Below are 57316 nucleotides of genomic sequence, written 5' to 3'. Positions count from 1 at the left end.
GGTCGAAGGCGATGTCCAACAACATTTGGAGACGTTGCGCCCGCTGTGTGAGGCGTTTGCCTACGTCAGCCTTAGCCTGACCGGTCGCGAACGTCCGGCGTTGCTGATTCGCGCCGCCAGTGCCGTTGCACCCGACCCACAACTGCTGAAGGCAATCGACGAACAACTGGGGCTGATCGAAGGGCCGGTATTGGCCTACGACGATCCGCGTCGCGCCATCGGAAAACGGGTGCGGATCGAAAACGGGCGTATCACCGCCATACGCCTGGCCGGCGAAACCCTGGCTCGGCATTGGCTGCAGAACCTGTGGCTGGAAGGTCGTGCCGACGAGCAACTGCGGCGTTGGCTGCTGGCGCCGTTGAGTGCGCCACCAGGCAACGCCGGCGCGGCCGTGGGCGGCGGGAAGACGCTGTGCAACTGCATGAACGTCAGCCAGCGCGCAGTGTGCGCGGGTATCGAGCGCGGCCTGGATTTGCAGGGCCTGAAAAAAGAACTGGGCTGCGGCACGCAGTGCGGTTCCTGCGTACCGGAAATCAAGCGCCTGCTGGTTGCCACCGCGCAACCGGTCGCCGCGATATCGTGAGGAAAACACTATGAACGCAAAAGTCTGGCTGGTCGGTGCGGGTCCCGGCGACCCTGAATTGCTGACTCTCAAAGCCGTGCGCGCCTTGGGCGAAGCCGACGTGGTGTTGATCGATGACCTGGTCAACGACGCGGTGCTGGAGCACTGCCCCGATGCGCGCATCATCGCCGTGGGCAAGCGCGGCGGTTGCCGCTCGACCCCCCAGGCGTTCATTCACCGGTTGATGCTGCGTTATGCCCGCCAAGGCAAATGCGTGGTACGCCTCAAGGGCGGCGACCCGTGCATTTTCGGCCGGGGCGGTGAAGAAGCGCAGTGGCTGCGCGAGCATGGCGTTGAAGTGGAACTGGTCAATGGCATCACCGCCGGCCTCGCGGGGGCGACCCAGTGTGACATTCCCCTGACGTTGCGCGGCGTTGCGCGGGGCGTGACGCTGGTCACCGCCCACACCCAGGATGGCAGCAGCCTGAACTGGCAAGCCCTTGCACAGGGCGGGACAACGCTGGTGGTGTACATGGGCGTGGCGAAACTGAGCGAGATCCGTGAGCAATTGCTGGCCGGTGGCCTCGCGGCGGATACGCCCGTGGCCATGATCGAAAACGCCTCCCTGCCCCATCAACGCGACTGCCGCAGCAACCTGGCCTCGATGGAAACCGATGCCGGTGCGTTTCAACTCAAGAGCCCGGCGATCCTGGTGATTGGCGCGGTGGCCGGTGCTGCCGAATTGGCCACCTCGCCTTCTGCCTTCGCGCAGGCTTCAATCCTCTAAAAGACAACCCCAAAACCTGTGGGAGCGAGCTTGCTCGCGATAGCGGTGGTTCAGTCACACATACATTGACTGACACACAGCCATCGCGAGCAAGCTCGCTCCCACAGTTGGATCTGCGTACGCCGGGGGAGATAAGTCGGCAGAATGGTCGCCTTCGCGAGCAGGCTCGCTCCCACAGGTTTTATGTTCCCTGTATAAATACCAGGCAAAGAAAAACCCGGCCTAGGCCGGGTTTTTCCAAAGCTTCGGGCTAATTACTTAGCTTGGGCTTCAACCTGCGCTTCTACGCGACGGTTAACTGCACGACCAGCTTCAGTGGCGTTGTCAGCTACTGGGCGGGATTCGCCGTAGCCAACAGACTGAACGCGGGACGATTCAACACCGTACTGGTTGGTCAGAACTTGCTTGACGGCGTTTGCACGACGCTCAGACAGTTTCTGGTTGTAAGCGTCAGGACCGACGGAGTCAGTGTGACCTTCAACAGTGGTGCTGGTGGATGGGTACTGCTTCATGAAATCAGCCAGGTTCTTGATGTCGCCGTAGCTGTTTTCTTTAACAACAGACTTGTCGAAGTCGAACTTGACGTCCAGCTCAACACGTACGACTTCAGCAACAGCTGGGCAGCCATCAGCGTCAACGGTTACGTTGGCTGGGGTGTCAGGGCACTTGTCGACGTTGTCGCACACGCCATCGTTGTCGCTGTCGGAGCAGACTTCAGCCGGAGCTGGAACTGGAGCAGCAGCAGGCTTGGAGCCGCCACCGAAGTTCACACCGATACCGACGCTAGGAGCCCACTCGGTGTCGCCCTGGTCGATGTTGTACTGAGCTTCAACGCCGGCACGGGCGTAGAAGTTGTCGGTGAAATACAGCTTGGCGCCGCCACCAACGTTGGCGAAGGTAGAACGGTTACGACCGTTGCTGCCATTCTGGTCGATGCTCTGGTCCGAGAAACCGGCAGAGACGTAAGGACGCAGCATGTCGCCTGGGTTGTTGAAGTGGTACAAAGCGTCCAGAGCAGTGTTCGCGCCCTTGACGTTAGTGCCGTCTTCGGTACGTGCGTTGTGCACTTCGTCGTAGGCCAGACGCAGTTCAACGTCGTCGGTCAGGAAGTAACCAACCGAACCGCCGAACAGGTTGCCGTTGTTCTTGAAATCACGAGCGCTGTCGAACATTTCTTTCTTGGCGAAGCCTTCGATTTCAACTGCGCCTTGGCCTTGTGCCAGAGCGCCGAACGAAGTGGCAGCAATCAAAGAACCAATGGCAAAGCCCAAGGTGTTTTTCAGTTTCATCCGTTAAATCCCCATCTGGTGATTGTGAAGCAGTCCCGCAAACCGGGGGACAACTCGGCGGCAAGTCTATCAGAACTTGCCTACACGTAAGAGATATTTGCGCCGAACTAAGTTTCGGCAATGCCTGCAAATTTCTCACGCAGCTTGTCAAGAGCGCGCTTGTAACGCATTTTTGTCGCGCTCAAACCCATATGCATTATGTCTGCGATCTCCTGGAATTCCAGTTCTGCGACAAATCGTAGCACCAGAATTTCCCTGTCGATCGGGTTCACATAAACTAGCCAGCGATCGAGTCCACCCTTTTCCTCGGGCTTGGGCGCCTTTTCTTCAGACGCTTCCTCGAGAGGGTCAAGGCTCAACGCGTCCATCAACCGACGCTTTCGCCGCTCCTTGCGATACTGCGTGATGCATTCGTTGTAGGTGATGCTATATAGCCACGTCTTGAACTTCGATTTCCCCTCGAAGTTCTTCAAGCCGTACAGCACCTTCAACATCACCTCCTGACAGACATCATCAGCATCGCGATCGTTCCCAAGATACCGTGCACAAACGTTAAATAATGTTCTCTGGTAACGCCGCATCAGTTCTTCGTAAGCGCGTGTTACGTGGAACAGTTCCGTATGCGCGCGCGCAACCAACTCCTCATCGGAGAGATCACGGGGGTCGTAGCGCGTGGATAGCGATTGGGGTTTGTTCAAAACAAGTCGGGCCGACAGTCTAGGTCAATGTGCGCCGCAATCTGCGATGACAGGCATTTTGCGGCGGCATACATTAGCAGGATTTGCCGGGTTAGCGGCTACTCACATGCTGTTCCAGCAGGATCCGATTGGAAAGCGACACCAACTCGCCCTCCTCGGTCAGCAATGTGGTTTTCACCGTGCCGATCTCTTCGATCTGGCCTTCGACCTCGCCAACACGCACTTGTTGCCCAACCTCATACAATTCACGCACATAGATTCCCGCAAGAATCTGACCGGCAATTTCCCGGCTCCCCAACCCCATTGCCAGCGCGACCGCCAGACCAACGGTAATCAAGACAATCACGATCACATGGTTGAGCAGGTCTGTCTTGACCTCCAACTGACTGATCGCAACCGAAATACTGATGATGATCACCAGGCCCTGGGCGATTCGCCCGACGCCGGCGGCGTAATCCAGCCCAACCCCCTCGGCCGCGCCGCGTACCAGCCCATTGGCCAGTTGCGCCAGCAAGACACCGACCAGCAGCACCAGCGCGGCACCGAAGACCTTCGGCAAATACAGCGCCAGCATGTCGAGGGTCGCCGAAACGCGCTCCAGTCCAAGGGACTCAGCGGCGGAAACCAGGAATATAAGCAGGACAAACCAATAGACGATCTTGCCCACCAGCGTCGAGATTGGCACCTGGATGCCGCCACGGGACAACAGTTTGGTCAGGCCGGTGCCGCCCATCAGGCGATCGAGGCCCAATTTGGCGAGCAGCTTGGACAGCAGCGTGTCCAGCAGCTTGGCCACGACGAAGCCCAACAACAGCACCACCAGGGCGCCGAACAGATTGGGAATGAAATTAGCCACCTTGGTCCACAACGCGGTCATTGCCGTGACGAGGCTCTGGGTCCAGAGATCGAGTTCCATATTCAGTCAGCCTTATCAGCGGTGCGAGTAACAGGTTTGCGACGGGAAACCGGCGAGACGTGGGCCGACCCGTTGTTCAGGGCGATCATCAGCGCGGGCAGCCAGCGGCCCAGCAGGCTGAACAGATCGCCAGCGCCGACCTGGCGGTTGGCGGTTTTGAGTACACGGCCCAGGCAGGCGTCATCGTCACGGCTGGACGGCGAAGCCTTGAGCATGTCGCGCAGAGACTGTTCAAACGGATCGTGCATACGCACCTCTCGTGATGTCTGTGGAAGACGCGATCAAATTTCGCCGGGTCACATGAAATCCCATCACACCCAACGCAAACGGCGGAACAGCCACCATTGCCCCAGGGCCACGCAGGCCATCAGCAGGCAGGCGACCATGAAGCCGTAGGGGCTTTCGGAAAACGGAATGCCGCCGACATTGATGCCCAGCAGACCGGTGAGAAAACTCATCGGCAGGAAAATCCCGGTGATGATGCCGAAGCGGTACATGGTGCGGTTCATGCGCACCGAAAGACGCCGGTCCTCGGCCTCCAGCACAAGCCCCACGCGCTCCCGGGTCAATTCCAGCTCTTCGAGGTAACGGGTCAGGCTGTTGTTCAATTCATTCCAGTAGTCGCCGTCGTCCTCGACAAACCAGGGCAACTTGATTCGCGACATCTGCCCGAAAATATCCCGTTGCGGCGCCAGGAATCGCTTCAGCCCGGCGGCCCTTCGGCGGATGTGCAGGATGGCGTCATGCTCGGGGGTATACCGTTCGTCGGTGTCGAGTTTTTCTTCCTCGCCATCGACGATTTCAGACAGGCACGTCACCAGGTCCTGCACTTTGTTAGTCAGGTATTGCGCCATATAAAGGATGAGTTCCGACGCCGTCCTGGGCCCCTTGCCCTCGGCCAGCTCCGCCAGCAGCTCGTCGGTGGCGCGCAACGGCCGCAGCCGCAGGGAAATCACCCGCTGGGCGGCGGCGAAGATGCGCACCGAGACCATGTCTTCCGGCTCGGCGCCCGGGTTCAGGTTGATTCCGCGCAGAAACAGCAGCAGCTCGGCGTTGGGCAGCGGCAGCAGGCGGGGACGGGTGTTCTCCTCCAGCAGCAGGTCGCAGTTGAACTCACTCAAGCCACTGGACTTGCGCAACCACGTATGGGTCTGCGGATGACTGCGATCCCAATGCAGCCACAGGCTTTCGTGGGCCTGCAGTTGCAGATCGTCAAGTTCGGTCCGGGCTATCGAACGCGCGCCGCCTTTTCCATCCAGCACCAGGGCATGCACCAGCCCCCATTGCGCGTTTTCTTCCTCGAACATCCTCATCCCTTATGGTCAAGACGCTTATTCAGGCATTTTCAGCGGGCTCGGCGAGACGATCACGCCGTTGTTGTCCGCGTAGACGTATTCGCCCGGACGGAAGGTCACGCCAGCGAAGGTCACTGCCACGTTGAGCTCGCCGACGCCACGCCGATCAGTCTTCATCGGGTGGCTGGCCAGGGCCTGGACGCCAAGGTCGGTCTGGGCAATGACGTCGACGTCGCGGATGCAACCGTAGATCACCAGCCCTTCCCAGCCATTTTTCGCAGCCTTTTCGGCCAGCATGTCGCCCAGCAACGCCCGGCGCAGGGATCCACCGCCGTCGACTACCAACACCTTGCCCTTGCCGTCGAGTTCAACCTGTTCCTTGACCCGCGAGTTGTCTTCGAAGCATTTGATGGTGACGATTTCACCGCCAAAGGAATCGCGGCCACCGAAATTGCTGAACATCGGTTCCAGGACTTGCACCAGGTCCGGGTAGGCATCGCACAGGTCGGGCGTGAGGTAATGGTTCATCGAACAACTCCTGCTGGGCTTGAACGTCTGGCTGAATGAACAACCGTTTGTGACCGGAACAACGTAGCGCGTCATATCTTAGCCGCAAGCCGGCCAGAGCGAAATGCCCCTGGCCAGAGCCTCGGTATCAGACCGCTTCGGCCAGCCTGGGCTGGTCCGCCAGCAATGACGCCTGCTGGTCTTGCAACCAGCGCCCTACCAGCGGCCAGACCTCCGCTTGCGCGGCCTTGCTGACAAGCATCTCGACATGGCCAAAATCACCGGTGAAGCCCTGCTCCCGCCCCAGGCAGACAAACTGCTTGTGCTCGGAACCGATCTGCTCGAACAATTTTCGACAAGCCCAGGTGGGATCCTGGTGATCGCCGGCCGCACTCACCGCCATTACCGGCACCTGCACATCGGCCAGGCCTGCCCACCAATTTTTCTCGGCGTCGCCGAAACGCCCAAACAGGCCATACCAGCGCATGCTCTCCAGGGCCAGTCCGATGGGTTCATCTTCCGGGCCGCGCTTGAGCCTGGAGCCGGACAATTGTGCGAAACGCTTGAGAATGAAGCGCCCGCTCCATTCCACCGGCGGGATTTTCAACGGCCAATAGGTGCGGCTGACCTGGGTGCCGAAAAATGCCGCCGACGCCACGGCGGGCTCGCCCAGGTAATGGCCACCCAGGGCTGCCGCCAAGGTGATACCGCCCAGGGAATGGCCAATCCAGTGCGGCACTTGTCCACTTTGCTCGCGCACAAAGGCGCCAATCGCCGGCAGGTCATACCGGGCGTAGTCGGCCACGCGATTGTTGCGATAGCCCTGGTTGCGCTGGGACAAGCCATGGCCGCGCATCTCGGGAATCCAGACATCGAAGCCCAGGCGCGTCAGGTACGCCCCCAGGCCCAAGCCCTTGGGCGAATACCAGAAGCGTCGGTTGGAAAAACTGCCGTGCAACAGGATCACCGGGACACCACGGGTTTCGCCGGCATCGGCCATGCCCAGCCGGGTGACGGCCAGCTCGACACTGTAGTCCGGGCTGTTGCCGGGCTTGAGGCGATAGACATCTTCGCTCAGATCACCGCGCCGCTCGGCACTGATCAGGGCGACGGGAAATAGATTGCTGCTGCTTTGCATAATCTTCTTGCACAAAAAAGGGCGGCTTCCAGATGGAGCCCGCCCTACTTCAAATCAAAAGGGGCCAATGAACTGACAGCCATGGACCCTGTGGGAGCGAGCTTGCTCGCGATGGCGGTGGGTCAGCAACATCAATGCTGGCTGACACTCCGCAATCGCGAGCAAGCTCGCTCCCACAAGGTTACCCGGCTTACATTACCGGTGAGCTCCCTTCACTCGATCAGACCGCAGCCTGACCCTCAGCCAGGAAGAACCAGGTTTCCAGCACGGAGTCCGGGTTCAACGAAACGCTTTCGATACCCTGCTCCATCAGCCACTTGGCCAGGTCCGGGTGGTCCGAAGGGCCCTGGCCGCAGATGCCGATGTACTTGCCGGCCTTGTTGCAGGCAGCAATGGCGTTGGCCAGCAGCTTCTTGACCGCCGGGTTACGCTCGTCGAACAGGTGGGCGATGATCCCGGAATCCCGGTCCAGGCCCAGGGTCAGCTGGGTCAGGTCGTTGGAACCGATGGAGAAACCGTCGAAGAATTCGAGGAACTCGTCGGCCAGGATCGCGTTGGACGGCAGTTCGCACATCATGATCACGCGCAAGCCGTTTTCGCCACGGGCCAAGCCGTTTTCCGCCAGCAGGTCGACGACCTGGCTCGCTTCACCGAGGGTCCGCACGAACGGCACCATGATCTCGACGTTGCTCAGGCCCATCTCGTTGCGCACACGCTTGAGGGCGCGGCATTCGAGTTCGAAGCAATCGCGGAACGACTCGCTGATGTAGCGCGAAGCACCACGGAAGCCCAGCATCGGGTTCTCTTCTTCCGGCTCATAGAGCTTGCCGCCGATCAGGTTGGCGTATTCGTTGGACTTGAAGTCCGACAGGCGCACGATGACCTTCTTCGGCCAGAACGCCGCCGCCAGGGTGCTGATGCCTTCCACCAGTTTCTCGACATAGAAACCGACCGGATCGTCGTAGCCGGCAATGCGCTTGTCGACGCTGTCCTTGATTTCCTGCGGCAGACCGTCGTAGTTCAGCAGTGCCTTGGGGTGCACGCCGATCATGCGGTTGATGATGAATTCCAGGCGGGCCAGGCCCACGCCGGCGTTCGGCAACTGCGCAAAGTCAAAGGCGCGGTCCGGGTTGCCGACGTTCATCATGATCTTGAACGGCAGCTCCGGCATGGCGTCCACGGAGTTCTTCTTGATGTCGAAGCCCAGCTCGCCTTCGAAGATGTAGCCAGTGTCGCCTTCGGCGCAGGAAACGGTCACGCCCTGGCCATCCTTGAGCAACTCGGTGGCATTGCCGCAACCGACCACGGCCGGGATGCCCAGCTCACGGGCGATGATCGCCGCGTGGCAGGTACGGCCGCCACGGTTGGTGACGATGGCGCTGGCGCGCTTCATCACCGGTTCCCAGTCCGGGTCGGTCATGTCGGAGACCAGTACGTCGCCGGCCTGGACCTTGTCCATCTCCGAGACGTCCTTGATGATCCGCACCTTGCCGGCGCCGATGCGCTGGCCGATGGCGCGGCCTTCCACCAGCACGGTGCCGGTTTCCTTGAGCAGGTAGCGCTCCATGACGTTGGCCTGGGTGCGGCTCTTCACGGTTTCCGGGCGGGCCTGCACGATGTACAGCTTGCCGTCGTCACCGTCCTTGGCCCATTCGATGTCCATCGGGCACTTGTAGTGCTTCTCGATGATCATCGCCTGCTTGGCCAGTTCGCTGACTTCGGCGTCGGTCAGGCAGAAGCGCGCGCGGTCGGCCTTGTCGACGTCGACGGTCTTGACCGAACGACCGGCCTTGGCTTCGTCGCCGTAGACCATCTTGATGGCCTTGCTGCCCAGGTTGCGGCGCAGGATGGCCGGGCGACCGGCTTCCAGCGTGCCCTTGTGGACATAGAATTCATCCGGGTTCACCGCGCCTTGCACGACGGTTTCGCCCAGGCCGTAGGCACCGGTGATGAACACGACGTCACGGAAGCCCGACTCGGTGTCGAGGGTGAACATCACGCCGGCGGTGCCGGTTTCGGAGCGGACCATGCGCTGCACGCCGGCGGACAGGGCGACCAGCTTGTGGTCGAAGCCCTGGTGCACGCGGTAGGAAATGGCACGGTCGTTGAAAAGGGAGGCGAAGACTTCCTTGGCGGCCCGGATGACGTTTTCCACGCCACGGATGTTCAGGAAGGTCTCCTGCTGGCCAGCGAACGAGGCGTCCGGCAAGTCTTCGGCGGTGGCCGAGGAGCGCACGGCGACGGCGATGTCGGGGTTGCCTTCGGAGAGCTTGGCGAAAGCGGTGCGGATCTCGGCGTTCAGTTTCTCGGGGAACTCGGCTTCCATGATCCACTGGCGGATCTGGGCGCCGGTCTTGGCGAGGGCATTGACGTCATCGACGTCCAGGGCATCGAGCGCATCGTGGATCTGCTGGTTCAGGCCGCTCAGTTCCAGGAAATCACGATAAGCCTGGGCGGTCGTGGCGAAGCCACCTGGCACCGAGACGCCGGCGCCGGCGAGGTTACTGATCATCTCGCCCAGGGATGCGTTCTTGCCCCCCACATGCTCTACATCATGGACGCCGAGCTTATCGAGGGAAACTACGTACTCTACCAAGGTGATCTCTCCACTAACTGTGTTGGAAAAGCTCAAGGCACCGACGGCTCCAGGGGAGCGCTAGCCGGCGATATGGCCTGGACCTGGAAAATAAGTGAGAATGCGGGCCACGGGCGGCCGGCAAATCGCGCCTATCATATCCAAGAATCGTGACTAGCTCACTAGCTTAAGGCCCAAGGCGCAAATGAAACGATCTGCTTTCTTTATCTCCGACGGCACCGGCATCACGGCCGAAACGCTAGGCCAAAGCCTGTTGGCACAGTTCGAAAACATTACCTTCGCCAAATTCATACGCCCGTACATCGACAGCGTCGACAAGGCGCGGGCCATGGTACAGCAAATCAATAAAGCCGCCGAAACCGACGGTTTCCGGCCGATCATCTTCGACACCATCGTCAATCAAGACATCCGTGAGATTCTTGCAACGTCGAATGGTTTCATGATCGACATTTTTTCCACGTTCCTGGCGCCCCTGGAGCAGGAGCTGAGCGAGCATTCTTCCTACTCGGTCGGCAAGTCCCACTCCATTGGCCACAACTCCAACTACATGGAGCGGATCGAGGCGGTCAACTTCGCGCTGGACAACGACGACGGCGCCCGCACGCATTATTACGACAAGGCCGACCTGATCCTAGTGGGTGTGTCGCGGTGTGGTAAGACGCCGACGTGCCTGTATATGGCGATGCAATTCGGCATCCGCGCGGCCAACTACCCGCTGACCGAAGACGACATGGAGCGCCTGCAACTGCCCAGCGCCCTGCGCGCCCACCAGCATAAGCTGTTCGGCCTGACCATCGACCCGGACCGCCTCACCGCGATCCGCAACGAGCGCAAGCCCAACAGCCGCTACTCAAGCTACGCCCAGTGCGAGTTCGAAGTGCGCGAAGTGGAAAACCTGTTCCGGCGGGAGAACATTCCCCATATCAACTCCACGCATTTTTCCGTGGAAGAGATTTCGGCGAAGATCCTGGTGGAGAAAGGGGTGGAGCGGCGGTTCAAATAAGGCAGCTATGAGCTGCAAGCTGCAAGCTGCAAGCTGCAAGCCAGAGTGGCCGCTGTTAGCTTGTAGCTTGTAGCTTGTAGCTTAAGGCTCTAGTCGCTTCACCAGCGCCTGCCCCACCTCCAGCGCCGACGCCGGGTTCTGGCCGGTGATCAACTCCCGGTCCATGACCACATGGGACGTCCACGGCGAGGTATTGCTGCTGTATTGGCCGCCCGCCTGCTCCAATGCAGTCTGCGGATAGAATTTCATGGCCCCACCGCCCAGCAGCCCCTTGGCCAACTCCTCTTCCTGATTGCTGATGACCGTCATCTTGTACCCGGCGTAAATCCAACCGGACTGGGCCGAGGCCTGGCCCTTGGTGGCCAGCTGGCCGACGAAGCCGTTGGCATCGGGTAGCGTCGACAACAGGGCGATCGGCCCGTGGCAGACCAGTGCGGTGGTTTTGCCTTTCTCATGGAAGTGCGTCAAGACCCGGCCCAGCGGCGCGCTGGTGAGCAGGTCCTGCATCGGCGCGTGCCCACCAGGAACGTACAGCGCATCGAACCGATCCAGGCCCATTTGTTCGGCACGGGTCAGGCTGATCAACGGTGAGTCTTCGGGCGAGGTGATTTTCAGTCGGGCCAGCAACGCCTGGTAGCGCTCAAGCTCCGCCGCGTCGTTATTGAAATACATCTTGTCCACCGAGGAGCGGTCCAGGGTCGGCGCCTTGCCCTCGGGCGTGGCGAAGGTCACGTGGTGACCGGCATCCAGCAACAGCTTCACCGGTTGTAGCAGCTCGTTGAGGTAGAACCCTGTGGAAAAGACCTGGCCATTTTTCAGATCCAGATGATCGGCATCCGACAGAACCACGAGCACGTTGTCGGCATGGGCCGCGGCACTGATACCGGCCAGAACGACAGACGTTGCCAAGGCAGTGAGCTTTTTCATGATGACTCCGCTTCGATAAAAGTTGTGCTCACTGTATTGATGCGCCTGCTGGCGATAAACTGGCTTCCAGGAACATCACTTGGCCTCTGGAGGCAATAATGGCCCGTCGATTCGATCATCTGGCCGATGTGGAAGCCTTCGTCACCGTCGTGGAAAAAGGCACCCTCAGCGCTGGCGCCATCGCCCTCGGCACCACGCCTTCGGTGCTGAGCCGCGCCATCTCGCGCCTCGAAGCCCGGCTCGGGGTGCAGCTGTTGCGCCGCACCACCCGACGGCTGAACCTGACCGATGCGGGGACGTTGTACCTGGAACAGTCGCGCTCGGCCTTTGCCCTGATTGATGATGCCGAGCGACGAATCCAGGGCCAGGACGGCGTGTTGACCGGCCGCGTGCGCCTGAGCGTGCCAACCACTTATGGCCATTACCGCCTGCCGGCGCTGCTGTCGCGTTTCGCCCAGGCTTGCCCGCAGGTGCGAGTCGAGCTGAGCATCACCAACCGCAACGTCGACCTGGTGGCCGAAGGGTATGACCTGGCGATCCGCCTCGGGCCGCTGCCGGACAGTGGATTGGTCGGCCGCAAATTGGAAGACGCCCGCCTCTGCCTGGTGGCCGCGCCGCGCTACCTGGCGCGCGCCGGGACGCCCCTGCGCATCGATGAACTGGCCGCCCACGCCTGCCTGCCCTTTGTGATGCCCAGCAGCGGACGCATCGCGCCGTGGCTGTTTCGCGAAAACCAGGAAGATCGTGAATGGTTGCCGGCGGGCAATGTGCAAGTGTCCGATGACGTGCTGGGCATCGTGTCCCTGGCCCAGGCCGGGATGGGGATCTGCCAGAGCTATGAATTCATCGTCCGGGAGCGAGTCGAGCGAGGGGAACTGGTGGAGTTGCTGGAGGACTTTGGCGGCCGCAGTCGAACGTTTTCCATCATCTACCCGCCCCATCGACAATTGCCGGCGGCGGCGCGGGCGTTGATTGATTTCATGGCGGAACAATAGGTGGTAAACGCCACCCCCTGTGTGTGCGAGCTTGCTCGCGATTGCGGAGTGTCAGTCAGCATCAATGTTGCTGATCCGCCGCTATCGCGAGCAAGCTCGCTCCCACATGGGGCCCGACGTGACTGCAAGATTTGTATTTCCCTACAGCCCTACTGGAAAATTTCCGTGCTGCCACAGCTTCAACAGTTAGTGAGCCGCTGCCGCCTGCTCTTCCATCTTCTTGCGCAAGCTCAACGGCCGCATGTCGGTCCAGACCTCTTCGATGTAGGCCAGGCATTCCTTCTTGAAGCCGCTCTTGCCGACGGTGCGCCAGCCCTCGGGAACGGCCTTGTAGTCCGGCCAGATCGAATACTGTTCTTCGTGGTTGACCACGACCTGGAAGAGGATGTCCTCGCGGTCGAATACTGAAGTCATGGTGTTTCTCCGTCGTTGCTCAAGGTTCGCCGCGCCACGGGCGCAGCCAAGGTATGAAAAGGAACGTACCGGGCCGGATGAAAATTAGGCTTCGGCGACGGCGGCCTCCAGGGCGCGCCGGAAAATCTCGGCGACCCGATCGATTTCCGCCGCGGTAATGATCAACGGCGGCAGGAAACGCACCACGCCGCCCTGGCGGCCACCCAGCTCGAGGATCAATCCGCGCTTGAGGCATTCACGCTGCAACCGCGGCGCCAGGCGTGCATGCACCGGCGGATGCCCCAAGGCGTCCGGCTTGCCGGTCGGGTCCACCAGCTCGACGCCGAGCATCAGGCCGCGACCGCGAATGTCACCCAACTCCGCGAAATCCCGCTGCAGGATGTGCAAGTGCTCGCTCAAGCGCTCGCCCATGGCGGCGGCGTGGGCCGACACGTTGTGCTCCACCAGGTAGCGCATCACCGCAGAACCGGCGGCCATGGCCATCTGGTTGCCGCGGAAAGTCCCGGCATGGGCTCCCGGCAGCCAGGTATCGAGCCAATCGCGATAAACCACAACCGCCAACGGCAGGCTGCCACCGATGGCCTTGGACAGTACGACCACGTCCGGAATGATGCCGGCGTGCTCGAACGCGAACATCTTGCCGGTCCGGCCAAAGCCACTCTGGATTTCATCGACGATCAGCGCCACCCCGGCCTGCTCGGTGATCCGCCGCAGGCCGCGCAGCCAATCCAGATCGGCCGGTATGACACCGCCCTCGCCCTGCACCACTTCGACGATGACCGCTGCTGGCAATTGCACGCCGGCCTCCGGATCGTTCAGCAGGTTTTCCAGGTAATGCAGATTGGCCTTGATCCCCTCCGCGCCGCCCAGTCCGAACGGGCAGCGGTAATCATAGGGATACGGCATGAACTGCACGCCGTTGCTGAGCAACGCCCCCAAAGGCTTCTTCGGCCCCAGGCTGCCCATCAGGCTCAGCGCGCCCTGGCTCATCCCGTGATAACCGCCCTGGAACGACAACACCGTGCTACGCCCCGTTGCGGTGCGGACCAACTTGAGCGCGGCTTCCACTGCGTCGGTGCCGGTAGGGCCGCAGAACTGGATTTTCGCTTCTGCGGCGAGGGCCGGCGGCAACAGGCCGAACAGGTCCTGGACAAAGCGGTCCTTGACCGGTGTGGTCAGGTCCAGGGTATGCAGCGGCAGCTCATCGGCAAGCACTTGCTGGATCGCCTCGATCACCACCGGGTGGTTGTGCCCGAGCGCCAGCGTGCCGGCGCCGGCCAGGCAATCGATGAACGTGCGGCCCTCGACATCTTCTACGTACAGACCCTTGGCGCGCTTGAGGGCCAAGGGGATTCGTCGTGGATAGCTGCGGGCATTGGATTCCTGGCGACTCTGGCGGGCCAGCAAGGGTGATTCGTTGAATTGATAAAGCGTCTCGACCTGCGCAGGGCTGACCCGTGCTGGCGGTGCTTGGATAGGACTGGTGACTGGCATGTTCTCGACCCCGGGATGAGTGACCAAAAGGCGCACCGGGCAGGTGCGCATTCCGAAGCGCACATGCAGGTTTCCTGTTGTGGAAACGCATCAGCGAGGCAAGGATTTACTGCCGGATAAAGACCGTGGCGAGGGAGCTTGCTCCCGCTGGGCTGCGCAGCAGCCCCTCAAGCCAGGACACGCGGACCGTCAGATGAATCAAGCCCACAGGTTTGAGCCCGCTGCGCGGTCCAGCGGGAGCAAGCTCCCTCGCCACAGGTTATCTACGGACCGGGCGATAGTTGCACCGGCACGGTCAGCTCGACACGCAACCCGTCCGGGCGGCTGTCGAACTGCAGGCCGCAGCCGCAACGCTGGACGATGGCCTGGACAATCGCCAGCCCGAGTCCGCAGCCGTTGCTCTGGCCATTGCGCCAGAAGCGCTGGGTCAGGTGCTGGATATCGTCGGCTGCGATGCCAGGACCGTGGTCGCGCACCTGGAACCGCACACGCTGGCCGATCATTTCCAGGTTCAATTCGATCTCGGTGTCGTCCGGGGTATGGCGCACGGCGTTCTCCAGCAGGTTGCGCAGCGCGGCGATGGACAGCACGGCCGGCATCTGCACCGGCGCATCGGTCAGTTGAGGCGACAGCTGCAATTTGATCCGCCGGGGTGCGCCGCCGGTCGCGTCCTGGATGGCCAGCCGCGCAACCTGCTCGGCGTTGTATTGCACCCCGTCATCGAACGACAGGCTGCCCTCCACCCGGGCCAGCAGCAACAGTTGCTCCAGCGTGCGATGCAATCGGTCGGCGCCCTCTTCCGCCCGGGCCAGGGACTGGTCACGGGCGGCGCCCTCGGTCATGCGCGCCACCTGCAGGTGTGTCTTGATGGCGGTCAACGGGCTGCGCAGTTCATGGGCGGCATCGCCGGTCAGCCGTCGCTCGCGCTCGATGGTCTTGCCGATGCGCTGGAGCAACTGGTTCTGGGTCTCCAGCAAAGGCCGCAATTCGCTGGGCAATGGGTGAATCTGCAACGGCTCGAGGGAATCCGCGTTGCGCCGCGTCAGTGCATCGCGCATGCGGTTGAGCGGCGCCAAGCCCTGGCCGATGCCCAGCCACAGCAGGCACAGGCAACCGAGCAAGGCCACGCCGACCGGCACCGAGGCCGCCAGCAGCACCGACAGGTTCAACGCCTCGCGTTCGATCTGGCGGTCGGCGGTGGTAATGCGCAAGTCGCCTCGGGCCAGGGTAAAACTGCGCCATGGCGCGCCGTCGATCATCTGGTCGTGGAAACCCATTTTCTCGGCTTCCAGGGGCTGCCCCGGGGTGTCATGGCTGCGCGCGAGAATCTCCCCACGCAGGGAGCTGACCTGACAGGCCATGCCACCTGGGACGCTCAATTGTTCCGCGCTGAAATGCGTGCCCTCCCCCTTGCTGGGTACCGGCGGCAACTGCTCCAGCAAGCCGGCGACCATCCGCGCCGAAGCCACCAGGCGCTGGTCGAGGGAAAACATCATCTGGTTGCGCAGGTCGCTGAGCATCCAGGCCGCAGCCAAGGCCCAGATCAGGGCAAAGGCCGCGCCGAGGGTCAGGCTCAGGCGCAGTCGCAGGCTGATCACTTGGCCGATTCCCCGCCATCGGCCGGCCCCAGGCGATAGCCCAGGCCGCGCACCGTCTCGACAATCCCGTTGCCCAACTTGCGCCGCAAATGGTGGATATGGACGTTCAAGGCGTTGCTTTCCAGCTCGTCGTTGAAGCCATAGACGCTGTCCTTGAGTTGCTCGGTGGAGAGCACCCGGCCACGACTGTGCAGCAGCGCCTGCAACAGCGACTGCTCGCGGCGGGACAGGTCCACCGGTTGGCCGTCCAAGGTGGTTTCCCGGCTGCTCGGGTCATAAGTCAGGCGACCATGCTCGATCAGGTTGACACTGCGCCCGGCCACGCGCCGCAGCAACGTGTGCAAGCGCGCCGCCAGTTCGCGCAGGTCGAAGGGCTTGAGCAAGTAGTCATCGGCCCCGGCCTGCAAGCCATCGACCCGGTCGGTCACCGAATCCCGCGCGGTGAGGATCAGCACAGGCATTTCCAGGCCTTGCTGGCGTAGCTGCTTGAGCAACTTGAGGCCGTCTTCATCCGGCAGGCCCAGGTCCAACACCATGACGTCGAATGTCGCCACGCCGACCATCGCCCGCGCCGCCGATGCGGTGGCGACGTGCTCGACGGTCAGGCCTTGAGCCGTGAGCCCGGCAACGATGCCGCTGGCAATCAACTCATCGTCTTCGCAGACCAGTACGTGCATGGTGAGCCCCACGGAAAAAGGTAGATTAGGCGGGTGGCCGATTAAGCCGACATTATGCGACGAGTCGGGCAAATATGGGCGATCATTGGCGCCTGCCGGTATCGCCGGGTTAATCGACGGTTAATCGCCGGTCGCCACTGTGCCCTTCACTTGCTTCGTTAAGGCTTTGTCCATGCGTCGATTGTTTTTGCTGTGGCTGTTCCTGATCTCGGGCCTGGCCCAGGCCGCCAATCCCTTCGAAACCAAACCCGATTTCCTGCCGGTGGAGAAGGCATTCGTCTTCACTTCCGAACGCCTGGATTCCGGTGAGACCCAACTGTTCTGGCAGATCGCCGACGGGTACTACCTGTATCAGCAGCGGCTCAAGTTCGATGGCCTGGCCGACGCGCAAAAACCCAAGCTGCCCGAGGGCGAAGCACACAGCGACGAATTCTTCGGCGACCAGCAAGTATATCGCCAGGCCCTGGAGCTGAAGATTCCTGCCGGGACGACCGGCAAGATCAAGGTCGGCTTCCAGGGCTGCGCCGATGCGGGCCTGTGCTATCCGCCCCAGACCCAAGTCGTCGACCTGGGCGGCAACACGCCGGTGGCAGCCACTGGCGAAGCGCAGGACCAGGCCCTGGCCAGCGGCTTGCAACAGCGCGCGCTGGGCTGGAGCCTGCTGGTGTTCTTTGGTTTGGGACTGTTGCTGGCGTTTACCCCCTGCTCGCTCCCGATGCTGCCGATCCTTGCGGGATTGGTCGTGGGCAGCGGCGCCGGCCCTCGGCGCGGCCTGGCATTGGCTGGCAGCTACGTGATCAGCATGGCCTTGGTCTATGCCGCCATGGGTGTGCTCGCGGCGCTGTTGGGCGCCAATCTCCAGGCAGTGCTGCAGCAACCCTGGTTGTTGGGGACTTTTGCGGCAGTGTTCGTGGTGTTGGCGCTGCCGATGTTCGGCTTTTTCGAATTGCAACTGCCAGCCGCCCTGCGTGATCGCTTGGAAAACGCCGGCCGCCAGCGCCGCGGCGGCAGCCTGGTGGGCGCTGGCATTCTCGGGGCGTTGTCCGGCCTGTTGGTCGGCCCCTGCATGACCGCCCCCTTGGCCGGCGCGCTGCTGTACATCGCCCAGAGTGGCAATGCGCTGCACGGCGGCCTGATCCTGTTCACCATGGGCGTCGGCATGGGCCTGCCGCTGTTGCTGCTGGTGACCGTGGGCAATCGCTTCCTGCCCAAGCCCGGCGCCTGGATGAACCTGCTCAAAGGTGTGTTCGGCTTTCTGTTCCTGGGTACCGCGCTGCTGATGATCCGCCCGGTCATCGATGGCTCGTTGTGGATCGGCCTGTGGGGCGCGCTGCTGGTGATTGCGGCCTATTGCGCCTGGCGCCAGACCGAAGGGTTCGGCCGCGCTGCCTATCTGTGGGGCAGCGTATCGCTGCTGTTCGGCCTGTGGGGCAGCCTGTTGGTGATGGGGGCAGCGGGCGGCAGCGATGATCTGTTCAAGCCGCTGGAGGTCTACAGCGGTGCCCGCGCCACTGCGACCGCCGAGACCCGGGACGCATTCACCACGGTCAGCGAGCCCGCCGCCCTGCAACGCGAACTGGACGCCGCCAAGGCCCGGGGCCAGTGGGTCTTGCTGGACTACTACGCCGACTGGTGCGTGTCCTGCAAGATCATGGAAAAACAGGTATTCGGCCGCACAGAGGTGCTGGACGCCGTGAAAGGCGTGCGCCTGCTGCGCCTTGACGTCACCGCCGACACACCGGCCAGCCGCGAACTGCTCAGCCGCTATCAGGTACCGGGGCCACCCAGCTTGTTGTGGATCGGCACCGACGGTGAAGAACGTCGCAACCAGCGGATTACCGGCGAAGTCGACGCCAAGGGTTTCCTGGAGCGCTGGAACACGACGCGGAACGCGCCCTGATGTTGACGTTGACCTTGGGCACCTTTGCCATCGCCCTCAATCATCTGCTGTTGATCAGCGCATTGGCGTTGGCGACTTTCGTCGGCTGGCGGGTGGCAAGACGCGGCGGCGAAAACCCCGAATCGGTGCTGTTCGGACTGTTCCTGCTGGGACTCCTGACCGCAAGGATCGGGTTTGTCGTCGCTTACTGGAAACATTATCGGGATGACCCGTGGCAGATCGTCGATCTGCGCGACGGCGGCTTCCTCGCCTGGCCGGGCATCATCGCGCTGCTGGTCGGCGCCCTGCTATGGGCACGGCGCCGTCCGGGCCTGCGTCGACCGTTGGCTTTCAGTGTCACCGGCGGCCTGCTGTTCTGGCTCGTGGGAACAATGTCGCTGACGATCTATGAACAAGGCACCCGCTTGCCGGAGATCGACCTGCGCACTGCCGACGGCGAAACCGTGAGCCTCATCGATTATCAGGGCGGCCCGCTGGTGATCAATCTCTGGGCCACCTGGTGCCCGCCCTGCCGACGTGAAATGCCGGTGCTGGAAGAAGCCCAGAAACAGCGTCCGAACCTGACGTTCCTGTTCGTCAACCAGGCCGAAAGCATGCAAAGCGTGAGCACCTACCTCGCCACGCAGGGCTTGAGCCTCACCAACGTGTTGTTCGACGGCAGCGGTCGCCTTGGCCATGCCGTCGGCTCGATGGCGCTGCCAACGACACTGTTCTACAGCGCCGACGGCCGCCTGCTCGGCAGTCACCTGGGCGAATTATCCGAAGCGAGCCTGGCCCGGGCACTGGAATACTTCGAAACGCCGGGCTCGACCACGGCGGCCCACCCCGCGACAAGGAAACTGCCATGCCCCGCCTCCACCACCTGCTGACCCTGGCCTTCGCCGGCGCGCTGCTGCAAGCGCCGCTGCTCCAGGCCGAAGAACTGCCTGCGGCCATCCAGAAGATCGAAGCGAAGGGCGCGAAAATCGTCGGCACCTTCGAGGCGCCGAACGGCTTGCGCGGTTATGCCGCGCAATACCAGAACCGTGGCATGGCCCTGTACCTGACGCCGGATGGCAAGCATGTGCTGCTGGGCAACCTATATGACGCGGACGGCAAGGACCTGAGCGCCGAGCCGCTGCAAAAACTGGTCTACGCCCCGATGGCCAAGGCCATCTGGGCGAAGATGGAGACCAGCAACTGGATCGCCGACGGCAACAAGGACGCACCGCGCACCGTATACCTGTTCAGCGATCCGAATTGCCCGTATTGCAACATGTTCTGGGAACAGGCCCGGCCCTGGGTCAGGGCCGGCAAGGTGCAGTTGCGCCACATCATGGTGGGCATCATTCGCGAAGACAGCCCGGGCAAATCGGCCGCGCTGCTCGCCGCCAAGGAGCCGGAGAAAGCCCTGGCGGACCATGAGAAGGCCGGCAAGGCCAGTCCGCTCAAGCCGCTCAAGGAGATACCGCCGGCCATCCAGGCAAAACTGGACGCCAACCAGGCGTTGATGGACGAGTTGGAGCTGTCCGCCACCCCGGCGATTTTCTACCTGGATGACAAAGGCGAGCTGCAACAACAGCAAGGCGCGCCGTCGCCGGACAAACTGGTGAAGATTCTCGGACCTAAATGATCCGGGCAGCAACCTGTGGCGAGGGGATTTATCCCCGCTGGGTCGCGAAGCGGCCCCAATACTGTCGACTTGTTTTTTCAGCTTCACCGACGTATCTGGTTTTGGGGCGGCTGCGCAGCCCAGCGGGGATAAATCCCCTCGCCACAAAGTCAGTGCATCCGTTTCAGGAATTTCAACAACGCCTCCGTCACAAACTCCGGATTCTCCAGATTGGAAATATGCCCCGCCTGTGGAATCAGCACATGATCGCAGCCAATCAGCTCGGCCATTTCCAACGCCTCGGACGGTGGCCGAGGCTTGTCCTGGTCACCGCACATCACCAGCGTGCGCTTGGCATCCAATCCGGACAGGCGCGGCAGGATGTCGTCCCGACCAAAAATGATCCGCCCCAACGGCACGATGCTGTCCTTCAGGCGCTCAGTCGGCAGCGCGGCCAAGGTGGCGCGGAACTGTTGATAAAGCGAGGATTGCGGATCGATGCCCGGCCGGAAAAAAATCGGCACGATGATATCGAGCAAAGGCTCGGGAATTGCGCCGCTGGCTTCGATCTTGTCGAACAGCGAAAAGTAATACAGCCGGGTCGGCTCCGGCTCGACGCCGACGTAGGTATCCATCAACACCAGCGACTTCACGCGCTCGGGCGCGGCCAGCGCCAACCGCGCGCCCCACATCCCGCCCACCGACAACCCGACCAGGTTGAAGCAGTCGATCTCCAGGTGATCCATCAACGCCAGCGTTTGACGGGACAGGTCGTCCAGCGAATTCATGCCCTCAGGCAAACGTCCTGACTGCCCATGGCCCCACAGCTCCGGGACGATGACTCGATAGTGCTCCGATAACGCATCAATCTGCGGCGCCCACATGCTCTGGTCCCACAGATAACTGCTGCCCAGCACCACCACCGGGCCATGGCCCTGGTCCAAGTAATGGAGCGGTTGTCCGTCAATCGTTGCAAAGGGCATCGGTGGCCTCCTTGTTTGGGAATGAAAAAATCTTGGGGAGACTGGGCCGCGAAGCGCCAGACGTCAACCTTGGGTCCCTGAGGTGCTGTCAATGGCCTCATCGCGAGCAAGCTCGCTCCCACAGGGAGTGATCGACACAAATCCCATGTGGGAGCGAGCTTGCTCGCGATGGGGCCGTTACACGCACCGCAAAACTAAAGCCCTTCCAACTCCGCCATCAAATCATTCAACCGATCCACCTTCTCCTCGGTGATTTCACTGGCCTCCAACCCACCGATGTATTCAGCCAATTCCCGCACGGTGCTGCACTCGAACATGGCCCTGAGCGGCACGTCCCGTTGCAAGGCTTTTTGCACGCGCGAGGCGATTTGTGTCGCCAGCAACGAGTGTCCGCCCAGCTCGAAGAAATTGTCCCGTACGCCCACCCGCTCGACCTTCAATACCTCGGCCCAGATATCCGCCAGGGTTTGTTCAAGGTCGCTGCTGGGCGCCTGGTAGTCCTGGCTCTGCAGTTGACCGATTTCCAGCGCCGGCAGCGCCTTGCGATCGAGTTTGCCGTTGGCATTGAGGGGCAGGCGATCGAGCCACAGCCAGTGCAGCGGCACCATGTACTCCGGTAATTCGCCGCGCAGGCGCTGTTTGATTCGATCCAGGCGTTCGCTCGGGCTCAGCGTGGCGTCGGCGGCAACCAGATAGCCCACCAGGTGCTTGCCATTGACGCTTTCCTGCACGCCGACGGCCGCGTCGCGGACTTCAGGCTGCTCGTGCAGCCGTGCTTCGATTTCCCCCAATTCGATGCGGTAGCCACGAATCTTCACCTGATGGTCGATGCGCCCGACATATTCCAGCACGCCATCGCTGCGGCGACGTGCCAGGTCGCCGGTGCGGTACAGCCGCTCGCCGGGTGCGCCGAACGGGTTGGGCACGAACACCGGCGCGGTACGCAGCGGATCGCCGACATAACCACGCCCCACCCCGGTTCCGGCGACGCACAGCTCCCCCACCGCACCCACTGGCACCAGTTCCAGGGCGCCGTCGAGCAGGTACAAACGGTTATTGTCGGTGGGCGTACCGATGGGCAGGTAGGTGCCACGGGTCGAGGCCATGTCGACTCGGAAGAACGCCACGTCATCGGAACATTCGGCCGGGCCGTAGGCATTCACCAGGCCGATGTCCGGGTAACGCGCCAGCCACTGATGGGCGAGTTCCGGTGGCATCGCTTCGCCAGTGGGCAGCATCCAGCGCAAGCCATCCAGGCCGATGCGCTCCTGGGCAAGCATGCCCTGGATCAACGACGGCACGCTCTCCAGCACGGTAATGCCCTGGCGTCCGACATGGTCCAGCAGGCCTTGCGGATCGTGGGCGATCACATTGGGCACGATGTCCACCCGAGCCCCGAACAGCGGCGCGGCCAGGAACTGCCACACCGAAATATCGAAGCTCTGGGACGCGGTCTGGGCAATCACATCGGCCTCATCCAGCGCCAGGTACGGCACTTTGCTGAGCTGGTTGTTGAGCATGCCGCGCTGCTGGACCATCACACCTTTGGGCAACCCGGTGGAGCCAGAGGTGTAGATCACGTAGGCGAGGTTGTCCGGCCCGCTGTAAACGCCGGGATTTTCCACCGCCTTATCACTGGCCTGGACGTCTTCCCAGACCAGCAGCTTCGGCCGCCCGGCACAGGCGAACGCTTCCAGCAAGGCCAGCGCCTGCTCGTGACAAGCCCGCGTGCACACCAGCAACGGTGTGCGGCTCAGCTCGATGATGCGGCTCAGGCGCTGGCTCGGCAGGCCCGGGTCCAGCGGCAGGTAACCGCCGCCAGCCTTGAAGCTGCCGATGATCATGCCGAGCAAATCCAGGTCGCGCTCGGCCAGAAGCGCCACCGGCTGGTCGAGACCGACGCCCGCCTCGATCAGCGCATGGCCGAGACGGTTGCTGCGTTCGTTCAACTCGGCGTAAGTCCAGGTGTCGTCCTGGCAACTGGCGGCAATGCGTTGCGGATGAGCCGTCACTCGGGCCTCGAACAGTTCGGCGTAACTCTGTTCCAGCGGATAGGCTCGCGCGCTCTGATTGCAACCTTCAGTGAGGAAATCCTTCTCTTCAGATCCGATCAGTGCCAGTTCGGCCATGTCGCCGTGGAAACCTTCCATCAACGCCAGCAGCAATCGCTTGAACTCGCCCAGCAGCCCTTGGACCGTCGACTCATCGAAGTAACGCTGGTCGTAGGACAGGTGCAGCCCCAGGTCGTCGCCCGGATAACACACCGCCGTCAGCGGGAAGTTGGTGTGGGTGCGGCCTGAATCCGAGGTGGCATTGAGGCTCTGGGCGCGGTCCAGCACCGAAACCTCCACCGGCGCGTTCTCGAATACGAACAGGCTGTCAAACAACGGCTGGCCCTTGGGCAGCTCGCTGACTTCCTGGATGCTCACCAGCGGCAGGTATTCGTATTCGCGCAGTTGCATGTTGCTGTCCAGCAAGCCGTTGAGCCATTGGCGCACGCTGCAGCGCTGGCCATCCGCCGGGATCCGCACCCGCAAGGCAACGCTGTTGATGAACAGCCCCACCGTGCGCTGCATCTGCGGCAGCTCCACCGGACGCCCGGCCACGGTGACGCCGAACAATACGTCGCGATCACCGCTGATACGGCGCAACACCAGGGCCCACGCGGCCTGGGCAAAGGTGTTGACGGTCAATTGATGGGCCTGGGCCAGCTCGCGCAGGCGCGCACCGTCCCGGGCGTCGAGGCGGGTGTAGCAATCGCCGACAACCATGCCGCCGCTCTCACCGGCGTGTTCGCGCAGGAACGGCCGGTCACCCGGGATCGGCGTGGTCCGCTCGAAGCCTTGCAGGTTCTGTTTCCACCATTGCCGAGCTTCGGCCAAGCTCTGGCGCTGCAGCCAGCCAATATAGTCGCGATAGCGCGGCGGCACGGCCAGGCGAGGCTCGCGCTGTTCGCCGAGGGCGGTGTAGATCTCGAAGAAATCATCCATCAGCAACGAACGACACCACGCATCGATGAGGATGTGGTGGTTGCTCATCATGAACCAGTAGCGCGCCGCGCCGACCCGGATCAGGCGCAAGTGGAACGGGGCCTCGTTCAACAGATCGAAACCGGCCTCGCGCTCGCGCTTGAGCAGCGCCTGGAGCTTGGGCTCCTGGGCGTCGTCGGGCACTTGCGTCCAGTCGAGGTATTCCACCGGTGTGCGGCCGGGCTTGTGGATGACCTGCAGCATGTCTTCGCCGACGTTCCAGCAGAACGAGGCGCGCAACGCTTCGTGACGGGCAATCACCGCTTGCCAGGCCTGGGCGAAACGCTGGGGGTCGAGTTCGCTGTTGATGCGGTAGCGGTCCTGCATGTAATACAAGCCCGTACCGGGCTCCAGCAACGTATGCAGCAGCATGCCTTCCTGCATCGGCGTCAGTGGGTAGACGTCTTCGATCTCCGTTGCCGGCACCGGCAGGTTGTCCAGCTGTGCCTGGGTCAGTTTCGCCAGCGGGAAGTCCGACGGCGTCAGGCCGCCCGCCTCGTCCGTGAGGCAATGTTCGATCAGGTGCTGCAATTCCTCGAGGTAGGCGTCGGCCAGCGCGGCGATGGCCTGGCGATCATGGCGCTCGGCGCTGAAGGTCCAGCGCAGCGCCAGTTCGCCGCCACTGACCTGGCAGTCGAGGCTCAGTTCGTTGGGCAGCGGTGCGTCAGGGTCATGGATCGCGCCAAGCGCTTCGTCCAGCGGGCGGAACAACGCCTCCTGGCCGAGGGCATGGTCGAGCTGGCCGAGGTAGTTGAAGGTGATCGTCGCTTGCGGCAGGCAGGCCATGGCCTCGCGGGTGCCGATGTCTGCGAGGTAACGCAGCACGCCATAGCCGAGGCCCTTGTGCGGCACCGCGCGCAGCTGTTCCTTGATGGCTTTGATCGAGTTGCCGATGTCAGCGGCCGACGGGCTCAGGCGCAGCGGATAGACGCTGGTGAACCAACCCACGGTGCGGGTCAGGTCGATGTCATCGAACAGCGCCTCGCGGCCATGTCCTTCGAGCTGGACCAGCACCGATTCATGCTGGCTCCAACGGCACAGCACGCGGGCCAGCGCGGTGAGCAACAGATCATTGACCTGGGTTCGATAGGCGCTGGGAGCTTGTTGCAGAAGTTGCCGGGTGCGCTCGGCGTCCAGGCGCAGGCTGACGATGTCGGCGTGCCGTTCCTGCCGCCCGCCGTCGGGACGGGCGCAAGGCAGCGTCACGTCCGGGCCACTCAACTGGCCTTGCCACCAGCTCAACTCTTCGCGCAGGGACTCACTGCCGGCGTAAGCCTGCAAACGCGCGGCCCAGTCACGGAACGGGCTGGTCTTGGCCGGCAACTGCAGCGTTTGTCTGTCGATGCATTGGCGGTAGGCCGTTTGCAGGTCGTCCATCAACACCCGCCACGACACACCGTCCACCACCAAGTGGTGAATCGCGATCAGCAGGCGCTGCCGACCGTCAGGCAACTCTGCCAACATGGCCCGCAGCAGCGGCCCGCTCGACAGCTCGAAGCCTCGCTGCGCCTGGGCAAACACGGCTTCGCAGGCTTGCGGCGAATCCACCGACACAGCCTCCAGCAGCGCCCCTTCGAACACTGGCTGATGCTCGGCGCGCCAGTGCCCGGCGCGGTTGCCGAAGCCCAGGCGCAAGGCGTCGTGCTGCTCGAACACCGCGCGCAACGCTTGGTCCAGGTAACCCGGCTCCAAGCGCAGGGTCGGCTCCAGCAACAGCGCCTGGTTCCAGTGATGACGGTTGGGTATTTCACTGGCGAAGAACCAATGCTGGATCGGCGTCAGCCCCGACTCACCGCTCAACAATCCTTGCTCGGCGCTCACTTGTTCGCTGCGCGTGGCGACGGCCGCCAGGGCCTGCACGGTCTGGTGCTGGAACAAATCCCGCGGCGTGAAATGCAGCCCTTGTTGCCGGGCCCGGCTGACGACCTGGATCGACAGGATCGAATCGCCGCCCAGCTCGAAGAAGTTGTCGTTGAGGCCGACCTGCCTGACGTTCAAAACGTCGCACCAGATCGTCGCCAACGCTTGCTCCAAGGCACTGCTCGGGGCCACGTACTGTTGGCGATTGAGTTCGGGATCGGGCATCGGCAAGGCGCGGCGGTCGAGCTTGCCGTTGGCGGTCAGCGGCATGCTCGGCAACAGGATCAAGTGCGCGGGCACCATGTAGTCCGGCAGTTGCGCCTTGAGGTGATGCTTCAGCGCTTCGCGCAGCGCCGCTTGCCCGGCGCCATCCTCTTCAGCGATGTCGCTGACCAGGTAACCGGCCAACTGCTTGCCACCCGGCATATCCAAGGCCAAGACCACGGCCTCGCGCACGGCGTCGTGTTCCAGCAGGCGGGTTTCGATTTCCCCCAGTTCGATACGGAAACCGCGAATCTTCACCTGATGGTCGATCCGCCCCAAATACTCCACCTGACCGTCGCCGCGCTGGCGCACCAGGTCCCCGGTGCGGTACAGCCGTCCGCCGTCAGCGCTGAACGGATCGGCGACGAAGCGCTCGGCGGTCATGCCCGGCCGCTGATGATAACCCTGGGCCAACCCGGCGCCGCCGACATACAACTCACCCGTCGCGCCTTGCGGCACCAAGGCCAGGTCGGCGTCGAGAATGTAAGCGACACGAGCGCCGATCACGCTGCCGATCGGTACGCTGCCGGCGCCCTCTTCCAGTTGTTCCGGGGCCAGGCTCGCCAGCGGCATGACCACGGTTTCGGTCGGGCCATAGGCGTTGAAGAACAGGCTCGGGCTGAACGCGGCACGGATGCGCTGCAAATGTTCGCCGGTCAGGGCTTCGCCACCGGTGATGCACATGCGCACCGGCAGCGTCTGGCCCTGGGTTGCCAGCCATTGCGCCAATTGGCTGCCATAGCTGGGCGTGAAACCGAGGATGTTGATGCGGTGCTGGCGGATCAGGCCGCAGATTTCTTCGGCATCCCACTGGCCCTGCGCGCGCAGCACCACGTGGGCGCCACTGAGCAACGGCACCAGCAAGCGCTCGGTGGCGGCGTCGAAATTGATCGAATAGAAATGCAGCTCGCAGTCATCGGGACGCATGCCGAAGCGCTGGATCACCGCCTGGCAATGCATGGCGATCTCACCGTGGGACACCACCACCCCCTTGGGTTTTCCGGTGGAGCCGGAGGTGTAGATCAGATAGGCCTGGTGCTGCGGTAGGTTGATCAGCGGCGGCGACTGGTCGGGATAATCCGCCAGGGCCTCGCGATCGTCCTCCAGGCACCAGCGCTGCACGCCTTCCGGCAGTTCGCCGAGGGCCTGGAACATGGCCCGATCGCTGAGCAGCAAGCCGACGCCGCTGTCCTCGATCATGTAGAGCAAGCGGTCCAGCGGGTATTCCGGATCCAGCGGCACGTAGGCGCCACCCGCCTTGAGGATCGCCAGCAGGCCGACGACCATGTCCAGCGAGCGCTCCAGAGCCAGCCCTACCCGGACCTGCGGCCCGACGCCACGTTCGCGCAACATCCAGGCCAGGCGATTGGCCCTGCGTTCGAGTTCGGCATAGGTCAGGGTCTGCCCGGCGAACGTCAGCGCCGGCGCATCCGAGCGCAACCGGGCCTGCTCTTCAAACAATGAATGGATGCATTGATCCAGGCGATGCTCGCCCGGCTCTTCGCCGAGGCTGTCGAGCAACTGCTGCTGTTCGCTGGCGTCCAGCAACGGCAGCTCGCTTAGCCGCCGAGCCGGATCCACCAACAGCGCTTCCAACAGGTTGCGCCAATGCCCGGCCATGCGGGCGATGCGCGGTTCGTCGAACAGGTCGGTGCTGTAGGTCAGGCAGCAGCCCAGGCGTTGGTCCAGGTCAGTGACTTCCAGGTTGAGGTCGAACTTGGTCGCCCGCGCATCGTTGACCAGATAATCGACGCTCATACCGGCCAGCGTGCGGCTCTGCTGGAACTCCCAGCGCTGCACGTTGCACATCACTTGGAACAGCGGGTTGTACGCCGCACTGCGCGGCGGTTGCAGGGCTTCGACCAAATGATCGAAAGGCAGGTCCTGGTGGGACTGCCCCTCGATGACCGTGTGGCGCACCTGCTCGAACAACTCGCCCACCGACATCTGCCCGTCGAGTTGGCAACGCAGCACTTGGGTATTGAGGAACGCGCCGATCAGCCCTTCGCTTTCCGGACGGATGCGATTGGCCACCGGCGCGCCGATGCGCAGGTCGACCTGGCCGCTGTAGCGATAGAGCAGCACGGCCAGGGCGGCGGTCATGGTCATGAACAGGGTCAAGCCATGCTCGGCGTTGAAGGCACGGACCCGCGCGGCCAAGTCGTCGCCGAGGTCGAAACGGAACAGCTCGCCGCGATGACTTTGTACCGCCGGACGCGGGCGGTCCGCCGGCAATTCCAGCAAGGGATGTTCGCGGCCCAGTTGCGCGGTCCAGTAATCGAGCTGGCGCTGGCGCTCGCCGGACTCCAGCCATTGGCGCTGCCAGGCGCTGTAGTCGAGGTATTGCACCGGCAACGGCTCCAGCGGTGACTCGCGGTCATCGATGAAGGCTTCGTACAGCGCACTGAGCTCGCGGGCGAAAATGTCCATTGCCCAGCCTTCGGTGACGATGTGGTGCAGCGTCAGCACCAGGTAGTGTTCGCGCTCGGCGGTCTTGACCAGGCAGGCCCGCAGCAGCGGCCCGGTTTCCAGGTCGAAGGGCTCGTGGGCCTCGCTGTCCGCCAGCTGCTGCACGCGCTGTTGGCGAAGGTCGGCGTCGAGCATGGAAAAATCTTTCCAGTCCATGCGCAGGCCCGTCTCGTCGTGTACCTGTTGGCGAGGCACGCCGTCGGTGCTCGGGAACGTGGTGCGCAGGGTTTCATGGCGCAGGATCAAGGCCTGCAACGCCGCTTCGAAGCGCCCAACATCCAGCACTCCGCGCAACCGAGCCATGCCGCCGACGTTATAGGCCGGGCTGTCCGGCTCCATTTGCCAGAGGAACCACATGCGCTGCTGGGAATAGGACAGCGGCACCGGTTGGCTGCGGTCGACTTTCTCGATCGGCGGCTGGCGGTTGGTCCGGCCGCTGGCCTGGATCAGCCGCACCTGCTCGGCGAAGGCGCCCAGCTCGCTGGCTTCGAACAGCGTACGCAACGGCAGCTCGACGTCGCAGGCCTGGCGCGTGCGGGAAATGATCTGGGTCGCCAGCAACGAATGGCCGCCCAGGGCAAAAAAATCATCCCGCAGGCCGATGCGGGCAAGGCCGAGTACGTCGCGCCAGATTCCGGCGATCTGCTGTTCGAGGGCGGTGGCCGGCTCGACGTGTTCGCGCACCTGCCATTGCGGCTCCGGCAAGGCGCGACGGTCGAGCTTGCCGCTCGGGCTCAAGGGCATGGCGTCCAGGCGCAACAATTGCGCGGGCACCATGTAGTCCGGCAGCTCGCTGGCGAGGGCGTTTTTCAAGCGAGCGGCTTGGTCGGCCGCCTCTTCATCGGGCGTCGCTGCGGTGTAATAGCCGATCAACTGCGGACCGGCCGCCGTGTCGCGCACCAGCACCGCCGCCTGGGCGACGCCGTCCTGGGCCAGCAAGCGCGCCTCGATTTCCTGTGGCTCGACACGGAAACCACGCAGCTTGACCTGCTGATCGAGGCGGCCGAGGTATTCGATCACGCCGTCGGCATCCCAGCGCGCCAGGTCGCCAGTGCGGTACAGGCGTGCGCCAGCCGATCCTTGGGGATCGGCGATAAAACGTTCAGCCGTCAGCGCGGGACGCCCGAGGTAACCCCGGGCCAGGCCCAGGCCACCGATGCACAGCTCACCCGGCACGCCGACGGGCACGGGATTGAGTTCGTTGTCGAGGATGCGGCACAGCACGTTAGCCAAGGGACGACCGATGGGCGAGCGCTCGCCATCGCCTGCGGTGCAATGCCAATGGGTGACGTTGATGGCGGTTTCGGTCGGGCCGTAGCGATTGTGCAACTGCGCCGTCGGCAGTTGCGCGAGCACTCGGTTGCGCAACTCGGCCGGCAAGGCTTCGCCGCCGGAGAAAATCCGCCGCAGGCTCGTGCAACGGGCACTCAAGGGCTCGTCGATAAACAGGCTGAGCAGCGGCGGGACGAAGTGCAGCGTGGTCACGCCGAACTGCTCGACCAGTTGCGCAATGCGGTGCGGGTCGCGGTGTTCGCCCGGGCCCGCCAGGACCAATTGGCTGCCGGTGATCAGCGGCCAGAAGCATTCCCAGACCGACACGTCGAAACTGATCGGCGCCTTTTGCATCAACACGTCGGTCTCATCCAGCCCATAGGCGGCCTGCATCCATTGCAGGCGCTCGGCGAGGGCCGCGTGAGTATTGCCGACACCCTTGGGTTGGCCGGTCGAGCCGGAGGTGTAGATCACGTAGGCCAGATGATCGCCGTGCAGGTGCAGCCCCGGCGGATTGCTCGGCCATTGCTCCAGGTGCAGCGCGTCCATGGCGATGACGCTGACGCCCTCGCAGGCCGGCAAGCGTTCGAGCAGTGCGGTTTGGGTCAGGAGCAGATCGACACCGCTGTCGTGGAGCATGTAGGCCAGGCGTTCGCTCGGGTAATCGACATCCAGCGGCACGTAGGCGCCGCCGGCCTTGATGATCGCCAGCACGCCGATAAGCAACTGCGGCGAGCGTTCGGCGGCAATCGCCACGCACACGTCCGGGCCGACACCTTTGTCGCGAAGATAATGGGCCAGCCGATTGGCCTGGGCGTGCAGCTCGGCGTAGTCCAGCGCACCACCGTCCCACTGTAATGCAGCGCGTTGCGGGGTGCGGCGGGCCTGCTCATTGAGCAGTTCCGGGAGCCATTGCGTGGCGGGCTCGCAGGGTGCCGCCGCCCAACGCTGCTGCTGGGCGCGTTCTTCGACGCTCAGCAGAGGCAAGTCGCCGAGGGCCTGTCGTGGATCAGCGCAGACCGCCCGCAGCAAGCTGCAAAAATGCTCGGCCAGGCGTGCGATGGTCGCCGCCTCGAACAGCTCGTCCGCGTAGTCGAACGACAGTGTCAGCCGGCCGTTACGGTCTTCTTCGCTGTGCAATTGCAGGTCGAACTTGGCTTCGCGGCTGTGCCATGGCAATTCATCGGCCAACAGCCCCGGCAGGCGCCGCAACGCGCCAAGGTCGCGCTGCTGGTGGTTGAACATCACTTGGAACAGGCCTTGTTCGCGAGCCTGGGGGAAAGCTTCCAGCAGTTGTTCGAAGGGCAGGTCCTGATGAGCCTGGGCGCCGAGCGTCGCCTCCCGGGCCTGGGCCAACAGCGCGGCGAAGGGCCGGCGCGAATCGGTTTGCGCGCGCAGCACCTGGGTGTTGATGAAGAAGCCGATCAGCCCTTGGGTTTCCAGGCGCGGGCGGTTGGCGTTGGGCACGCCGATGCGCAGGTCGGATTGGCCGGTGTAGCGCTGCAGCAAGGCCTGGAACGCCGCCAGCAACAGCATGAATACCGTGGCGTCGTGCGCCTGGGCGACCTGGCGCAGGGCATCACCGAGCGTCTTGTCCAGGCGCAGGCTATGGCGCGCGGCGCTGCGATGCCGCTGGGCACTGCGCGGATGGTCGGTGCTCAGCGCCAGGGTCGGGTGCTCATCGCCCAACTGCTCTTTCCAATAGCGCAGTTGGCGCTCGGCTTCGCCCTGGGCGAGCCATTGTCGCTGCCAACTGCCGTAGTCGGCGTATTGCAGGGGCAGCGGTGCCAGTTCGGCGGTGCGTCCTTGGGACGCGGCGGCATATAGCCGCGAGAACTCGTCGATCAAGACGTTCATCGACCAGCCATCGGCGATGATGTGATGCATCGTCACCAGCAACTGATGATCGTCTTCAGCCAGGCGCAACAAGGTGACCCACAGCAGCGGTCCCTTTTCCAGATCGAACTGAGTGGCCGCTTCGTCTTCGCGGATCTGCCGCGCCCGGGCTTCGCGCTCGTAGGCAGGCATGTCGCTGAGGTCGATCACCTGAAGATTGAACTCACCGGCTGGATCAATCTGTTGCAGGGCCACGCCATCGCGCTCCAGAAAGCGCGTGCGCAAGGATTCGTGGCGCTCGATCAATTGCTGAAAGCTCTGGCGCAGCGCTTGTTCGTCCAGCTCGCCACGCAGGCGCAGGGCGCCGGGGATGTTGTAGGCGCGGCTAGCAGGGTCCAGTTGCCAGGTCAGCCACAAACGGTTCTGGGCCAGGGACTGCGGCAGGGCTTCATCGCGGGCCAACGAATTGATAACGCCCTGGGGCTGGCCTCCGTCTTGTTGCAGATTCGCCACCGCCGTCGCGAAAGCGCCCAGGGTCGGCGCTTCGAAGAGCAGGCGCAGGCTGAGCTCCACGCCCAGCACTTCACGCAACCGCGCAATCACTTGGGTGGCAGTGATGGAGTTACCGCCCAGCAGGAAGAAATGGTCGTCGCTGCGCACTCGATCAACCTGCAACTGCTCGCACCAGAGTTGGCCGATCAGGTCTTGCAGCTCGGATGACGGCGCGAACTCGTCGACAGTCCCAGCCTTTGCCGAGGGAAACAATGCATAGCTGTCGAGGCTGCCGTCCGCCAATCGCGCGCGGCACGCCGAACGTTGCAGTTTGCCGCTGGACGTCTTCGGCAGCGCCCCCGGGTTGAGCAGCACCACCACGCTCGGCGCTTGCTGGCAGGCCTCGGCCACGGCCTGGCGAATCGCGTTGATCAAGGCTTCGGGAGACAGGATCTTCTGCACGCTGCGGCTGATCTCGGCGGCGATGCCGATGCCTTCCTCACCCGCCTCGTTGACGGCGAAGGCGGCGACGCGGCCTTTGCGCACCACCTCCACTTCCCGCTCGATGGTCTGCTCGATGTCCTGTGGATAAAGGTTGTGCCCGCGCACGATCAGCATGTCCTTCAAGCGTCCGGTGATGAACAGTTCGCCTTCGCGGACAAAACCCAGGTCACCGGTGCGCAGCCACGTGCGGCCGTCATGCTCGACGAAGGTCTTGGCGCTGGCCTCGGGGTTGCGCCAGTAACCGTGGGCGATGCTCGGCCCGGCGGCCCAGACTTCGCCGACCTGATTGTCGGCCAACGGTTGCAAGGCGTTGGGCTCCACGATCAGCACCGCATGGCCCGGCTGGCTTACACCGCAGCTCATCACCGCGCTGCCCTGCCCCGGTTCGGCACGGTTCTGCGTCAAGGCCGCGTCGTCCATGCGCATCGAGGGAATGCCCTGGCCACGTGGCGTGCCGGCGACGAACAACGTCGCCTCAGCGAGCCCGTATGAGGCCATGAAACTGTCAGCCGTGAAGCCGCATGCCGCGAACTTCTCGGCGAAGCGCTCCAGGCTGTCGAGGCGGATCGGCTCGGAGCCGGAATAAGCGACGCGCCAGCCGCTCAGGTCGAGACGGCCCAGGGCAGACTCACTGACCCGTTCGCTGCACAGGCGATAGGCGAAGTCCGGGCCGCCGCTGATGGTGCCGCCGTATTCGCTGATCGCTTCGAGCCAGCGCAACGGCCGGGCGAGGAAATAGGCCGGTGACATCAGCACGCAAGGCACGCCGCTGAAGATCGGCTGCAGCAACCCGCCGATCAGCCCCATGTCGTGATACAGCGGCAGCCAGCTGACGATGACATCGTCAGGATTCACATCGATGCCGAAACCATGACGAATCAACAGCTCATTGGCGACGAGGTTGCCGTGGCTGACCTGCACGCCCTTTGGCAATGCAGTGGAGCCGGAGGTGTATTGCAGGAAAGCGATGTCATTGTCTTGCAGGTCCGGCGCCTGCCATTGCTCGGCGCGGGTCGGATCGAGCGTATCGACGCACAGCACTGGCGGCGCCGATTCGATGGCCTGCAAGGTGTCGCGCAAGTCAGCGGTGGTCAGCAACAGCCGAGGTTCGGCGTCGGCGATGATCGACAGCAAGCGCTCCTGATGATGCCGACGAGTGGACTCCGGCGGATAGGCCGGTACGGCGATCACACCGGCGTACAGGCAGCCGAAGAACGCCGCGACGTAATCCGGGCCGCTGGGAAACAGCAGCACCGCTCGGTCGCCGATTTTCGCTTCGCCCTGCAACGCCGCCGCGATCGTCCGGGCGCGCCGGTCCAGGTCGCAATAACTTAGTACCACGCCCTGCTGCGGACTGTCGGCAAGGAAGCGCAAGGCGACCCGATCCGGAGTCAACGCGGCGCGGCGCTGGAGGGCATGGGCCAGGGTGCTGGGGAGTTCGAACGCGTCGGTCATGGGGGGTTCCTGCCTGAAATTCGGCTTGCAAGTAGTCACCCATGGGGACGGATAACACCGCCAGATAATTAGTCGCTGCTCCCAGGCAACGCGCGCGCAGCGGCGTTCAGGCCCGTAGTACCCCGCGACAACGAGTCGCAGCGCTCAGTCTGGACTTCCTTTCATCAATAATTCTTCTTCTCAATTGACAATAATTATCATTAAGCCTAATTTGGCCCCCGATGTGTAGGACGGATCCGCTGGCCCGACCGTCCTGCTAACTAATTGCAGCAAGGTGAATTCCATGACGGAACAAGTATCCACAAGCAGGTGCGACTCACCGCTACTTCAGGCATTCGTCGATAACCGAACCATCCTGGTCAAGATCGCAGCGCGCATCACCGGGTGCCGGTCCCGCGCGGAAGATGTAGTCCAAGACGCGTTTTTCAGGCTGCAATCGGCGCCGCAGATCACCTCTTCCATCAAGGCCCAGCTCAGCTATTTGTTCCAGATCGTGCGCAACCTGGCGATCGACCACTACCGCAAGCAAGCGCTGGAACAGAAATACTCGGGCCCTGAAGAGGAAGGCTTGAACGTGGTGATCCAGGGAGCTTCGCCGGAAACGTCGCATATCAACTTTTCCACGCTCGAGCACATCGCCGACGCGTTGACCGAGCTGCCCAGCCGTACTCGCTACGCCTTCGAGATGTACCGCCTGCACGGCGTGCCGCAGAAGGACATCGCCAAGGAGTTGGGCGTCTCGCCAACCCTGGTGAACTTCATGATCCGCGACGCCCTGGTGCATTGCCGCAAGGTGTCGGGGGTACGCGGGGATACGTTTGCGCGGCGGTAATCAGCCGATTTGCCGATGCCCAATGTGAGAGCGGGCTTGCTCGCGAAGGCAGAGTGTCAGCTGACTTCTGTGCCAGCTGATACACAGCCTTCGCGAGCAAGCCCGCTCCCACAGGGACCTGCCCATTTCACATCAACGAACACCGATCAAAAAACCGCTCCCGCCCCAGGATCATCAACGCCGCCCGCTTATGCGGGAAATCGAATTCCTTCTCACAATGGAAGCATTGGTTATGCAAATGCCCGATCATCCGGGCGTTGTCGGCCCGAGGCTCGGCCACCACGCGCTGGGTGCGTGGATCGTCGAGAAACAGGTAGTGCACCAGCGCTGATAGCCAGCTCGCGACTTTATGCGGGCCCCGATGTTGTTCCTCGCCCACCAGCATGTGGATGCCACGGTCATAATCGTGGGCGTCATAGAACGGCGCGATTCGATCTTCCTTGGCCCAATAGGCTTCGAAATAGGCGAATGGCTGGTCGTCGAAACAGCCGATCAACGTCAAGACCCGAGGGTCGTGCTGCAGCTTGCCCAGATACTCGCAATGCTGCTCCAGGCTGCCCTCCTCTTGCCAGAAGTTGGCGACCCGAGGGCTGTTCTGCCAGCGATTGAAGCGTGTCAGGTCCTGCTCGATTTCGAGGGTTCGCAGGGACACCCAAGCCCCCAGCCGCGCATCGAAACGTCGATACACCTCGCCTCGTGGCTTGATCGGTCGACGAGGATGGCGCTTGCCATCGGTGATGATCATTTGCTGCGGATAACTGCCATTGAATGCTTCCCCCAGCCAAGGTTGCGGCAATTGCCAGAACAAGACGCGCTCACAGACGTATTCGTTCACCTCTGGCGTGCCCGCCAGCAAGCCACTGAGCAAGGCTTCGCCGGGGCGTTCGTCAAGGTGCCAGACCAATTGCTGGCAATCGGGATCCCTGGCAAACAACCAATAGCAGGCGGCCCACAGCGCCGGCCCTACAGGCCGGTCGTTGGCTTCTTGAAGATGCACATGAAGTTGAGGGCCGCGCTCCAGGCGCAGGCGGATCAAGGGCGCGCCTTCGAGCATCAGGCTCAGATGACGCTCGGTTTCATCAGCGCCGAGGTGGCGGCCACCCGGCAAGGGCAACGTTGTTGAAGGCTTGGAGATGGACATTGGAGCGGCTCACGTATTCGTCGATGGTCAACGTGTGACGTGAGCCGGAATGGGAAATTTAGTCTGGCTCAATGAGCGTGTGGTGGCACCAACTCGATCCGGTAGGGCTGGAAGATCTCCAACATTTGCCCATTGTCCCGCAGTTTCTGCAGCAACCGTTGGAACACATCGGCACTGATGGGCGCCTGGGGTCGGATCAGCGCGTAATGGTGATAGATCTGATCGATGCGCTCGGAAACCAGCAACTGGGGGCCTACCTCAAGATTGCGCAACAGGTAGTCGCTGAGGTACGAGCGGGTCACCAAGGCAATATCCGCGCGCCCGCGCACCACCATCTGCAAATTGCTGTCGTGGGAATAGGTCAGCGTGGCGTTGTACTGCCCGATAAGGAACTTGGGGTCGGGGTTGAACTCGGCAAAGGCGTAGTGATAACCGCTGAACAACGCCAGGCGCTTGCCCCTCAGGTCAGCGAAATATGATTGCTGGCGATCTGGCTGGCGCTGGGTCACAAAGATCTCGGCGTCTTCCAGCCCCATGTCGACTGCGGTATGTGGCACATCCTGCCAGCCCCAGTCCGGGTTCTCGAAAATCGCCATGTCGACGCGTCCCTGCTTGAAATCATTGAAGCGGCGCGGAATCGAAGTGGGCACCAGGACGAACTGGTAATCGGCCTGCGATCGATTCAGGGCCTCCACCAGTTGCGGCAGCAGGCCGGTGTCGGCGCCGTTTTCGGGCCGAACGGTATAGGGTGGAAAATGTGCCGCGCCAATCCGCACCAGCTGCGCCGCCTCAAGGGAGGACGTCAGGAAAAGAGCCAGAGCGGCCAGCAAAACACGCGAGGTCATCCCCATCGGCAATAACGTCAAGATACCCCACTCCCCAAAAGACCCATCAATACAGTGACGCTAGGCGGTTTCAGCCGCTTAGCCAGCCATGCGGCCAATTTTAAGCGGTCGCTTGCTTATTGTTTTTCTGCCAACACAAGGATCAGGGCCTGCTCGGCCAGTTCATCGAGACTCAGGCTGCCTTCGGTGCGAAACCAGGTGGTGGTCCAGGACAACGCACCGGTCAGGAAGCGCCGGGTAATGGACGCGTCCCCGCGAATATACCCGGCCTCCTTGGCCCGCCCCAAGACTTCAAGCCAGACTTCTTCATAAATATTGCGCAAGGCCAGGATTTGGCGCTGCCCCTCCATGGAAAGGGAACGCCACTCATAGAACAACACCGCCATCGCCTCGCCGGTGCCGCCCATGATCGACTGCAATTCGCAGCGGATCAGCGCCAGCACCTGCTCGCGCACGCCGCGGGCCTCGGCCAGGGCCGCGCGCATCAACGCAGTGTTGTAGCGGATGGTTTCCTCCATCACCGCCCGAAGGATTTCGTCCTTGCTCTTGAAGTGATGAAAAATGCTCCCCGACTGGATGCCCACGGCACTCGCCAGGTCGCGCACAGTGGTGCGCTCGAAGCCTTTGTTACGAAACAGGTGAGCCGCGGTCTGGAGCAGTTTGCCGCGAGCACTGTCCGGGTCGGTCAGTTGACCGTTGTCGACCAGCTCGCGCATCACGCCCCGGGTTTTTTGCTCGTCCACCTGCGTTCTCCCACAGTCGATCAACCCATGCACGGCTATTTCATCAAATCGGCGTGGGCAATTTAAGCTGGCCGGGGCAACCTAGCAAGCGCTCGGGGCCAGGACTAGGCGGATGCGCCGGGTTTGACTACGCTCAAACCCATCAGCACGCCGATACCGGGAACCTTAGCGATGCCTCACTGGCTGGTGATTGATCTGGAGGCCACCACCGATGAAGGTGGCTGGCCGGTAAGCGAAATGGAAATTATCGAAATCGGCGCCAGCCTGGTGAACCGAGACGGCCGGGAGGTGGATCATTTCCAGCGGTTTGTCCGGCCACTGCGGCGACCGCTGCTCACCCCTTTTTGTCGCCAGCTGACTCACATCAGCCAGGCCAACATCGACAGCGCCGCCCCGCTGACCGAGGTCTGGCCTGTTTTCGAGCGTTGGTTGGCGCCCTATCACGCCAATCTTGAGGGCTGGATCAGCTGGGGTGACTACGATCGCAAGCAATTGCTGCAGGAATGGCAGCAACAACAACTGCAAAGCGTGCTTGGCCAGGTTCAGCACATGAATCTCAAGCAACGTTTCGCCAAGGCGCGTCGGCTGGAGCGCCCCTTGGGGCTCAATGCAGCGTTGCAATTGGCCGGGCTGCAGTTCTGTGGGCAACAGCACCGCGCACTGGAGGACGCCCGCAACACGGCGCGATTATTGCCTCTTGTGCTGACAGGCTGAGCGGTTGCCGGGCGCGACAGATGACGACTGTTGTGGCCTTGTGCATACTGGCCGGCCTTTTTCAGCCCTTTCTCGAGGAATCGCCCATGTTTAAAGTCAACGAGTACTTCGACGGCACCGTCAAGTCGATCGCGTTCGGCACTGCCGAAGGCCCAGCGACCATTGGCGTCATGGCACCGGGCGAATATGAATTCGGCACCGCCCAGCGGGAAATCATGCACGTCGTGTCTGGCGCCCTGAGCGTAAAGCTGCCTGACAGCACCCATTGGGAAACCTTCGAGGCCGGCAGCCAGTTCAACGTCCCGGCCAACAGCAAGTTCCAGCTCAAGGTCGCCGTTGACACGGCTTACCTGTGTGAATATCGCGCCTGATATTTTCGTGGCGAAAACGGTTGTCCGGTAAATAGAAATGCCCGTGTCATTGGACACGGGCATTTTTGTTCTTGAGAGTTTTATTCCAGCACTTCGACCGGCATCCCCACTTCAAGCCTGCCGTTGCCGTCATTCACCAGGTTCTGCCCGAACATCGCGCCGTCAGGCGTCGAACGGTACTGCTGCAACGTCGCGAAAGGCTCGCGATTCGGATCGCGCTCACCGGTTTGCGGATCGACGGTGGTCATGATGCATCTTGAGCATGGCTTGACCACCCGGAATTCCACGTCGCCGATACGAATCCGCTTCCAGCCGTCTTCGGCAAATGCCTCGCTGCCCTCGATCACCAGGTTGGGACGGAAGCGCAGCATTTCCAGGGGGCGGCCGACCTTGCCAGACAGATCCTGCAAAGAGGCCTGTCCAATCAACAACAAAGGAAAACCATCGGCGAAAGCGACCTTGTCGTCGTCCCGGCCATAGCCGGCTGCCGTGGTACGGGCCAATTCCACCGGGACATGGACCAGCCGGGTGCGCTGGCCGATGAATTCGCTGACCCAGGCCGCCGCCTCGTCCCCGGCATCCGGCACCCGCAAGGTGTCGCGCCAGATGATCACGCCGCGTCGTTGTTCTTCGCTGACCGGCGGCAACGCCGCTTCGAAGGTGCCGTAGCCCGGCGCACTGAGCGTCAGGCCGCCCGCCTCGTTCCACAAGGCCGATAGCTGGCTCATTTTCGCCACGGCCCGCTGGGTCAGGAATCGCCCGCTGCCTTCATCGACGAGCATCCAGCGGCGGTCACCGTCCAACCCCAGCTTGTCCAGGCCAATCCCTTGCAGCGATTGGCCCTTGCCGGATTTCAACGGATAACGATACAGCGCGCTCAGCCGCAACATGGTCAGCTCCCCAGGCGAAAAAAAGCCACCTTATACGAGCCGGCCACCGAAGCAAACCGGGATCGGTATCAGTCGAGCATCAGCCGCTGGCGCACCACGTCTACCAGCTTGTCCGGCTGGAATTTGGAAAGGAAATTGTCACAGCCGACTTTCTTGACCATCGACTCGTTGAAGCTGCCGGAGAGCGAGGTATGCAGCACCACATAGAGTCCACGCAAGCGCGGATCGTTGCGAATCTCGGTGGTCAGGCGATAACCGTCCATTTCCGGCATTTCGGCATCGGTGAAGATCATCAGCAACTTGTCGGTCATCACCTCGCCGAAGTCCGCCCAGGCCTTGAGCATGTTCAGCGCCTTCAGGCCGTCGCTGGCGATGTGCATCTTCACGCCCAACTGGCCCAGGGTGTCACGCAATTGCGAGAGCGCGACGTTGGAGTCGTCCACCAGCAGGACCTCACGGCCACGGGCGCGCTCCAACACCGGGTCTTCGAGCTTGTCGCGGGAAACCTTGGCGTTGTAAGGGACGATTTCGGCCAGGACTTTTTCCACGTCGATGATTTCCACCAACTGGTCGTCCACCTTGCTGATGGCGGTCAGGTAATGCTCGCGGCCGGCGCTGGTCGGGGGTGGCAGGATGGCTTCCCAGTTCATGTTGACGATGCGGTCCACGCCACCCACCAGGAACGCCTGTACGGAGCGGTTGTACTCGGTGACGATGATGGTACTGTTCGGCCCCGGCACCAACGGACGCATGCCGATGGCCTGGGACAGGTCGATGACCGGCAGCGTCTGGCCACGCAGGTTGACCACGCCGCAGACGAATGGATGGCGCTGGGGCATCAAGGTCAGCTTCGGCAGTTGCAACACTTCCTGGACCTTGAATACGTTGATGGCGAACAATTGCCGCCCGGCCAGCCGAAACATGAGAATTTCCAGGCGATTCTCACCCACCAGTTGGGTTCGTTGATCTACTGTGTCGAGAATGCCGGCCATCGATGACTCCTGGGCTTGTTCGGATGAATCCTGTAATGGCGCTATCGGCGTCCTGCGCCAAATCTTGACCCTGAAATGAAATATCAAGGCGAGAGATTGATATCACATTAACATCATGTTTTACTGGCCTCCTGCTTTTTTCATCCCCCTGTTCCCCGCCGCGCGACTTCGGTTTGCGGACAAAGTTCCCCTGCCTAAGGGTTTCCCCTAGGCACAATCAGGTCCAACCTGATATTCCCGCTATTCAATAGCCATTAATGTGACGCCATTCTCATTGCTGAACGGAGTCAGGCTTTTGTGCGCGACCACAGGACATCGACCTTCCCGCCATTCGGCCGATCCCGCGCGTGCAATCGTTTGCGCGCCGGACTCTGCCAAGCGGCGGGGATGCGCGAGGCGCCGTCGTTCGTTCACGGCCATGGGATCCAGCGTTCGCCACACGCGATTTACTTTCGCCTGACATGATGTTGTGGAGATAAGCATGCCGAACGATCGCAAGAACTGGAACCAGCGCCTTCCAGAGTTCCTGACCGAAGCCGAGACGCTCTTGGCCAAGTCGGAGGAATGCCTGAGCCACCTGCAACTGATCAACAACGACAAGGACGCCATTGATTGCATGCTCAGCACGTTGCTGAAATTGGCAAACAAGGCCGATGCCCTTGCGCTGGAGGCCGTTTCGGATTTTTCATTGCACATCCATGGTCTGCTCACCCACGCGCAAAATCGCATGGAGTTGCACGACCAGGCGTTGGGCGCATTGAAAGACTGCTTCACACTGATGGCCTGGCAACTCGAACTGGTTGACCACACCACAGGCAAATTGAGCCTGGACAGCAGCGAACAAACCTCCCTGATCGAAGCGTTTGCGTTCCAGGTGGGCCAGAATCCTTGCCAGGCGCTGCAAACTCCACGCCCGCTGGGGCTGGTACCCTACGCTCAGAAACAAGCATGAAACCGCCCGTCATGGCAGCCAGCCAAGTGCCCGGCTCACCGAGCTTTGCTACCACCAAGCCGAGCGCGACCAACGATATTTGAAGTGGTACTATGTCTTCCGTCAGTCACTTCGAACCGCCGCGCCAAAAGCCGCCAACCGAAGCCGTCCTCGACCTGAACCTTTTACCCGACCCGGCCCGTCAGATTCGCTGACTGGCCTGCCCGCAGCGAACATCCATTGGCTCCATCCGTTATGTACGCCAGCTTCAAGTCATTTACCTCCTGGCCACCCTCCCGAGAAAACGCCCGTCGGCTCACACTTTTGCTGTGCATCTGCTCGACCCTCGGCAGCCTGCTGGCCTACTGGTCGGCCATGACGGTGCCGCTGAGCTTGCTTGCACTGAACATGGCGGTCTTGGCCTGCGTCTGGATCCAGTATCGACTGTCGCGCAAGTCGATCAAGTTCCAGCCGCAGGAACTGGCCGACCGACTTCTGGAAGTCCAGGAAAACGAACGTCATCGACTCAGTCGCGAATTGCACGATGACATTGGCCAGTTGCTGACCGCGGCCAAGCTGCAGAGCGAATGGCTCAAGCGCCGCATGCCGCAAGAGCTGCAAGACCAATGCTCTGTCCTCAGCGAAACGCTCGACGAGACCCTGAACAAGGTGCGCGATGTGTCGGCGATTCTCAATCCGAGGCAATTGACCAGCCTGGGCCTGGAAGCCAGCCTGCGTGCGCATTTGCTCAAGACACTGGCCAATACGTCCGTGAACTGGAGCCTCGATTGCCAGCAGCGCATGACCGGCATACCGGAAGAAATGACCGTCGCCGCCTTTCGCATCACCCAGGAAGCGATCACCAACATTCTGCGCCACGCCCAGGCAAAGAATCTCCTCGTGCGCCTGCAACGGCTGCCCGAAGGTTTGACATTAGTGATCAGCGACGACGGCCAGGGATTTGTCCCAGCCGACCACCCTGCCCGCGAAGGACAACGCGGCATGGCCGGCATGTCGGAGCGGGTCGAGCAACTGGGCGGCACGCTCAAAATAGTCAGCGAGGCCGGCAAAGGCACGCATATCGAAGCTCGTTTTCCCTGGGCGCCCCGCGCCCTGGAGCGGGCCAGCAAGAATAAGGTTCTCCATTGACTTGTAATTTGCTTTTGGTAGATGACCATTCGCTTATCCGTGCGGGTGTGCGCGCCCTGGTCCTGGACCTCCCTGGCTACGCCGTTGTCGGCGAAGCCAATGACGGCTCGCAGTTGCTGGAGCTGGTGGAACGGCTCAACCCCGACATCGTGCTGCTGGATATTTCCATGAAAGACACCAGCGGCCTGCAAGCCTTGCAGCAACTCAAGCGAGTACGTCCCCACAGCAAGGTCCTGATCCTGTCCATGCACACCGACCCCGCACTCATCATGCAGGCGCTGGAATCAGGAGCGCACGGCTACCTGCTCAAGGACACGACCCCCACCGAACTGGGCCACGCGCTGGAAGCCCTGCGCAACGACGAACGCTACCTGAGCCCGGCCATTGCCCACACCGTGATCAACCAGGCCCTGACCCGCGTTCAAAAATATCAGCCCGATCCTGCCCAGACCCACAACCTGACGGCACGCCAGTTGGAAATCCTGCGACTGATCGTTCGCGGCAAGTCCACCCGGGAAATTGCCAACGGCCTGAGCCTGAGCATCAAGACGGTGGAAACCCATCGGGCTCAGATCATGAAGCGCCTGCAGATCCACGACGTGGCCGGGTTGGTCTTGTTTGCCGTGCGCGAGCAGATCATCAGCCTGGACGATTGAGCTTCGTCGAGCCGCCCAGCAGAGGCGAATCGGCGGGCAGATGTACACGTAGCGCTTGCGGGCGAACCGTAAAACGCAGGTCGTCTACTTGCAACGGTTCGCCGTCCAGATTGATGTCGAGGCCTTGGGCCACCTTGATTTCCACCCACGGCAAGCGTGCTCGCACGAACATGTTGTCGATGCCCAGCCCACCGGCCAGCAAATCCTTGAGCGTACTCACCACTTCCTGAGGCGCCGGCAAAATACTGATATCGAGCAAGCCATCGTCCGCCAGCGCCTCCGGACACAGCAAATGCCCTCCTCCGGCCTGCCTACCATTGCCAATGCCCAGCGCCAACAGATCGCCCCGCCAATGAAAACCGGGCCCCTGCAGCTCGCCATAGGCTGCGCTCAATTCGCTGAAGCGCGATAGGCCGGTGAACAGATAGGCAGCGCCGCCGAGGATTTTTTTCAGGTCCTCGGAGGTGTTCGCCGTCACCTGGCTACCGAAACCACCCGTAGCCATGTTCAGAAATATCTGCCCGCCAACTTCACCAAGATCGACCGCCCGCGGCGTGATATCCAGCAAGTCCAAGGCGCGATCCGGTTCCAGCGGCACACCGGCGGCCCGGGCAAAATCATTCGCGGTACCCAAAGGCAGCAATACCAGGCTGGCGTCGCCGGATTGCTGGGCAATGGCTTCGGCAATATCGCGCAAGGTCCCGTCCCCGCCGCCAGCGATCAATCGGTTATAACCCGCGTCCAGGGCCTCATCCACACACCGCCGGGCATCGCCCGCTTCCCACGTCAACCGCACTGCCAAGTCCCAGCCTTGTTTGCGCTTGAGCATCACTGCCGCGCGAACCTCTTCGTTGAGCGCTTGCTTGCCGTGCAGGATCAATAGCGCCTTGCCTTTGCTCATCGTTGTCTCCGTCATTGGAAGGTTCAGGAAATGGGACCGCTCATTCGCTGGAAATAGCCCCGGACATGGGCAATATCCGCAAAAAACCTGATCAATTTCTCGATTCCAAGAATTTTCTTACAAGACTTGGCGAATCAGCTCAATTGACCCTCTAACCGTATTGAGACACCTTGACAGGGTGTTGTGCTGAACCTCTAAACAACCATCAGACAAGGATGTGTAACCCATGGATGGATATCTCACGGCCCCCTGGGGCCCGCTCACGCGCTCAAGAAATCATGGCGACAGGGAGGAAATGCTCCATGCATCGCCATGAATACAAGCTGTCACCCCGCCACCTCGCGTCCTTCGGGAACGAACCGGCCGATCTCAAAAGCGAATGCAAACGTTGCAGTAATCCCGTTGGAGGAATTGATTTGGAACCGCGCGTCGTTGAATTGGAAGCCCACCTCAAATACATCCGAAGGGACATGGATGAAATCCGTATCGACGTCAAGGCCGTACGACACCGCCTTGCCTATCTGGCGGGTGCGGCGGCAGTCGTGGTCGGGCTGCTGGGGTGGGTCGCGAACAATCGTTTCGATCAGTTGGTGATGCTGCTGTCGCGATAAAGGCAACAGCGCGTAGAGACCCGATATAGAATCGGGCCGCAGCACGTTGGCGATTGCCGGACTAGTCCAGGACTTCGCTCAAGGGGATGAAACTGACGATATCGCCTTCAGCCAGCGTCCTTCCTTCAAGGACCTCCACCAGCCCTTCGGCCCAGGCGGCACTACGCAGGACACCGGAGCTCTGGTTGCGATAAATGATGGCTCGACCATTTTCGATGCGTCCTCTCAAGAACTCGCGCCGATTGCCTGCCTTCGTCCAGACGAAACCGGCGGGCACCTGGAACTTGAGAGGCGACACCGCCTGAACACCTTGGCGACGCAACAGATAAGGCCGCGCCAACAGGGCGAAGGTCACCAGGGTCGAGGCAGGGTTTCCAGGCAGGCCAATCACCGGCACGCCGCGAAAATGCCCGAACGTCAGCGGTTTCCCCGGCTTGATGGCGAGCTTCCAGAGCGTCAACTCTCCTTCTTCACGCAACGCAATGCCCAGGAAATCCGCCTCCCCCACCGATACACCGCCCGTGGAAAGAATCAGGTCGACGTCCGATAGTTGAGCCAGGCAGGTGCGAGTCGTGGCCAGGTCATCAGGCAGGATACCCGCATCGACCACATCACAACCCAGGCGTTGCAACCAACCACAGAGCAATACGCGATTACTGTTATAAATCTGCCCCAGCCCCAGGGGCTGGCCGGGCTCTACCAGCTCATCACCTGTGGACAGCACAGCAACTCGCACCCTGCGTATCACGTCCAGCGATGCACGCCCCAAGGATGCCGCAAGCCCCAACTCAATCGGCCCCAGGCGAGTGCCGGCGCCGAGAACCTGCTCTCCAACGGTTGTTTCCTGTCCTTGGGGACGGATGTTCTGCCCGCAGGCCATGGGCTGGGTAAACCGCACCCGCTGGTCGTCTTCGACGATGACGTTTTCCTGCATCTCGACGCAATCGGCGCCCATCGGGATCGGCGCCCCCGTAAAGATCCGCGCACAGGTGCCAGCGGCAAGGGGGTCCGGAGATTGCCCGGCAAAAATCCGCTGGCTGATCACCAGCGGTGTTTCACCATCCCAGTCAGCCAGGCGCAAGGCGTAACCGTCCATGGCGCTGTTGGGCCATGGCGGGAGGTCGAGCGTCGAGACCAGATCCTCCGCCAGCACTCTTCCCTGGGCCTCGGCCAACGACACTCGCTCGTGCTGGACGATGGGCGTGGCGGCCGCCATCTCGAGCAAGCGCTCCAAGGCGACCTCGACGGCCATCAAGGCACCCGTCTTGCCCGGTTTACCCACGGGATTCACAAGGTGCCGCCTGTTTCAAATGGGCCACGAAATTGCACGGCCTATGCCGCGCGTCGAGCTGCTCGGCCAGGATTCCGTCCCATCCCGTGCGCACCGCATTGGTCGACCCGGGCAGGCAACATACCAGCGTCCCGTTGGCCAGGCCGGCCAGTGCCCGCGACTGGACAGTGGAGGTACCGATGTCCGCGACGGAAATCTGCCGGAACAGCTCGCCGAAACCATCGACCTGCTTGTCCAACAGACACGCAACGGCTTCCGGCGTGCTGTCACGCCCGGTAAAGCCGGTACCGCCAGTGATCAACACAACTTGCACGACATCGTCGGCGATCCAGGCGGCAACTTGCGCCCTGATCTTGTACAAATCATCTTTGAGCAACACCCGTGCCGCGAGGTTGTGCCCTGCCTCCCTGAGGCGATCGACAAAGACCTGGCCCGAGGTGTCGGTTTCCAGGGTACGGGTATCACTGACAGTCAGCACCGCGACATTGAGCGGCACGAAAGGTACATCAGCCTTGGCTTTCATAGGCTCGTCCAGTTGTAGGGGAAACAGCCTGGTGTTATATCACAGCGTCCCATTTTTTCGCCCGTGCGGAGACACCCGATGACCTCGAATAATGCCCTGCCACCTTGCTCCGTGCTGCTCCTCGCTGGCGGACGCGGTCAACGCATGGGTGGGCAGGACAAGGGCTTGCTGGAGTGGCGAGGTGAACCGTTGATTGCCCACCTTCATCGGCAAACCCGCACCCTGAGCGACGACCTGATCATTTCCTGCAACCGCAACCTGGAGCGCTACGCATCGTATGCCGACCAGTTGGTTCATGACGATGAAGGTGACTTTCCGGGCCCGCTGGCTGGAATCAGGGCTGGTCTCAAGGCAGCGAAGCATCCTTATCTGCTGGTGTTGCCGTGCGACGTACCGCAAATCGACTCGAGTCTGCTGGACAGCATGCGCGAAACGGCCAGCAAACATCCTGACAAACCACTGATGGTGCGTCACGGCGAACATTGGGAGCCGCTGCTTTGCATCATTCCCCGCGCCTTGTCAGCCACTTTCGAACAAGCCTGGAGCGATGGAGAACGCAGCCCCGGTCGCATCATGCGCACGCTGCAAGCAGTCGCCTTGCAATGCCCGTCCAACGATCCCCGACTGGCCAATCTCAACACGCCGGAACTCCTCGCCCAGCACAAAGGCGTGTCAGATTGACACTAGCCAGGAACTTGCGCGCGATGTATACGTCTGAAGGTCAGTAACTTGAAGAATCCATTTCGGAGAAACACCATGAACCAACGGACCCTCGCTACTTTCATGCTCGCGCTGGGCCTCGCCACTCTCGCCGGGTGTGCATCGCCAACAGTGATCACCTTGAATGACGGTCGCGAAATCCAGGCCGTCGACACGCCTAAATACGATGAAGAGAGCGGCTTCTACGAATTCGAGCAACTGGACGGCAAGCAGACTCGCGTGAACAAGGACCAGGTTCGTACCGTTAAAGATCTGTAATCTTCAACGTCACAGCCAGATACAGAAAAGCCCGCATTGATTGCGGGCTTTTTGTTGCCTGTCGAAAACGCAATGGCTACCACTGCAGCGTAATGTTGCTTTCAAAAAACCGATCCTGATTCGTGACCGGATCGAAGAAACGCAATTCTTGGGCCAGCAACTTGAGCGGATTGGAGTAGTCATCCTGGGCATCCCGAATCACATCGGGGTAGAACGGATCGTTACAGATAGGTGCGCCCAAGGCATTCATATGCACGCGCAACTGATGTTTTTTACCGGTGACCGGATACAGTCCATAGCGCCACAGGTCACCGTTTTTTTCCAGCACGTCGATGGCCGTCTCGGTATTGGGTGCGCCCGCCCCCTCCTGCATTCGGAAAAACGGCTCGCCATCGACCAACCGGCTCTCATGCACGCGGGGAAAACTCAATCCAGGCAACGCGGGCGCAATCGCCTGGTAGCTTTTTTCGATTCGGCGTGTCGGAAACAACGATTGATAGATCGAACGGGTCTGCGGGTTGGCTGAAAACAGCACAAGCCCGGCCGTGTGCCGATCAATACGGTGCAGGGGCACCAGATGCGGGTTATCCAGCCGACGGATCAATCGCCGCAACAAGGTCTGCTCGACATATTCGCCCGCCGGAGTGACAGGGAGATAATGCGGCTTGTCTGCCACCACCAGGTGCTCGTCGGCATAGAGGATCGACTCGAGCACTGGGATCGGTTTTTCATCGGGCACTTCACGAAAATAGTGGATGCGAAGGCCTTCACGGTATGGCAGATCGGCACGGATCGCCTTCCCCTCCCCGTCCAGCACCCGGCCCCGTGCAATCCGGTCCAGCCATTGCTCACGGCTGATCGCGCTGAAATGCTCGCAGAGGCATTCCAGCACAGTCTGCCAGGCACCGGGCGGCAGGTACAAAGTGCTGGCCTGCTGATGAGCTGCGGAAAACGATGAACCGGGCATTGAAGACTCTTTACCTTTTTGCTGGGGCCGGCATTATCCGACAGTCATCTACGCCAGCCCAGCGATACTCGGCTCAGGCGGAGACCGTTGTCCGCCTTGCAGCGGCTTCGGTGAATTCCTTCAACCAGCGCAGCACTTCGACCGCCTCCCAGCGCCCCGGATCGTACAAGGCATACAAGAGGCCCTGATATCCCACCACATCCAGTTGCTTGTGGTAGCCGGCGCGCTGGAACAGCGCTTCTATCTCGGCGAAACAGGTATTGAAGTGCAGCTTGTTGAAAGGTGTCTTGCCCTCCGTGACCAGACCGTCCAGACGCAACTCCAGTACCGCTTCGCGTACAACGTCCACGGACATCCGGTTCACGCTGTTTTTCAATTGCTCGACATTGACCAAGGGTTGCACTCCAGTAGCTGTATGGACATACAGTAACCGAAGAACACCCTTTCGCCAATGGCGGCATGCAGGTCCAGCCGATGGAAGGCGTCAACGCAGGAATGAAGCAACCCGGTCAGGATCGTCGAACGGCCAATCCAGTTCCGCACCCGTGTCGATCCTGCGCAACACGGGAATGCGCAGCCCGTAGGCTTCGGACAAGACATCGCTCTCGGCAATATCAACCAGTTCCACCAACAATCCATGTTCGACGAAAGGCATCAACACACCCTCGGCGACTTCACACAGATGGCAACCCAGGGTGCCGAACAGCTGGCATTCCGGTGTCATGGCAGGTACCCCAAAAAGACAGATCGCCATTCTAGGCCCGCCCCACGCAACCGTCGAGCCGGGTACCATGTCGCAGTTTGTTTCGGTAAAACGCTGACGCAAATCACTGAGCCCAAATGCTTTTCCAGTGATGCTCGGTGTTTTTTCTGTTCTACGCTGGGTCTCGTAAACCTTGAAACGGAGTTTCTCTTGTTCGCCAACCTGCTGATCATTCTCGCCTCGTCCCTGGTGGTCATTGCCCTGTTCAGGCGCCTGCGCCTGCCACCGGTGCTGGGCTATCTGTGCGTCGGCCTGGCTGTCGGGCCCACCGCGCTGGACTGGGTGAATGACAGCGAAGAGCTGCCAGACCTGGCCGAGCTTGGGGTGGTTTTCCTGTTGTTTTCGTTGGGGCTGGAGTTCTCGCTGTCGAAGATGCTCGAACTGCGTCGGGTCGTGTTTGGCCTTGGAAGCCTGCAAGTTCTCTGCTCAGCCGCGCTGCTGGGCGTGCTGCTGGCAGGCAGTGGCGCTCCGCTGGCGGCGGCACTGCTACTCGGCGCAGGACTGGCACTGTCTTCTACGGCCATTGTCAGCAAGGAGCTGTCCAGCCTGGGAGAGATCTTCAGCAGCCACGGCCAGAACGCGATCGGGGTGCTGCTGTTCCAGGACGTCGTCGCGGTATTGCTTTTGACCCTGGTGCCTGTGTTTGCAGGTAACAGTGACGACGCCTGGTATTGGGCGTTGCCCTTGACCCTGGGCAAGACGCTGGTGCTGTTCGGCGGCCTGTTGCTGGCCAGCCGGCTGCTGCTGCCGCGCCTGTTCCATGAAGTGGCGGCATCCCGCTCCGCCGAGCTCTTCGTTTTGCTGGCCCTGGTGATCGTGCTGCTCACGGCGTGGCTTACCCACCTGCTCGGCCTGTCACCGGCCCTGGGAGCGTTCCTGGCTGGGATGCTTTTGGGTGAAAGCCATTACCGGCACCAGATCGAGGCGGACATACGCCCGTTCCGCGACATCCTGCTCGGGTTGTTCTTCGTCAGCATCGGCATGCTGATCGACCTGCAATTGTTCATGGACGATGGCCTGCTGATCCTCGGATTGACCCTCGGCCTGATGACCATCAAGGGCTGCGTGGTGGCCGCACTGGTGAAATGGCGCGGCAGCGATGGCGAAACGGCCTGGCGCAGCGGCCTGGCCCTGGCCCAGGGTGGCGAGTTCTGTTTCGCCCTGATGGCCCTGATGCAACAGAACCACTTCATGCCCGCCGATATCGGTGGCCTGCTACTGGCCGCGACATTCTGCTCGATGCTGGTGACTCCATTATTCCTCCGCGCCGCGCCAGGCATAGCTGCCCGGCTGCACCGCAAACCCAACGAAGAAGCGCAACTGGAGCAGATCAGCGAACGCAATGCAGGCCTGTCAGGCCACGTGGTGATTTGCGGGTATGGTCGCGTCGGCCAGTCCATTGGGCGTTTCCTACGCCGCGAGGGGCTGGAATTCGTCGCCCTGGACGACGACCCGGTCATCATCCGGGAAGCCACTGCGGGCGAACATTGCGTGCATTATGGCGATTCACGCCGAGCGGACCTGCTTACCGCGGTCGGGCTCGGTCGCGCGCGATTGGTGGTGATCGCGGTGGACAAGACAGACATCGCGATGACGGTACTCAAGGAGGTCCGGCGGGTGAATTCGCACGTACCTGTCCTGGTGCGCACCCGCGACGACAGTCAACTGGCCGAATTGCAGGCCGCCGGAGCCACCGAAGTGGTCCCGGAACTGCTGGAGTCCAGCCTGATGCTGGCGTCCCACGCGCTGATCATGCTCGGGTTGCCTGAACAGCGAGTCCGGCATCATGTCGATCAAGTCCGCCACGAGCGTTATGGGCTCCTGCACGGATTTTATCCGGGCAACCAGGACAAGGAGCCGTGATACCGATCAGTCCAGGTTCACCGCGCCGATCTTGTGGATCGACAGGTCGGCGCCGTAATACTCTTCTTCCTGGGTCAGACGCAGCCCCAACAAAGCCTTGATCGCCCCGTACACCGCGAACCCGCCGATCAGCGCAATCCCCACGCCTAGTGCCGTACCGATCAGTTGGCTGGCCAGGCTCACCCCGCCCAGGCCGCCCAAGGCCTGCTGGCCAAAGATCCCGCAGGCGATACCGCCCCAGACACCGCATAGCCCATGCAACGGCCAGACACCCAGTACGTCGTCGATTCTCCATTTGCCCTGGGCCGCTGTGAAACACCACACAAACAGAGCGCCGGCAATCGCGCCGGTCGCCAGCGCTCCAATCGGATGCATCAAGTCGGAGCCCGCGCAAACCGCCACCAAGCCAGCCAACGGTCCGTTGTGCAGGAAGCCCGGGTCGTTGCGCCCGACAATCAACGCCGCCACGGTCCCGCCCACCATCGCCATCAAGGAATTGACCGCCACCAACCCGCTCACACCGGGCAAGGTCTGGGCGCTCATCACGTTGAAGCCGAACCAGCCGACGATCAGGATCCACGAACCCAACGCCAGGAACGGAATGCTCGACGGGGCGAATGCCACCAGTCGCCCGTCCCGGTAGCGCCCGTTACGCGGTCCGAGCAGAAGGACAGCGGCCAACGCCAGCCAGCCACCCATGGCATGAACCACCACGGAACCGGCAAAGTCGTGGAAACCGGCGCCGAAATGGCTCTGCAGCCAAGCTTGCAAGCCGAAGTTGCCGTTCCAGGCCACGCCTTCGAAAAAGGGATAGACAAACGCCACGATCAGCACCGTGGCGCACAGTTGCGGCGCGAAGCGAGCTCGCTCGGCTATTCCACCGGAGATAATGGCCGGGATCGCAGCGGCAAATGTCAGCAAGAAGAAAAACTTCACCAGGCCATAGCCGTGGTCCGCAGCAAGGGCCGCCGCCGGTTGCACAAACGTCACGCCATAGGAAACCCAATAACCGATGAAAAAATAGGCCAGGGTCGAGACAGCAAAATCACTGAGGATCTTTGATAGCGCGTTGACCTGGTTTTTTTGCCGGACCGTCCCGACTTCCAGGAACGCAAACCCGGCATGCATGGCCAAGACCATGACAGCACCAAGCAGGATGAACAGCGTGTTGGAACTATGGACCAGACTGTCCACGGCGCTTTGCATATTTTCCATGGTGATTGGCAGACCTGAAAAAGTTGAAAAAGCACCGAAGCGGTTCATTTCGCGCCATCAGCGCACCAAATTAAAACAATCCGCCAGCCTGTCGAAGGCGGTCGAACCGCTTTGGTGCATGACAATGAGCGAACCGATGCCCTGCTTCGTCGTGCTTTGCGTTTTTTGATTTTCTGGATCAAGGTTTTAGGGCGCTCGCCCAGCTTCAGCGCACTGGCGCAGGCTCACGCACCAGTACATGGCAAAAAGCCGAGCAAAAGTTGTACCAGTCAGTTTCACTGAACCTTCCTGCATGGCTCATACTCGAACGCTTCAGACGTCACCTACGGAGATCCACCCATGGCCAGAACCCAGGCAAAGACTGCTCAAGAAACGCTGATGGAAGACTTTCAGACGCTGGTCAGCGATACCGAGCGACTGCTGGATCACACCGCGACGCTGGCGGGCGACCAGGCTGACGAACTGCGCAGCCAGATCCACGAAACCCTGCTGCGCGCCCGCGAGACGCTCAAGCTGACCGAAGAATCCGTGCGCGAGCGCGGCCAGGCCGCCGTGATCGCCACCGAAGAATATGTACAGGCCAATCCCTGGCAATCGGTTGGTATTGCCGCAGGCGTTGGCTTTTTGATCGGATTGCTGGCGACACGGCGCTAATGATGGGTATCGACGAATCCGGCTCGCCCGAAACGGGCACAAGACCTACCGCACGACGCCTGGGCGCGGCGTTCCTCGGCTTGCTGCACAGCCACGTCGAATTGTTCGGCATCGAATTGCAGGAACAGAAGGCCCGTACCGTCAGCCTGTTGCTATTTGCCGGCCTGGCGCTGGTTTTTGCCTTGCTGCTGCTGGTTGGCCTGTCGGCACTCGTGCTGATTCTGGTGTGGGACACCTACCGCCTGGCGGGGATCATTGGCCTTTGCCTGTTCTACCTGCTGGCGGCATTGTTCTGCGGGCTTCGGCTCAAGGCTGCGATCTACGACGAATCCTCACCTTTCCACGCCACTCTCGAAGAATTGGCCAATGACCGGGAGCGCCTGTTGCCATGAGCCTGCCCGATATTCCTCAAGCCCGTACCCGACAGGAGATGCGCAAGGCGCTGGTGCGTTTGCGCATGGAGATGCACCGCCAGGAAATTCGCCAGGAAACGCGGCAACTGCTGCACCCGCTGCAACGGGTGCGGGGGTTTACGCAAAGTTGGCATGAGGGCTTCGGGCTCAAGCATGCCTCGCTTTGGGGCGTGGCCGCGGTCACCTTGCTGGGTTTCCTCGGCGGCAAGCGAACCCGGCGCGGGCGCTCCGGGGGCTTGTCGCGCCTGATCCGGCTGGCAACGACGTTGCTTCCGCTGATCAAGCTCGCCAAGAGTACGCGTAAACCCTGATGCTGCTCGACGGGCCCTTCTCATCGAACGGCCCGCTTCGACTGTCAATGCAACACCCTGGCACAACTGATCGCAGCCCTCAGGCCTTGCAGGACACCGCGCGAACCGGGAAGCTAGGGCATCGACTCAACAAACGGAGCAACCGGCCTTGGATTGGCACACCCTGCTGACTCGCGAACGCCTGGGAAAAACGCTGCACAGTCCGGAAGAACTGGGCCGCAGTCCATTTCACAAAGACCATGACCGCATTATCTTCTCCGGTGCATTCCGTCGCCTTGGGCGCAAGACCCAGGTGCACCCGGTGTCCAGCAACGATCATATCCATACGCGCCTGACCCATTCGCTCGAGGTCAGCTGCGTCGGTCGTTCGCTCGGCATGCGCGTCGGAGAGACCATCCGCAGCGCCCTGCCAGACTGGTGTGAACCCAGCGACCTGGGCATGGTCGTGCAATCGGCCTGCCTGGCCCACGATATCGGCAACCCGCCGTTCGGTCATTCCGGCGAGGACGCCATCCGCTATTGGTTCCAACAGGCCGCAGGGCGTGGCTGGCTTGATGCGATGAGCGAGGCCGAGCGTAACGACTTCCTCAATTTCGAAGGCAACGCCCAGGGATTCCGGGTTCTCACCCAGCTTGAATATCATCAGTTCGACGGTGGCACCCGGCTCACCTATGCAACCTTGGGCACCTACCTGAAATACCCTTGGACAGCCCGTCACGCCGACTCACTGGGCTACAAGAAGCACAAGTTCGGCTGCTATCAGAGCGAATTGCCGCTTCTGGAGCAAATCGCCCACAAACTTGGCCTGCCGCAGATCGAAGATCAGCGCTGGGCAAGGCATCCGCTGGTCTACCTGATGGAGGCCGCCGATGACATCTGTTACGCGCTGATCGACCTGGAAGACGGCGTGGAAATGGACCTGCTGGAATATTCGCAGGTGGAATCGCTGCTGCTGGACCTGGTCGGAGACGATCTGCCGGAAACCTATCGCCAGCTTGGACCATTGGATTCCAGGCGGCGAAAGCTGGCTATCCTGCGCGGCAAGGCCATCGAACACCTGACCAACGCCGCCGCCCGTGCGTTCGTCGAACAACAGGATGCGCTGCTTGCCGGCACACTGCAGGGCGACCTCGTGGAACACATGCACGGGCCGGCCAAGCGCTGCGTGTTGAATGCCAAGGACATGGCCCGCAAGAAAATATTCCAGGACAAGCGCAAGACGCTCAACGAGATCGGTGCCTACACCACGCTGGAAATCCTGCTCAACGGTTTTTGCGGCGCCGCCCTGGAACAACACGGTGGTCGAACGCCCTCATTCAAGAATCGCCGAATCCTCGATTTGCTGGGCAACAACGCCCCCGATCCTGACGGGCCGCTGCATGGCGCTTTCCTGCGGATGATTGATTTCATCGCAGGCATGACCGACAGCTATGCCAGCGAAATGGCCCAGGAAATGACGGGGCGCACCCGCCAGTGAACTGACCCGGCAACGACCGGAATCCTGCGGGAGCGAGCGGCTGCGCTCCCGCAATCGGTGGTTTGACTGCTTCTTCAATAAACATTTTCCAATGGCTTGGAAAACGCTGGCGAGTGGCTGGAAATAGCTGAAAACTGCAGCCCTGCTTAGTTTCACAACTTGAAAATACATACACAAGCTAGAAGATAAACATCCCCTTCCCACGCTACCCGCCTACTAATTGGCTAAGTACATCGTGGTATCTCGCGTCTTTTTTTGTAGGAAAGTTCTGAAATTGATCACGCGTGCCCCGTCTCCTCGTACGAGCTGGCCTTAACTGGGCTAAGGTGCGCGCTTTATTTAAGCTTGCAGGGGACTTTATTCATGAACTCCGTTTTCATTGTCGACGATCATCCGGTCATCCGCCTCGCCGTTCGAATGCTGCTGGAGCATGAAGGTTATAAAGTCGTAGGGGAAACTGACAACGGCGTCGATGCGATGCAAATGGTGCGCGAGTGCATGCCCGACTTGGTCATCCTGGATATCAGCATTCCCAAACTTGACGGACTGGAAATTCTTTCACGCTTCAATGCCATGACCACGCCGCTCAAGACATTGGTGCTGACGGCTCAATCCCCTACGCTCTTTGGCATTCGCTGCATGCAATCCGGCGCCTCCGGCTACGTTTGCAAACAGGAAGATCTCAGCGAACTCGTCAGCGCAATAAAAGCCGTACTGTCCGGCTATAACTATTTTCCCAGCCAGGCGCTGACGCCCGTCGCTCATGACGATCCCCGCAGTATCGAGCTGGATCTTTTCAAGAGTGTCAATGACCGCGAGTTGATGGTTCTGCAACTTTTTGCCCAAGGCCGCACCAACAAGGAAATAGCCAAGGGCATGTTCCTGAGCAATAAAACAGTCAGCACCTATAAAAAACGGCTCATGCAAAAACTTAAAGTTAAGTCGTTGGTAGACCTGATTGAAATGGCAAAGCGAAACTCGCTGGTGTGAGAAACAATCGGATGTTCAATCGCATAAGCAACTATCTTCTGCTGTTAGGCGCAGGGTTATATGCGCAGATGCTCATGGCGACGCCGAATATGCCCCAGCGCTACGCGCTATTGAGTCGCGCGACGACGGATCCTATCGAAATCCGTCTCGACGAGACCCAACGAACCTGGCTGCAAGGTCGCCAGGAATTGGTCCTCGGAACTTCCGCGCCGGATTACCCGCCCTTCGACCTTTCCACCAGCGGGCGCGACTATGAAGGCATGACCGCCGATTATGCGGGCCTCATCGCCAAAGCGACCGGCCTGCCAATGAAAGTCCTGCGCTTCGCCTCCCGCGAGGCGGCCATTACCGCGCTCAAGCAGGGGCAAATCGACCTGCTCGGCAGTGCCAACGGTTTCGAAGCCCGAACCACCGGCATCGTCCTGTCGACTCCCTATGCCGTGGATCAACCGGTCCTGGTCACCCGGACGAGTGAAAACCGGCCCCTGACCGACGATCTCGAAGGGCTGCGGTTGAGCATGGTCTATCACTACCTGCCCCTGCA

50 protein-coding genes (2 of these 50 cut by a window edge) are annotated in these 57316 nt (G+C 61.6%); 23 read left to right on the top strand and 27 right to left on the bottom strand.

Annotated elements, in window-relative coordinates; genetic code table 11:
- Positions 1-583: the end of a nitrate reductase gene (locus JMN22_RS08280; protein ID WP_198797254.1), read on the top strand. The gene continues 2135 nt to the left of window position 1, outside the view; the window shows 583 of its 2718 coding nt (coding positions 2136-2718); its start codon lies off the left edge, out of view; the stop codon is at positions 581-583.
- 10 nt (positions 584-593) lie between these two features.
- Positions 594-1349: a uroporphyrinogen-III C-methyltransferase gene (gene cobA, locus JMN22_RS08275; RefSeq protein WP_198797255.1), complete on the top strand. Its 756-nt coding sequence runs from the start codon at positions 594-596 to the stop codon at positions 1347-1349.
- A 254-nt stretch (positions 1350-1603) separates the two neighbouring features.
- Here the strand turns inward: cobA and JMN22_RS08270 are convergent, their stop codons facing one another.
- From JMN22_RS08270 to ppsA, 8 genes are all read right to left on the bottom strand, one after another.
- The gene (locus JMN22_RS08270; RefSeq protein ID WP_030141939.1) at positions 1604-2638 is read right to left on the bottom strand and encodes an OmpA family protein; all 1035 of its coding nucleotides are present in this window, start codon (positions 2636-2638) and stop codon (positions 1604-1606) included.
- Between the two features lie 107 nt (positions 2639-2745).
- Positions 2746-3336, bottom strand: a complete 591-nt coding sequence (gene sigX / locus JMN22_RS08265; RefSeq protein ID WP_025212681.1) for an RNA polymerase sigma factor SigX — start codon at positions 3334-3336, stop codon at positions 2746-2748.
- Between the two features lie 91 nt (positions 3337-3427).
- Entirely contained in the window at positions 3428-4252 is an 825-nt protein-coding gene (locus tag JMN22_RS08260) for a mechanosensitive ion channel family protein (RefSeq protein ID WP_003199523.1), read from the bottom strand.
- A 2-nt stretch (positions 4253-4254) separates the two neighbouring features.
- The gene (locus JMN22_RS08255) at positions 4255-4500 is read right to left on the bottom strand and encodes a hypothetical protein (protein ID WP_014337331.1); all 246 of its coding nucleotides are present in this window, start codon (positions 4498-4500) and stop codon (positions 4255-4257) included.
- A 63-nt stretch (positions 4501-4563) separates the two neighbouring features.
- Positions 4564-5559, bottom strand: coding sequence for a zinc transporter ZntB (locus JMN22_RS08250; RefSeq protein WP_030141938.1), 996 nt, complete (start codon positions 5557-5559; stop codon positions 4564-4566).
- A 24-nt stretch (positions 5560-5583) separates the two neighbouring features.
- Positions 5584-6075 carry a ribonuclease E activity regulator RraA gene (gene rraA / locus JMN22_RS08245; RefSeq protein WP_030141937.1) on the bottom strand — a complete coding sequence of 164 codons (492 nt, stop codon included), beginning with the start codon at positions 6073-6075 and terminating at the stop codon, positions 5584-5586.
- 127 nt (positions 6076-6202) lie between these two features.
- Entirely contained in the window at positions 6203-7192 is a 990-nt protein-coding gene (locus JMN22_RS08240) for an alpha/beta fold hydrolase (RefSeq protein WP_030141936.1), read from the bottom strand.
- 220 nt (positions 7193-7412) lie between these two features.
- Complete coding sequence (ppsA, locus tag JMN22_RS08235; protein WP_030141935.1) at positions 7413-9788, bottom strand: phosphoenolpyruvate synthase; 2376 nt, start codon at positions 9786-9788, stop codon at positions 7413-7415.
- A 184-nt stretch (positions 9789-9972) separates the two neighbouring features.
- Here ppsA and ppsR point away from each other — a divergent pair, with 184 nt between their 5' ends.
- Positions 9973-10791, top strand: a complete 819-nt coding sequence (gene ppsR, locus JMN22_RS08230) for a posphoenolpyruvate synthetase regulatory kinase/phosphorylase PpsR (RefSeq protein ID WP_003199510.1) — start codon at positions 9973-9975, stop codon at positions 10789-10791.
- A gap of 81 nt (positions 10792-10872) precedes the next feature.
- Here ppsR and JMN22_RS08225 read toward each other — a convergent pair whose 3' ends face one another.
- A complete protein-coding gene (locus JMN22_RS08225; RefSeq protein WP_198797256.1) occupies positions 10873-11718 on the bottom strand; it encodes a type 1 glutamine amidotransferase domain-containing protein in 846 nt (281 codons plus the stop codon).
- A 98-nt stretch (positions 11719-11816) separates the two neighbouring features.
- On the opposite strand from JMN22_RS08225, the gene JMN22_RS08220 reads away from it, so the two are divergent.
- Positions 11817-12713 carry a LysR family transcriptional regulator gene (locus JMN22_RS08220; protein WP_198797257.1) on the top strand — a complete coding sequence of 299 codons (897 nt, stop codon included), beginning with the start codon at positions 11817-11819 and terminating at the stop codon, positions 12711-12713.
- Between the two features lie 186 nt (positions 12714-12899).
- On the opposite strand, the gene JMN22_RS08215 is transcribed toward JMN22_RS08220, so the two are convergent.
- The 4 genes from JMN22_RS08215 to JMN22_RS08200 all read right to left on the bottom strand — a co-directional run bounded on the left by JMN22_RS08215 (position 12900) and on the right by JMN22_RS08200 (position 16896).
- Positions 12900-13127, bottom strand: coding sequence for an MbtH family protein (locus JMN22_RS08215; RefSeq protein WP_030141931.1), 228 nt, complete (start codon positions 13125-13127; stop codon positions 12900-12902).
- Between the two features lie 84 nt (positions 13128-13211).
- A complete protein-coding gene (locus JMN22_RS08210; RefSeq protein WP_198797258.1) occupies positions 13212-14621 on the bottom strand; it encodes an aspartate aminotransferase family protein in 1410 nt (469 codons plus the stop codon).
- Positions 14622-14884: 263 nt separating this feature from the next.
- Positions 14885-16219, bottom strand: a complete 1335-nt coding sequence (locus JMN22_RS08205; protein ID WP_030141929.1) for a sensor histidine kinase — start codon at positions 16217-16219, stop codon at positions 14885-14887.
- Positions 16216-16896, bottom strand: a complete 681-nt coding sequence (locus JMN22_RS08200; protein ID WP_030141928.1) for a response regulator — start codon at positions 16894-16896, stop codon at positions 16216-16218. Before JMN22_RS08200 ends, JMN22_RS08205 begins: the two co-directional genes overlap by 4 nt.
- 172 nt (positions 16897-17068) lie before the next feature.
- Between JMN22_RS08200 and dsbD the strand changes: the two genes are divergently transcribed.
- From dsbD to dsbG, 3 genes are read left to right on the top strand one after another with little or no spacing between them, the layout of a single operon-like run.
- Positions 17069-18796, top strand: a complete 1728-nt coding sequence (dsbD, locus tag JMN22_RS08195) for a protein-disulfide reductase DsbD (RefSeq protein WP_198797259.1) — start codon at positions 17069-17071, stop codon at positions 18794-18796.
- The gene (locus tag JMN22_RS08190; protein ID WP_198797260.1) at positions 18796-19665 is read left to right on the top strand and encodes a TlpA disulfide reductase family protein; all 870 of its coding nucleotides are present in this window, start codon (positions 18796-18798) and stop codon (positions 19663-19665) included. Before dsbD ends, JMN22_RS08190 begins: the two co-directional genes overlap by 1 nt.
- Positions 19641-20408, top strand: coding sequence for a thiol:disulfide interchange protein DsbG (dsbG, locus tag JMN22_RS08185; protein ID WP_198797261.1), 768 nt, complete (start codon positions 19641-19643; stop codon positions 20406-20408). Before JMN22_RS08190 ends, dsbG begins: the two co-directional genes overlap by 25 nt.
- A gap of 149 nt (positions 20409-20557) precedes the next feature.
- Here the strand turns inward: dsbG and JMN22_RS08180 are convergent, their stop codons facing one another.
- A complete protein-coding gene (locus JMN22_RS08180; RefSeq protein ID WP_198797262.1) occupies positions 20558-21370 on the bottom strand; it encodes an alpha/beta fold hydrolase in 813 nt (270 codons plus the stop codon).
- Between the two features lie 194 nt (positions 21371-21564).
- The gene (locus tag JMN22_RS08175; protein ID WP_198797263.1) at positions 21565-34551 is read right to left on the bottom strand and encodes a non-ribosomal peptide synthetase; all 12987 of its coding nucleotides are present in this window, start codon (positions 34549-34551) and stop codon (positions 21565-21567) included.
- 283 nt (positions 34552-34834) lie between these two features.
- Between JMN22_RS08175 and JMN22_RS08170 the strand changes: the two genes are divergently transcribed.
- Positions 34835-35383: an RNA polymerase factor sigma-70 gene (locus tag JMN22_RS08170; protein ID WP_030141922.1), complete on the top strand. Its 549-nt coding sequence runs from the start codon at positions 34835-34837 to the stop codon at positions 35381-35383.
- 127 nt (positions 35384-35510) lie between these two features.
- Here the strand turns inward: JMN22_RS08170 and JMN22_RS08165 are convergent, their stop codons facing one another.
- From JMN22_RS08165 to JMN22_RS08155, 3 genes are all read right to left on the bottom strand, one after another.
- Positions 35511-36524 carry a GNAT family N-acetyltransferase gene (locus tag JMN22_RS08165; protein WP_198797264.1) on the bottom strand — a complete coding sequence of 338 codons (1014 nt, stop codon included), beginning with the start codon at positions 36522-36524 and terminating at the stop codon, positions 35511-35513.
- 68 nt (positions 36525-36592) lie between these two features.
- Positions 36593-37369, bottom strand: coding sequence for a substrate-binding periplasmic protein (locus JMN22_RS08160; protein WP_198797265.1), 777 nt, complete (start codon positions 37367-37369; stop codon positions 36593-36595).
- A 116-nt stretch (positions 37370-37485) separates the two neighbouring features.
- On the bottom strand, positions 37486-38112 hold the full coding sequence (locus tag JMN22_RS08155) for a TetR/AcrR family transcriptional regulator (RefSeq protein ID WP_198797266.1): 627 nt from the start codon (positions 38110-38112) through the stop codon (positions 37486-37488).
- A gap of 171 nt (positions 38113-38283) precedes the next feature.
- Between JMN22_RS08155 and JMN22_RS08150 the strand changes: the two genes are divergently transcribed.
- Both JMN22_RS08150 and ppnP read left to right on the top strand, forming a co-directional pair.
- A complete protein-coding gene (locus JMN22_RS08150; RefSeq protein WP_030141918.1) occupies positions 38284-38826 on the top strand; it encodes an exonuclease domain-containing protein in 543 nt (180 codons plus the stop codon).
- An 86-nt stretch (positions 38827-38912) separates the two neighbouring features.
- On the top strand, positions 38913-39197 hold the full coding sequence (gene ppnP, locus JMN22_RS08145) for a pyrimidine/purine nucleoside phosphorylase (RefSeq protein ID WP_030141917.1): 285 nt from the start codon (positions 38913-38915) through the stop codon (positions 39195-39197).
- An 80-nt stretch (positions 39198-39277) separates the two neighbouring features.
- Here the strand turns inward: ppnP and JMN22_RS08140 are convergent, their stop codons facing one another.
- Positions 39278-40087: an MOSC domain-containing protein gene (locus tag JMN22_RS08140; RefSeq protein WP_030141916.1), complete on the bottom strand. Its 810-nt coding sequence runs from the start codon at positions 40085-40087 to the stop codon at positions 39278-39280.
- Between the two features lie 68 nt (positions 40088-40155).
- Positions 40156-41079 (bottom strand): chemotaxis protein CheV, encoded by a 924-nt coding sequence (locus JMN22_RS08135; RefSeq protein WP_030141915.1) that lies wholly within the window; start codon positions 41077-41079, stop codon positions 40156-40158.
- A gap of 481 nt (positions 41080-41560) precedes the next feature.
- On the opposite strand from JMN22_RS08135, the gene JMN22_RS08130 reads away from it, so the two are divergent.
- The 3 genes from JMN22_RS08130 (at position 41561) to JMN22_RS08120 (ending at position 43815) form a co-directional block, all read left to right on the top strand.
- A complete protein-coding gene (locus tag JMN22_RS08130) occupies positions 41561-42031 on the top strand; it encodes a hypothetical protein (RefSeq protein ID WP_198797267.1) in 471 nt (156 codons plus the stop codon).
- A gap of 234 nt (positions 42032-42265) precedes the next feature.
- Entirely contained in the window at positions 42266-43159 is an 894-nt protein-coding gene (locus tag JMN22_RS08125) for a sensor histidine kinase (protein ID WP_030141913.1), read from the top strand.
- Positions 43156-43815 carry a response regulator gene (locus tag JMN22_RS08120; RefSeq protein WP_030141912.1) on the top strand — a complete coding sequence of 220 codons (660 nt, stop codon included), beginning with the start codon at positions 43156-43158 and terminating at the stop codon, positions 43813-43815. The genes JMN22_RS08125 and JMN22_RS08120 overlap by 4 nt, the downstream gene beginning before the upstream one ends.
- On the opposite strand, the gene yegS is transcribed toward JMN22_RS08120, so the two are convergent.
- A complete protein-coding gene (gene yegS, locus JMN22_RS08115; RefSeq protein ID WP_030141911.1) occupies positions 43799-44716 on the bottom strand; it encodes a lipid kinase YegS in 918 nt (305 codons plus the stop codon). The two genes, JMN22_RS08120 and yegS, sit on opposite strands and share 17 nt — an antisense overlap.
- A 302-nt stretch (positions 44717-45018) precedes the next feature.
- On the opposite strand from yegS, the gene JMN22_RS26520 reads away from it, so the two are divergent.
- Complete coding sequence (locus JMN22_RS26520) at positions 45019-45327, top strand: hypothetical protein (protein ID WP_236010353.1); 309 nt, start codon at positions 45019-45021, stop codon at positions 45325-45327.
- A gap of 61 nt (positions 45328-45388) precedes the next feature.
- Here JMN22_RS26520 and JMN22_RS08105 read toward each other — a convergent pair whose 3' ends face one another.
- Positions 45389-46579 (bottom strand): molybdopterin molybdotransferase MoeA, encoded by a 1191-nt coding sequence (locus JMN22_RS08105; protein ID WP_198797291.1) that lies wholly within the window; start codon positions 46577-46579, stop codon positions 45389-45391.
- 22 nt (positions 46580-46601) lie between these two features.
- The gene (gene moaB / locus JMN22_RS08100; RefSeq protein WP_198797268.1) at positions 46602-47141 is read right to left on the bottom strand and encodes a molybdenum cofactor biosynthesis protein B; all 540 of its coding nucleotides are present in this window, start codon (positions 47139-47141) and stop codon (positions 46602-46604) included.
- A 78-nt stretch (positions 47142-47219) separates the two neighbouring features.
- Here moaB and mobA point away from each other — a divergent pair, with 78 nt between their 5' ends.
- Positions 47220-47822, top strand: a complete 603-nt coding sequence (gene mobA / locus JMN22_RS08095; protein ID WP_030141907.1) for a molybdenum cofactor guanylyltransferase MobA — start codon at positions 47220-47222, stop codon at positions 47820-47822.
- A gap of 75 nt (positions 47823-47897) precedes the next feature.
- A complete protein-coding gene (locus JMN22_RS08090) occupies positions 47898-48119 on the top strand; it encodes a YgdI/YgdR family lipoprotein (RefSeq protein WP_030141906.1) in 222 nt (73 codons plus the stop codon).
- A 76-nt stretch (positions 48120-48195) separates the two neighbouring features.
- On the opposite strand, the gene JMN22_RS08085 is transcribed toward JMN22_RS08090, so the two are convergent.
- The 3 genes from JMN22_RS08085 to JMN22_RS08075 form a co-directional block, all read right to left on the bottom strand.
- On the bottom strand, positions 48196-49086 hold the full coding sequence (locus tag JMN22_RS08085; protein ID WP_198797269.1) for a pseudouridine synthase: 891 nt from the start codon (positions 49084-49086) through the stop codon (positions 48196-48198).
- A 73-nt stretch (positions 49087-49159) separates the two neighbouring features.
- On the bottom strand, positions 49160-49480 hold the full coding sequence (locus JMN22_RS08080; protein ID WP_030141904.1) for a transcriptional regulator: 321 nt from the start codon (positions 49478-49480) through the stop codon (positions 49160-49162).
- 90 nt (positions 49481-49570) lie between these two features.
- Positions 49571-49810, bottom strand: a complete 240-nt coding sequence (locus tag JMN22_RS08075; RefSeq protein WP_030141903.1) for a glutaredoxin family protein — start codon at positions 49808-49810, stop codon at positions 49571-49573.
- A gap of 189 nt (positions 49811-49999) precedes the next feature.
- Here JMN22_RS08075 and JMN22_RS08070 point away from each other — a divergent pair, with 189 nt between their 5' ends.
- On the top strand, positions 50000-51712 hold the full coding sequence (locus tag JMN22_RS08070) for a cation:proton antiporter (RefSeq protein ID WP_198797270.1): 1713 nt from the start codon (positions 50000-50002) through the stop codon (positions 51710-51712).
- Between the two features lie 6 nt (positions 51713-51718).
- On the opposite strand, the gene JMN22_RS08065 is transcribed toward JMN22_RS08070, so the two are convergent.
- Positions 51719-52927 carry an ammonium transporter gene (locus tag JMN22_RS08065; RefSeq protein ID WP_198797271.1) on the bottom strand — a complete coding sequence of 403 codons (1209 nt, stop codon included), beginning with the start codon at positions 52925-52927 and terminating at the stop codon, positions 51719-51721.
- A 339-nt stretch (positions 52928-53266) separates the two neighbouring features.
- Here JMN22_RS08065 and JMN22_RS08060 point away from each other — a divergent pair, with 339 nt between their 5' ends.
- From JMN22_RS08060 to JMN22_RS08035, 6 genes are all read left to right on the top strand, one after another.
- Complete coding sequence (locus JMN22_RS08060; protein ID WP_030141900.1) at positions 53267-53581, top strand: DUF883 family protein; 315 nt, start codon at positions 53267-53269, stop codon at positions 53579-53581.
- A 2-nt stretch (positions 53582-53583) separates the two neighbouring features.
- Positions 53584-53973 carry a phage holin family protein gene (locus JMN22_RS08055; protein WP_030141899.1) on the top strand — a complete coding sequence of 130 codons (390 nt, stop codon included), beginning with the start codon at positions 53584-53586 and terminating at the stop codon, positions 53971-53973.
- Positions 53970-54305 (top strand): hypothetical protein, encoded by a 336-nt coding sequence (locus JMN22_RS08050; RefSeq protein ID WP_030141898.1) that lies wholly within the window; start codon positions 53970-53972, stop codon positions 54303-54305. Before JMN22_RS08055 ends, JMN22_RS08050 begins: the two co-directional genes overlap by 4 nt.
- 148 nt (positions 54306-54453) lie before the next feature.
- A complete protein-coding gene (locus tag JMN22_RS08045) occupies positions 54454-55782 on the top strand; it encodes a deoxyguanosinetriphosphate triphosphohydrolase (protein WP_030141897.1) in 1329 nt (442 codons plus the stop codon).
- Between the two features lie 363 nt (positions 55783-56145).
- Positions 56146-56772: a response regulator transcription factor gene (locus JMN22_RS08040; RefSeq protein ID WP_030141896.1), complete on the top strand. Its 627-nt coding sequence runs from the start codon at positions 56146-56148 to the stop codon at positions 56770-56772.
- A gap of 11 nt (positions 56773-56783) precedes the next feature.
- Positions 56784-57316, top strand: partial view of a transporter substrate-binding domain-containing protein gene (locus JMN22_RS08035; RefSeq protein WP_198797272.1) — the 5' portion only. Its footprint extends 3082 nt past the window's final position; the window shows 533 of its 3615 coding nt (coding positions 1-533); the start codon lies at positions 56784-56786; its stop codon lies beyond the right edge, outside the window.

The organism is Pseudomonas sp. HB05, assembly GCF_016756915.1.
Classification (GTDB): domain Bacteria; phylum Pseudomonadota; class Gammaproteobacteria; order Pseudomonadales; family Pseudomonadaceae; genus Aquipseudomonas; species Aquipseudomonas alvandae.
Note: the sequence above shows the minus strand (reverse complement) of the source record. Positions and strands in the feature narration are given on the sequence as shown.

What these genes read in the sequence shown, in the direction of transcription:
- JMN22_RS08090 (WP_030141906.1), top strand. Translation starts at nt 47,898, where the DNA reads ATGAACCAACGGACCCTCGCTACTTTCATGCTCGCGCTGGGCCTCGCC.
- JMN22_RS08130 (WP_198797267.1), top strand. Translation starts at nt 41,561, where the DNA reads ATGCCGAACGATCGCAAGAACTGGAACCAGCGCCTTCCAGAGTTCCTG.
- cobA (WP_198797255.1), top strand. Translation starts at nt 594, where the DNA reads ATGAACGCAAAAGTCTGGCTGGTCGGTGCGGGTCCCGGCGACCCTGAA.
- JMN22_RS08065 (WP_198797271.1), bottom strand. Translation starts at nt 52,927, where the DNA reads ATGGAAAATATGCAAAGCGCCGTGGACAGTCTGGTCCATAGTTCCAAC.
- JMN22_RS08125 (WP_030141913.1), top strand. Translation starts at nt 42,266, where the DNA reads ATGTACGCCAGCTTCAAGTCATTTACCTCCTGGCCACCCTCCCGAGAA.
- dsbD (WP_198797259.1), top strand. Translation starts at nt 17,069, where the DNA reads ATGCGTCGATTGTTTTTGCTGTGGCTGTTCCTGATCTCGGGCCTGGCC.
- JMN22_RS08180 (WP_198797262.1), bottom strand. Translation starts at nt 21,370, where the DNA reads ATGCCCTTTGCAACGATTGACGGACAACCGCTCCATTACTTGGACCAG.
- yegS (WP_030141911.1), bottom strand. Translation starts at nt 44,716, where the DNA reads ATGAGCAAAGGCAAGGCGCTATTGATCCTGCACGGCAAGCAAGCGCTC.
- JMN22_RS08055 (WP_030141899.1), top strand. Translation starts at nt 53,584, where the DNA reads ATGGGTATCGACGAATCCGGCTCGCCCGAAACGGGCACAAGACCTACC.
- mobA (WP_030141907.1), top strand. Translation starts at nt 47,220, where the DNA reads ATGACCTCGAATAATGCCCTGCCACCTTGCTCCGTGCTGCTCCTCGCT.
- JMN22_RS08160 (WP_198797265.1), bottom strand. Translation starts at nt 37,369, where the DNA reads ATGACCTCGCGTGTTTTGCTGGCCGCTCTGGCTCTTTTCCTGACGTCC.
- ppnP (WP_030141917.1), top strand. Translation starts at nt 38,913, where the DNA reads ATGTTTAAAGTCAACGAGTACTTCGACGGCACCGTCAAGTCGATCGCG.
- JMN22_RS08255 (WP_014337331.1), bottom strand. Translation starts at nt 4,500, where the DNA reads ATGCACGATCCGTTTGAACAGTCTCTGCGCGACATGCTCAAGGCTTCG.
- dsbG (WP_198797261.1), top strand. Translation starts at nt 19,641, where the DNA reads ATGCCCCGCCTCCACCACCTGCTGACCCTGGCCTTCGCCGGCGCGCTG.
- JMN22_RS08260 (WP_003199523.1), bottom strand. Translation starts at nt 4,252, where the DNA reads ATGGAACTCGATCTCTGGACCCAGAGCCTCGTCACGGCAATGACCGCG.
- JMN22_RS08225 (WP_198797256.1), bottom strand. Translation starts at nt 11,718, where the DNA reads ATGAAAAAGCTCACTGCCTTGGCAACGTCTGTCGTTCTGGCCGGTATC.
- JMN22_RS08085 (WP_198797269.1), bottom strand. Translation starts at nt 49,086, where the DNA reads ATGCCCGGTTCATCGTTTTCCGCAGCTCATCAGCAGGCCAGCACTTTG.
- JMN22_RS08210 (WP_198797258.1), bottom strand. Translation starts at nt 14,621, where the DNA reads ATGCCAGTCACCAGTCCTATCCAAGCACCGCCAGCACGGGTCAGCCCT.
- JMN22_RS08270 (WP_030141939.1), bottom strand. Translation starts at nt 2,638, where the DNA reads ATGAAACTGAAAAACACCTTGGGCTTTGCCATTGGTTCTTTGATTGCT.
- JMN22_RS08060 (WP_030141900.1), top strand. Translation starts at nt 53,267, where the DNA reads ATGGCCAGAACCCAGGCAAAGACTGCTCAAGAAACGCTGATGGAAGAC.
- JMN22_RS08150 (WP_030141918.1), top strand. Translation starts at nt 38,284, where the DNA reads ATGCCTCACTGGCTGGTGATTGATCTGGAGGCCACCACCGATGAAGGT.
- JMN22_RS08140 (WP_030141916.1), bottom strand. Translation starts at nt 40,087, where the DNA reads ATGTTGCGGCTGAGCGCGCTGTATCGTTATCCGTTGAAATCCGGCAAG.
- JMN22_RS08200 (WP_030141928.1), bottom strand. Translation starts at nt 16,896, where the DNA reads ATGCACGTACTGGTCTGCGAAGACGATGAGTTGATTGCCAGCGGCATC.
- JMN22_RS08215 (WP_030141931.1), bottom strand. Translation starts at nt 13,127, where the DNA reads ATGACTTCAGTATTCGACCGCGAGGACATCCTCTTCCAGGTCGTGGTC.
- JMN22_RS26520 (WP_236010353.1), top strand. Translation starts at nt 45,019, where the DNA reads ATGCATCGCCATGAATACAAGCTGTCACCCCGCCACCTCGCGTCCTTC.
- JMN22_RS08050 (WP_030141898.1), top strand. Translation starts at nt 53,970, where the DNA reads ATGAGCCTGCCCGATATTCCTCAAGCCCGTACCCGACAGGAGATGCGC.
- ppsR (WP_003199510.1), top strand. Translation starts at nt 9,973, where the DNA reads ATGAAACGATCTGCTTTCTTTATCTCCGACGGCACCGGCATCACGGCC.
- JMN22_RS08250 (WP_030141938.1), bottom strand. Translation starts at nt 5,559, where the DNA reads ATGTTCGAGGAAGAAAACGCGCAATGGGGGCTGGTGCATGCCCTGGTG.
- JMN22_RS08135 (WP_030141915.1), bottom strand. Translation starts at nt 41,079, where the DNA reads ATGGCCGGCATTCTCGACACAGTAGATCAACGAACCCAACTGGTGGGT.
- rraA (WP_030141937.1), bottom strand. Translation starts at nt 6,075, where the DNA reads ATGAACCATTACCTCACGCCCGACCTGTGCGATGCCTACCCGGACCTG.
- JMN22_RS08105 (WP_198797291.1), bottom strand. Translation starts at nt 46,579, where the DNA reads ATGGCCGTCGAGGTCGCCTTGGAGCGCTTGCTCGAGATGGCGGCCGCC.
- JMN22_RS08075 (WP_030141903.1), bottom strand. Translation starts at nt 49,810, where the DNA reads ATGACACCGGAATGCCAGCTGTTCGGCACCCTGGGTTGCCATCTGTGT.
- JMN22_RS08165 (WP_198797264.1), bottom strand. Translation starts at nt 36,524, where the DNA reads ATGTCCATCTCCAAGCCTTCAACAACGTTGCCCTTGCCGGGTGGCCGC.
- JMN22_RS08190 (WP_198797260.1), top strand. Translation starts at nt 18,796, where the DNA reads ATGTTGACGTTGACCTTGGGCACCTTTGCCATCGCCCTCAATCATCTG.
- JMN22_RS08040 (WP_030141896.1), top strand. Translation starts at nt 56,146, where the DNA reads ATGAACTCCGTTTTCATTGTCGACGATCATCCGGTCATCCGCCTCGCC.
- JMN22_RS08175 (WP_198797263.1), bottom strand. Translation starts at nt 34,551, where the DNA reads ATGACCGACGCGTTCGAACTCCCCAGCACCCTGGCCCATGCCCTCCAG.
- JMN22_RS08220 (WP_198797257.1), top strand. Translation starts at nt 11,817, where the DNA reads ATGGCCCGTCGATTCGATCATCTGGCCGATGTGGAAGCCTTCGTCACC.
- JMN22_RS08170 (WP_030141922.1), top strand. Translation starts at nt 34,835, where the DNA reads ATGACGGAACAAGTATCCACAAGCAGGTGCGACTCACCGCTACTTCAG.
- moaB (WP_198797268.1), bottom strand. Translation starts at nt 47,141, where the DNA reads ATGAAAGCCAAGGCTGATGTACCTTTCGTGCCGCTCAATGTCGCGGTG.
- JMN22_RS08240 (WP_030141936.1), bottom strand. Translation starts at nt 7,192, where the DNA reads ATGCAAAGCAGCAGCAATCTATTTCCCGTCGCCCTGATCAGTGCCGAG.